The 54,636-nt window shown below is 61.5% G+C and carries 57 protein-coding genes, 2 tRNA genes and 1 riboswitch (1 of these 60 only partly in view); of the genes, 29 read left to right on the top strand and 30 right to left on the bottom strand.

From position 1 onward, the window contains the following. Both mksE and mksB read right to left on the bottom strand, forming a co-directional pair. A protein-coding gene (mksE, locus tag J5M56_RS14715; RefSeq protein WP_186478246.1) for an Mks condensin complex protein MksE crosses the window boundary here: on the bottom strand, window positions 1-434 show its 5' portion. The gene continues 274 nt to the left of window position 1, outside the view; only the first 434 of its 708 coding nucleotides appear in the window; the start codon lies at window positions 432-434; its stop codon lies beyond the left edge, outside the window. Beyond that, window positions 424-1,701 carry an Mks condensin complex protein MksB gene (gene mksB / locus J5M56_RS14710; RefSeq protein ID WP_060477514.1) on the bottom strand — a complete coding sequence of 426 codons (1,278 nt, stop codon included), beginning with the start codon at window positions 1,699-1,701 and terminating at the stop codon, window positions 424-426. The genes mksE and mksB overlap by 11 nt, the downstream gene beginning before the upstream one ends. A gap of 194 nt (window positions 1,702-1,895) precedes the next feature. On the opposite strand from mksB, the gene J5M56_RS14705 reads away from it, so the two are divergent. Continuing rightward, window positions 1,896-2,684 carry an energy transducer TonB gene (locus J5M56_RS14705; RefSeq protein WP_186478247.1) on the top strand — a complete coding sequence of 263 codons (789 nt, stop codon included), beginning with the start codon at window positions 1,896-1,898 and terminating at the stop codon, window positions 2,682-2,684. Further along, the gene (gene rimI, locus J5M56_RS14700) at window positions 2,681-3,136 is read left to right on the top strand and encodes a ribosomal protein S18-alanine N-acetyltransferase (RefSeq protein WP_186478248.1); all 456 of its coding nucleotides are present in this window, start codon (window positions 2,681-2,683) and stop codon (window positions 3,134-3,136) included. The genes J5M56_RS14705 and rimI overlap by 4 nt, the downstream gene beginning before the upstream one ends. A gap of 133 nt (window positions 3,137-3,269) precedes the next feature. Here rimI and J5M56_RS14695 read toward each other — a convergent pair whose 3' ends face one another. Continuing rightward, window positions 3,270-4,427: a hypothetical protein gene (locus J5M56_RS14695; RefSeq protein ID WP_207937217.1), complete on the bottom strand. Its 1,158-nt coding sequence runs from the start codon at window positions 4,425-4,427 to the stop codon at window positions 3,270-3,272. A gap of 67 nt (window positions 4,428-4,494) precedes the next feature. Between J5M56_RS14695 and J5M56_RS14690 the strand changes: the two genes are divergently transcribed. Beyond that, entirely contained in the window at window positions 4,495-5,079 is a 585-nt protein-coding gene (locus tag J5M56_RS14690; RefSeq protein ID WP_207937216.1) for a D-Ala-D-Ala carboxypeptidase family metallohydrolase, read from the top strand. Window positions 5,080-5,207: 128 nt separating this feature from the next. Here J5M56_RS14690 and J5M56_RS14685 read toward each other — a convergent pair. Beyond that, window positions 5,208-5,284, bottom strand: a tRNA-Met gene (locus J5M56_RS14685). A 252-nt stretch (window positions 5,285-5,536) separates the two neighbouring features. Here J5M56_RS14685 and J5M56_RS14680 point away from each other — a divergent pair. After that, a complete protein-coding gene (locus J5M56_RS14680) occupies window positions 5,537-6,754 on the top strand; it encodes an MFS transporter (RefSeq protein WP_207937215.1) in 1,218 nt (405 codons plus the stop codon). A 343-nt stretch (window positions 6,755-7,097) separates the two neighbouring features. Next, window positions 7,098-8,258: an MFS transporter gene (locus tag J5M56_RS14675; RefSeq protein WP_207937214.1), complete on the top strand. Its 1,161-nt coding sequence runs from the start codon at window positions 7,098-7,100 to the stop codon at window positions 8,256-8,258. A gap of 58 nt (window positions 8,259-8,316) precedes the next feature. On the opposite strand, the gene J5M56_RS14670 is transcribed toward J5M56_RS14675, so the two are convergent. The 3 genes from J5M56_RS14670 to J5M56_RS14660 form a co-directional block, all read right to left on the bottom strand. Beyond that, window positions 8,317-10,806 (bottom strand): TonB-dependent receptor, encoded by a 2,490-nt coding sequence (locus J5M56_RS14670; RefSeq protein WP_207937213.1) that lies wholly within the window; start codon window positions 10,804-10,806, stop codon window positions 8,317-8,319. 95 nt (window positions 10,807-10,901) lie between these two features. Continuing rightward, window positions 10,902-11,855 (bottom strand): FecR domain-containing protein, encoded by a 954-nt coding sequence (locus J5M56_RS14665; protein WP_207937212.1) that lies wholly within the window; start codon window positions 11,853-11,855, stop codon window positions 10,902-10,904. Further along, window positions 11,845-12,357 carry a sigma-70 family RNA polymerase sigma factor gene (locus J5M56_RS14660; protein ID WP_207937211.1) on the bottom strand — a complete coding sequence of 171 codons (513 nt, stop codon included), beginning with the start codon at window positions 12,355-12,357 and terminating at the stop codon, window positions 11,845-11,847. The genes J5M56_RS14665 and J5M56_RS14660 overlap by 11 nt, the downstream gene beginning before the upstream one ends. Window positions 12,358-12,533: 176 nt before the next feature. Between J5M56_RS14660 and J5M56_RS14655 the strand changes: the two genes are divergently transcribed. Genes J5M56_RS14655 through J5M56_RS14645 form a run of 3 tightly spaced genes read left to right on the top strand, consistent with a single transcriptional unit; the run spans window position 12,534 to window position 16,704 of the window. Beyond that, complete coding sequence (locus tag J5M56_RS14655) at window positions 12,534-13,157, top strand: DNA-3-methyladenine glycosylase (protein ID WP_207937210.1); 624 nt, start codon at window positions 12,534-12,536, stop codon at window positions 13,155-13,157. 35 nt (window positions 13,158-13,192) lie between these two features. After that, window positions 13,193-14,245 (top strand): bifunctional DNA-binding transcriptional regulator/O6-methylguanine-DNA methyltransferase Ada, encoded by a 1,053-nt coding sequence (gene ada / locus J5M56_RS14650; protein ID WP_207937209.1) that lies wholly within the window; start codon window positions 13,193-13,195, stop codon window positions 14,243-14,245. 56 nt (window positions 14,246-14,301) lie between these two features. Continuing rightward, on the top strand, window positions 14,302-16,704 hold the full coding sequence (locus J5M56_RS14645) for a DUF3772 domain-containing protein (RefSeq protein ID WP_207937208.1): 2,403 nt from the start codon (window positions 14,302-14,304) through the stop codon (window positions 16,702-16,704). A 169-nt stretch (window positions 16,705-16,873) separates the two neighbouring features. On the opposite strand, the gene J5M56_RS14640 is transcribed toward J5M56_RS14645, so the two are convergent. From J5M56_RS14640 to J5M56_RS14630, 3 genes are all read right to left on the bottom strand, one after another. Further along, complete coding sequence (locus tag J5M56_RS14640; protein WP_207937207.1) at window positions 16,874-18,304, bottom strand: aldehyde dehydrogenase family protein; 1,431 nt, start codon at window positions 18,302-18,304, stop codon at window positions 16,874-16,876. Window positions 18,305-18,317: 13 nt separating this feature from the next. Further along, window positions 18,318-19,817 carry a cytosine permease gene (locus J5M56_RS14635; RefSeq protein WP_207937206.1) on the bottom strand — a complete coding sequence of 500 codons (1,500 nt, stop codon included), beginning with the start codon at window positions 19,815-19,817 and terminating at the stop codon, window positions 18,318-18,320. 93 nt (window positions 19,818-19,910) lie between these two features. Next, window positions 19,911-20,300 carry a nuclear transport factor 2 family protein gene (locus J5M56_RS14630; protein WP_207937205.1) on the bottom strand — a complete coding sequence of 130 codons (390 nt, stop codon included), beginning with the start codon at window positions 20,298-20,300 and terminating at the stop codon, window positions 19,911-19,913. Window positions 20,301-20,509: 209 nt separating this feature from the next. Between J5M56_RS14630 and ycaC the strand changes: the two genes are divergently transcribed. Both ycaC and J5M56_RS14620 read left to right on the top strand, forming a co-directional pair. Continuing rightward, a complete protein-coding gene (ycaC, locus tag J5M56_RS14625) occupies window positions 20,510-21,130 on the top strand; it encodes an isochorismate family cysteine hydrolase YcaC (RefSeq protein WP_060477530.1) in 621 nt (206 codons plus the stop codon). A 99-nt stretch (window positions 21,131-21,229) separates the two neighbouring features. Then, window positions 21,230-21,703, top strand: coding sequence for an OsmC family protein (locus J5M56_RS14620; protein WP_186478263.1), 474 nt, complete (start codon window positions 21,230-21,232; stop codon window positions 21,701-21,703). Between the two features lie 64 nt (window positions 21,704-21,767). On the opposite strand, the gene ychF is transcribed toward J5M56_RS14620, so the two are convergent. The 8 genes from ychF to J5M56_RS14580 all read right to left on the bottom strand — a co-directional run bounded on the left by ychF (window position 21,768) and on the right by J5M56_RS14580 (window position 28,570). After that, entirely contained in the window at window positions 21,768-22,868 is a 1,101-nt protein-coding gene (ychF, locus tag J5M56_RS14615) for a redox-regulated ATPase YchF (RefSeq protein WP_060477532.1), read from the bottom strand. Window positions 22,869-22,890: 22 nt separating this feature from the next. After that, window positions 22,891-23,475 (bottom strand): aminoacyl-tRNA hydrolase, encoded by a 585-nt coding sequence (gene pth, locus J5M56_RS14610; protein ID WP_009686183.1) that lies wholly within the window; start codon window positions 23,473-23,475, stop codon window positions 22,891-22,893. Between the two features lie 81 nt (window positions 23,476-23,556). Then, window positions 23,557-24,156, bottom strand: coding sequence for a 50S ribosomal protein L25/general stress protein Ctc (locus J5M56_RS14605; RefSeq protein WP_060477533.1), 600 nt, complete (start codon window positions 24,154-24,156; stop codon window positions 23,557-23,559). 120 nt (window positions 24,157-24,276) lie between these two features. After that, entirely contained in the window at window positions 24,277-25,218 is a 942-nt protein-coding gene (locus J5M56_RS14600; protein ID WP_003247410.1) for a ribose-phosphate pyrophosphokinase, read from the bottom strand. 48 nt (window positions 25,219-25,266) lie between these two features. Further along, window positions 25,267-25,341: transfer RNA gene (locus J5M56_RS14595), tRNA-Gln, on the bottom strand. A 20-nt stretch (window positions 25,342-25,361) separates the two neighbouring features. After that, window positions 25,362-26,222 carry a 4-(cytidine 5'-diphospho)-2-C-methyl-D-erythritol kinase gene (ispE, locus tag J5M56_RS14590; RefSeq protein WP_207937204.1) on the bottom strand — a complete coding sequence of 287 codons (861 nt, stop codon included), beginning with the start codon at window positions 26,220-26,222 and terminating at the stop codon, window positions 25,362-25,364. 4 nt (window positions 26,223-26,226) lie between these two features. Next, window positions 26,227-26,844 (bottom strand): lipoprotein insertase outer membrane protein LolB, encoded by a 618-nt coding sequence (gene lolB / locus J5M56_RS14585; RefSeq protein ID WP_207937203.1) that lies wholly within the window; start codon window positions 26,842-26,844, stop codon window positions 26,227-26,229. Between the two features lie 4 nt (window positions 26,845-26,848). Continuing rightward, entirely contained in the window at window positions 26,849-28,570 is a 1,722-nt protein-coding gene (locus J5M56_RS14580; protein WP_186478266.1) for a tetratricopeptide repeat protein, read from the bottom strand. A gap of 290 nt (window positions 28,571-28,860) precedes the next feature. Between J5M56_RS14580 and J5M56_RS14575 the strand changes: the two genes are divergently transcribed. The 7 genes from J5M56_RS14575 (at window position 28,861) to J5M56_RS14545 (ending at window position 34,701) form a co-directional block, all read left to right on the top strand. Beyond that, window positions 28,861-29,202, top strand: a complete 342-nt coding sequence (locus J5M56_RS14575; protein ID WP_060477537.1) for a hypothetical protein — start codon at window positions 28,861-28,863, stop codon at window positions 29,200-29,202. A 149-nt stretch (window positions 29,203-29,351) separates the two neighbouring features. Continuing rightward, on the top strand, window positions 29,352-30,629 hold the full coding sequence (hemA, locus tag J5M56_RS14570) for a glutamyl-tRNA reductase (protein WP_060477538.1): 1,278 nt from the start codon (window positions 29,352-29,354) through the stop codon (window positions 30,627-30,629). Further along, window positions 30,626-31,708 (top strand): peptide chain release factor 1, encoded by a 1,083-nt coding sequence (gene prfA / locus J5M56_RS14565; RefSeq protein ID WP_060477539.1) that lies wholly within the window; start codon window positions 30,626-30,628, stop codon window positions 31,706-31,708. Before hemA ends, prfA begins: the two co-directional genes overlap by 4 nt. Next, window positions 31,708-32,538, top strand: coding sequence for a peptide chain release factor N(5)-glutamine methyltransferase (prmC, locus tag J5M56_RS14560; RefSeq protein ID WP_186478267.1), 831 nt, complete (start codon window positions 31,708-31,710; stop codon window positions 32,536-32,538). The genes prfA and prmC overlap by 1 nt, the downstream gene beginning before the upstream one ends. Beyond that, window positions 32,532-33,287: a molybdopterin-synthase adenylyltransferase MoeB gene (locus J5M56_RS14555; RefSeq protein ID WP_186478268.1), complete on the top strand. Its 756-nt coding sequence runs from the start codon at window positions 32,532-32,534 to the stop codon at window positions 33,285-33,287. Before prmC ends, J5M56_RS14555 begins: the two co-directional genes overlap by 7 nt. Then, window positions 33,280-34,077, top strand: a complete 798-nt coding sequence (gene murI, locus J5M56_RS14550) for a glutamate racemase (protein ID WP_207937202.1) — start codon at window positions 33,280-33,282, stop codon at window positions 34,075-34,077. The genes J5M56_RS14555 and murI overlap by 8 nt, the downstream gene beginning before the upstream one ends. Before the next feature lie 105 nt (window positions 34,078-34,182). Then, entirely contained in the window at window positions 34,183-34,701 is a 519-nt protein-coding gene (locus J5M56_RS14545; RefSeq protein WP_060477543.1) for an acyloxyacyl hydrolase, read from the top strand. A gap of 65 nt (window positions 34,702-34,766) precedes the next feature. Here J5M56_RS14545 and J5M56_RS14540 read toward each other — a convergent pair whose 3' ends face one another. The 5 genes from J5M56_RS14540 to J5M56_RS14520 all read right to left on the bottom strand — a co-directional run bounded on the left by J5M56_RS14540 (window position 34,767) and on the right by J5M56_RS14520 (window position 39,845). Beyond that, on the bottom strand, window positions 34,767-35,465 hold the full coding sequence (locus tag J5M56_RS14540; protein ID WP_207937201.1) for an SDR family NAD(P)-dependent oxidoreductase: 699 nt from the start codon (window positions 35,463-35,465) through the stop codon (window positions 34,767-34,769). 11 nt (window positions 35,466-35,476) lie between these two features. After that, a complete protein-coding gene (gene phrB, locus J5M56_RS14535) occupies window positions 35,477-36,904 on the bottom strand; it encodes a deoxyribodipyrimidine photo-lyase (protein ID WP_207937200.1) in 1,428 nt (475 codons plus the stop codon). 13 nt (window positions 36,905-36,917) lie between these two features. Next, window positions 36,918-37,793 carry a MerR family transcriptional regulator gene (locus J5M56_RS14530; RefSeq protein WP_207937199.1) on the bottom strand — a complete coding sequence of 292 codons (876 nt, stop codon included), beginning with the start codon at window positions 37,791-37,793 and terminating at the stop codon, window positions 36,918-36,920. Next, window positions 37,783-38,751, bottom strand: coding sequence for a DUF523 and DUF1722 domain-containing protein (locus tag J5M56_RS14525; RefSeq protein WP_060477547.1), 969 nt, complete (start codon window positions 38,749-38,751; stop codon window positions 37,783-37,785). The genes J5M56_RS14530 and J5M56_RS14525 overlap by 11 nt, the downstream gene beginning before the upstream one ends. A 107-nt stretch (window positions 38,752-38,858) precedes the next feature. Continuing rightward, on the bottom strand, window positions 38,859-39,845 hold the full coding sequence (locus J5M56_RS14520) for an NAD(P)/FAD-dependent oxidoreductase (RefSeq protein ID WP_060477548.1): 987 nt from the start codon (window positions 39,843-39,845) through the stop codon (window positions 38,859-38,861). Between the two features lie 188 nt (window positions 39,846-40,033). Here J5M56_RS14520 and J5M56_RS14515 point away from each other — a divergent pair, with 188 nt between their 5' ends. Both J5M56_RS14515 and hemH read left to right on the top strand, forming a co-directional pair. Then, a complete protein-coding gene (locus J5M56_RS14515) occupies window positions 40,034-40,939 on the top strand; it encodes a TIGR01777 family oxidoreductase (RefSeq protein ID WP_186478272.1) in 906 nt (301 codons plus the stop codon). A 13-nt stretch (window positions 40,940-40,952) separates the two neighbouring features. Further along, window positions 40,953-41,966: a ferrochelatase gene (gene hemH / locus J5M56_RS14510; protein WP_186478273.1), complete on the top strand. Its 1,014-nt coding sequence runs from the start codon at window positions 40,953-40,955 to the stop codon at window positions 41,964-41,966. Between the two features lie 66 nt (window positions 41,967-42,032). On the opposite strand, the gene J5M56_RS14505 is transcribed toward hemH, so the two are convergent. Further along, entirely contained in the window at window positions 42,033-43,307 is a 1,275-nt protein-coding gene (locus J5M56_RS14505) for a uracil-xanthine permease family protein (protein WP_186478274.1), read from the bottom strand. A 2-nt stretch (window positions 43,308-43,309) separates the two neighbouring features. Beyond that, window positions 43,310-43,948 (bottom strand): uracil phosphoribosyltransferase, encoded by a 639-nt coding sequence (gene upp, locus J5M56_RS14500; protein WP_060477551.1) that lies wholly within the window; start codon window positions 43,946-43,948, stop codon window positions 43,310-43,312. Between the two features lie 157 nt (window positions 43,949-44,105). Between upp and J5M56_RS14495 the strand changes: the two genes are divergently transcribed. The 4 genes from J5M56_RS14495 to J5M56_RS14480 all read left to right on the top strand — a co-directional run bounded on the left by J5M56_RS14495 (window position 44,106) and on the right by J5M56_RS14480 (window position 46,019). Then, window positions 44,106-44,663 carry a hypoxanthine-guanine phosphoribosyltransferase gene (locus J5M56_RS14495; protein ID WP_060477552.1) on the top strand — a complete coding sequence of 186 codons (558 nt, stop codon included), beginning with the start codon at window positions 44,106-44,108 and terminating at the stop codon, window positions 44,661-44,663. A 2-nt stretch (window positions 44,664-44,665) separates the two neighbouring features. Next, window positions 44,666-45,139: a WbuC family cupin fold metalloprotein gene (locus J5M56_RS14490; RefSeq protein WP_186478275.1), complete on the top strand. Its 474-nt coding sequence runs from the start codon at window positions 44,666-44,668 to the stop codon at window positions 45,137-45,139. Window positions 45,140-45,191: 52 nt separating this feature from the next. Further along, window positions 45,192-45,662: a hypothetical protein gene (locus J5M56_RS14485; protein WP_207937198.1), complete on the top strand. Its 471-nt coding sequence runs from the start codon at window positions 45,192-45,194 to the stop codon at window positions 45,660-45,662. Window positions 45,663-45,728: 66 nt separating this feature from the next. Next, window positions 45,729-46,019 (top strand): PA4642 family protein, encoded by a 291-nt coding sequence (locus tag J5M56_RS14480; protein ID WP_060477555.1) that lies wholly within the window; start codon window positions 45,729-45,731, stop codon window positions 46,017-46,019. 53 nt (window positions 46,020-46,072) lie between these two features. Here J5M56_RS14480 and mqo read toward each other — a convergent pair whose 3' ends face one another. Both mqo and J5M56_RS14470 read right to left on the bottom strand, forming a co-directional pair. Continuing rightward, complete coding sequence (mqo, locus tag J5M56_RS14475) at window positions 46,073-47,578, bottom strand: malate dehydrogenase (quinone) (RefSeq protein WP_207937197.1); 1,506 nt, start codon at window positions 47,576-47,578, stop codon at window positions 46,073-46,075. A gap of 604 nt (window positions 47,579-48,182) precedes the next feature. Then, window positions 48,183-48,416 carry a hypothetical protein gene (locus J5M56_RS14470; protein WP_186478278.1) on the bottom strand — a complete coding sequence of 78 codons (234 nt, stop codon included), beginning with the start codon at window positions 48,414-48,416 and terminating at the stop codon, window positions 48,183-48,185. Window positions 48,417-48,561: 145 nt separating this feature from the next. Here J5M56_RS14470 and J5M56_RS14465 point away from each other — a divergent pair, with 145 nt between their 5' ends. Together J5M56_RS14465 and J5M56_RS14460 are read left to right on the top strand one after the other, a co-directional pair. Continuing rightward, entirely contained in the window at window positions 48,562-49,146 is a 585-nt protein-coding gene (locus J5M56_RS14465; protein WP_060477558.1) for a YajG family lipoprotein, read from the top strand. A 192-nt stretch (window positions 49,147-49,338) separates the two neighbouring features. After that, entirely contained in the window at window positions 49,339-49,599 is a 261-nt protein-coding gene (locus J5M56_RS14460) for a hypothetical protein (RefSeq protein ID WP_060477559.1), read from the top strand. Window positions 49,600-49,632: 33 nt separating this feature from the next. Here J5M56_RS14460 and J5M56_RS14455 read toward each other — a convergent pair whose 3' ends face one another. Then, complete coding sequence (locus tag J5M56_RS14455; protein ID WP_207937242.1) at window positions 49,633-50,799, bottom strand: 1-acyl-sn-glycerol-3-phosphate acyltransferase; 1,167 nt, start codon at window positions 50,797-50,799, stop codon at window positions 49,633-49,635. Between the two features lie 126 nt (window positions 50,800-50,925). On the opposite strand from J5M56_RS14455, the gene J5M56_RS14450 reads away from it, so the two are divergent. The 4 genes from J5M56_RS14450 (at window position 50,926) to J5M56_RS14435 (ending at window position 52,900) form a co-directional block, all read left to right on the top strand. Beyond that, entirely contained in the window at window positions 50,926-51,108 is a 183-nt protein-coding gene (locus J5M56_RS14450) for a CPXCG motif-containing cysteine-rich protein (RefSeq protein WP_027918329.1), read from the top strand. Continuing rightward, window positions 51,108-51,368: a DUF2007 domain-containing protein gene (locus J5M56_RS14445; RefSeq protein WP_060477561.1), complete on the top strand. Its 261-nt coding sequence runs from the start codon at window positions 51,108-51,110 to the stop codon at window positions 51,366-51,368. The genes J5M56_RS14450 and J5M56_RS14445 overlap by 1 nt, the downstream gene beginning before the upstream one ends. A gap of 15 nt (window positions 51,369-51,383) precedes the next feature. Continuing rightward, on the top strand, window positions 51,384-52,004 hold the full coding sequence (locus J5M56_RS14440) for an SOS response-associated peptidase (protein WP_186478280.1): 621 nt from the start codon (window positions 51,384-51,386) through the stop codon (window positions 52,002-52,004). A gap of 80 nt (window positions 52,005-52,084) precedes the next feature. Further along, a complete protein-coding gene (locus tag J5M56_RS14435) occupies window positions 52,085-52,900 on the top strand; it encodes a M48 family metallopeptidase (protein WP_186478281.1) in 816 nt (271 codons plus the stop codon). Between the two features lie 61 nt (window positions 52,901-52,961). Here J5M56_RS14435 and J5M56_RS14430 read toward each other — a convergent pair whose 3' ends face one another. Both J5M56_RS14430 and J5M56_RS14425 read right to left on the bottom strand, forming a co-directional pair. Next, window positions 52,962-53,543: a TMEM165/GDT1 family protein gene (locus tag J5M56_RS14430; protein WP_186478318.1), complete on the bottom strand. Its 582-nt coding sequence runs from the start codon at window positions 53,541-53,543 to the stop codon at window positions 52,962-52,964. Between the two features lie 91 nt (window positions 53,544-53,634). Then, window positions 53,635-53,755: riboswitch (yybP-ykoY riboswitch) on the bottom strand. A gap of 40 nt (window positions 53,756-53,795) precedes the next feature. Continuing rightward, the coding region (locus J5M56_RS14425) for a class I SAM-dependent methyltransferase (RefSeq protein ID WP_207937196.1) at window positions 53,796-54,636 on the bottom strand (841 nt) is incomplete at its 5' end.

Below are 54,636 nucleotides of genomic sequence, written 5' to 3'. Positions count from 1 at the left end.
CCGAGCTGAGTCATGCGGCGCATGATCTTTTCTTCCAGCTCCTCGACGGTTTGCACTTCGGCCTGCAGGAACAGGTCGCGGTATTTGTCCAGCAGCGAGGGCAGCTCGTCGCGGCCTATGCTGCCGCCGTCGAGCACGGCCATCGGGTCACGGCCCTGGTCGGCAAGGTGTTCGACCAGGATGAAGGTGAACAGCGACAGGCGCTGGGCGGTCTTGTTGACCTGCGCGGCGGCCTGCTCGGGCACGAAATAGTAGAACCCGCGGGTGTCGCACACCAGCTCAAAGCCCAGGGCCTTGAACAGGGTGCGGTACTGGTCCTGGAAATTCGACAGCTGGGCGTACATTTCAGGGTCGCGGCGGCTGACGTGGAAGCCCTTGAACAGCTCGCGGAAGATCGGCGCGAGCTGGGACAGTTCGGAAAGATCAAGATGCATTGGCTGGGCTCGCGTTGGTTTCAGGTTGCGCTTCGCGGCTGGACGTCAGGGCGAACGAGCGCAAGCTGACCAGGTGTTCTTGGGTGGTGTATTCGCGCCGTTCCAGGCGTTCGCGCTTGAAGCGCTTTTCCCGCGAGAGGCGCGAGAACCAGTACAGCAGCTCGTCGGTGGCGCCTTCTGGCTCCTGCTCAAGCAGCCAGACCATCAGGTCTGGCAGCGGCAGGGCATCTTCGCAGCGTTCGAGCATCTCTTTGACCGTGCGCGGCGCGCGGGGTAGCGGGCCTTTCTGGGTCTTGTGCGCCTTGGGGAACTTGGCCGGCTTGGGCTCGAAGCGAGCCAGGGCATAGACGTAGGCCTCGACCTGGCTGGCACTGCCCAGGAAGGTGCTTTGCGGGCGGGTGAACAACGGCATGGCTGCTTGCGGCAAGGCATCGAGGCCCTTGCGCCGGATCACCGACAGCGCCAGGGCGGCGCCACGGGTCACGGCGTTGTGCCGGCGCGCTTCTTCACGCAGCGGCAGCAGCAGTTCGCGGGCGTGGCGCAGCGTCAGCTGAGCGCTGGTCTGCATTTCCAGGATACGTGCGTGGGTGCGCAGCAGCATGTCGTCGTCGACCAGGTGGCCAAGGCGCGCCTGCTCGCCAAGCAGCTTCAGCAGTACGGTTTCGACCTTGCGCACGCCTTGCTCGAAGGCGCCGTCGGCGTTCACCAGCTGAATCATTGGCTCGACGTACTCGTCCCAGGTCGCCAGCACTTCTGCGTAACGCTGGCGCAGCGGGATCTGGCGGTTGCTGGTCTTGGCCCGTTCGGCCACGGCGACCAGGGCCTGCTCGTCGTTATCGAGTTTTTTCAGCACGTCGCGCACGCGCATGTCGAGCAAGCGCAGCTGCCGGGCCAGGTCGTCGCTGTCGCGGTTGTCGAAGGCATCCTGGATGTGCCCGGCCAGGCGCTCCAGGTGGCGCAGGTAGGCTTCGATCTCAAGGCACAGGCCCAGCCGGTGCTCGCGGCGCAAGTAAGCGAGGAAGTCGTGAATCTGGGCGTTGAGCTCGAATCGGTTCGGGCTCTTGGCCACCGGCACCAGGATATCCAGGCGGATCCATACGTCGAGCAGCTGGGTAATGTCCTGCGGCGTGCTTTCGACTTGCTGGCGGCCCAATTGCTGGCGCAGTTCCACCAGGCTCAGGGTGCCCTGGTCGAAACGCTCGCACAGCGGCTCTATCAGGGCCCAGTGTTCGGCTAGGGCGCGCAAGACGCGCTTGGGTTCGATCATTGGCGTCTACTCGTTGCCAAGTAAAAGGGGGCGATTGTACTGCATACGGGGGGGATGATTTCACCCCTTGGTCTGTAATGAGGGGTGTTTGGCCTGAGATTTGTAGTAGCTGGGCGCTCGGTCGGACAGGCCCTGCAAAAACCGGGGCGTACACGTTAGAATGCCCTCCAACCTCCGCCCCGGACCTTCGAGCCTTGCTGACCGAACCTCGCCGCCGCGCCTACCTTTCCGCCATGCAGGTGGTGCATTGGCTGCCGCGCGCTGAACTGCCGTTCGCCGCACCGTCGCGCCCTGAACTGCTGCTGCCGCAAGCGCCAATCGAGCAAGCCGATGTCCAAGTGCCGCCCAGCATCGCCGCGGCCAACCCGGCGCCGAGCGCGCCCCAGGCACGCTCCGGGGAGCGCCCGAAAATCGAAATCCCGCGCCCTGCCAGCACGCCGAAAGTGCTTGCCAAACCAACCGATGCGCAGCCGCAGGCCTCTGCACCGCGGCCGGTGCAGGTAGCGCCGCCGCGTTTTGCGTTGCAGCTGTTGCGCGCTGGCAGTTGCCTGCTGCTGGTCGAGCTGGCCACCGGGCAGCCGTTTCAGAGCCGCGACCCGTCCTATCTGCTGCTCAAGGACATGCTTCGCGCTGCCGGCTTGCCCGATGCTCCGCAGATCATCGGCGAGCCGGTACGTTGGCCGCTCCTGGTGCGGGGCAACATGGACCAGGGCCCGGATGCTGCACGTGATTTCGTGCAGGGCTTCATTCAGGCGCGCCTGGAAGAGTCCGCATGCAGCCTGTTGTGGCTGGTCGGCTTGCCGGCGATGCGCTATGCCGCCAACGCAGACGCCGAAGGTTATTACCAAGTCATGAAGGTCGACGGCCTGGGCGATGCCTGGGCTTTGCCGGGCCTTGAACTGTTGATGGACGAGCCGCAGCGCAAGGCGGACGTCTGGCAAGCGATGCGCCAGCTGATGGCGCGCTGGAAGAGCGTTGAATGAGTGACTCGATCAGCTTCCGCCCGATGACCGAGGCGGATCTGGATGCCGTGCTGAAGATCGAATATGCCGCATTCAGCCACCCCTGGACGCGGGGCATCTTCCTCGATGCACTCAAATCCTACGAAATTTGGCTGATGTTCGTCGGGCAACAGCAGGTTGGGCATGGCGTGATCAACGTGATCATCGATGAGGCGCACCTGCTCAATATCACCGTGAAGCCCGAGAACCAAGGCTGCGGTCTTGGGCTGAGGCTGCTCGAGCATCTCATGTCCCGGGCTTATCAGCTCAATGGGCGTGAGTGCTTCCTCGAGGTACGGGCCAGTAATCAGTCGGCCTACCGCCTGTATGAGCGGTATGGTTTCAACGAGATTGGCCGGCGCCGTGACTACTACCCGATTGCCGGTGGGCGTGAGGATGCGCTGGTGATGGCCTGTACCTTGCTCGAAGACTGAGCAGGCCTTCGAGGCTTTTTCGCGGGTACACTCGCACCTATAGGGCCTGCGCCAGCCTACCCACAAGGCCTGCAGCAGCTTTGAAGCCAATGCAGTCCTTGTGGGTTTACCCGCGAAGGGGCCGATGCGTCGATCAAAGCTCCTGCGGCAAGACATCGACCGGCTTGCTCAGGTCGCGCAGGCTTCTGGTCATTTCCCCGGTGTTGCACTTCGCTGCCGCCTGCTCTGGCGTGTAGTTGCGCACCGTGCGGAAGAACAGTTCACACGTCTGTTTTTTCTGGGTCACCTGCCATTTGTTCGAGCAGGCATCAAGGGTCATCTTCGGTTCGGCCTGAAGGTTGCGCCCCATCCCTGCCTGCCAGCAGGCGGCCGTCAAATCCTGGCCCATCATCTTCAAACCGGCGGCATCAGCCGCATCCTGGTTGCCGCCATGGCTGTCCTTGTTCGCCGCGTACCAGATCGCGCTCGGGTGGTTGGCGCCCAGTACCGGCACCTTGGCCCCGTCCTGCGGGCTGATGCTGACCAGCCCCAGCACACCCACCTGGGGGCCGTATTGCTGCTGGATCCAGCTACGCACCGGTGCGCCGAAGGCGACCATTGGCAGCGGGTTGGCGGCGCTTTGCACGGTCATCTCGCGGACCATGCGCAGCTGATAATCCTTGAAGTAGCCGTAGGTGCCTGTCAGGGCATCACCCGCGCTGGCGGGCGCGGCAATGGGGGCGATGTCGATGATGGTCTGGTAGGCCGGGGTCTGGCTGGCGTCCACGCCGTTGAAGGTCAGCAATTGGGCCCAGCGGTCAGTGGTATTGGAGCGCAGGTAATCTTGGGCTTGGGTCAGCGAATAATCGGGCGGGAAGTGCAACAGTTCGATGCTGCGGCGGTTCTGCAGTGCCATCCCCAATGGTAGGAACAGGTACCAGTCATAGGACCATTTACCGTCCTTGTTCAGTCGAGTGGCCCCGTCATAGGCCAGCTCGCCACTGTCCAGCAGCTTGCGCAGCGGCTCGGCATAGTCGCTGGGCACGTCGCTGATGTTGGCATACAGGTGGTTGTTGTCGCGGGTGACTTGCACGTTGGCATTGGCATAGCCGTCGCGACGGACGCTCTGGGTCAAGTAATGCTCCACGGTCTGTTCCAGCGTCCAATCCCGGTAACAGATCACATGGCAGTTGTTGGGGTAGGCAAACAGGCGGGTGGCGCGCTGGGTATCGCCCAGGTCTATCTGTGCATCGGCCAGGGCCAGGCCGCTGAAGGCGAGGGCGGCGAGGCTCGATAAGGCAATCTTGTGCATGCTTAACTCCTTGTCAGTGGCCGCCCGAATGGGCGGCGGTGCTCATACTGCTGCAGGGAGCCTGGAAATGAGAAGAGCGAGCGCGCTGGTAATGGCTGCAAGTGTGCTGTCGAGCGCCTTGGCGCTGGCTGACGAGCGCGATGTTTGGATGTTCGCGCAGTGGGCAGGTGACCATCAGACCCGGCCGTTTCGCGAGATGCTGGTGAACGCTCGCCTCTACGGCGTAGTGCCCATTCACCAACTGCTGCGCTCGGCCTCGGACTGGAAACTGTGCCGAGCCTCGCCCTTCGCGGTGCCCCCGGTAAGTAACTGGCCAGCTGTGCGTTCCACGCTGTCGCTGCTTCAGGCCCTGGGCGATCAAAAGGTGCTGGGCCCATTCGAGGTGGTTTCGGCCTACCGTGATCCTGGGCTCAATCGCTGCGCTGGTGGGGCTGTGGGCAGCGCCCATACCCGTGCCTTCGCGGTGGATGTCCTGCTGCCGGCATGGGCCGACCCCAATCCGCTTTGCCGCTTCTGGCAGCAACATGGCCAAGCCTGGAACATGGGGTTGGGACGCTACCCGAGTGGACGTATCCACATCGATACTGCCGGCTACCGCACGTGGGGCGGTGATGGCAGCGCGGGTTCGTCATTTTGCAGCAAGCCCAGGTAAGGGGAGGGGGCGCCGCCCAGTGGGTACAACGGGTTCACCGGCGCCTGGCCGGAGCAGCCTAGCTTGCCTTGAGCTTTTCGACAGGCAAAGAAAAAGGGCCTACCTTGCGGTAAGCCCTTTGACTTGTTTGGTGGCTACACAGGGACTTGAACCCCGGACCCCAGCATTATGAATGCTATGCTCTAACCAACTGAGCTATGTAGCCGATGGGGCGCATTATTCCCGTGTGCCGGCCTCGTGTCAACACTCATTTCGAAAAAAAATTGCACGCTTTCAAAAACTTAGCGTCCGCATCCGATTCTTGTGAATGAATCGCCACCGTGCCAACCGTTACGCGGAGGCTGTTGTAGGGGCGTTGTGGTTTGAATGCGTGGCTAGCGCCTGGATAAAAAGGTAGCTATGTATCTATTCGATTCCGGATAATCAGGCTTTGAACCTGCCCACGGAATGACCGCTCATGGCTACCAGCAGCACCTCAAATGCCAGCGCTGGCACGGGTTCGGCGAACCCGGCCAATCCACTGGTGATGCGTATCATCGGTTTCTGCGCGCTGGCGCACCTGATCAATGACCTTATCCAGTCAGTGCTGCCAGCGATCTATCCGATGCTCAAGGCCAACTACGATCTGAGTTTTGCGCAGATTGGCATGATCACCTTGACCTTCCAGATCACAGCTTCGCTATTGCAGCCGTGGGTGGGTTTCTTCACCGACCGCAGGCCTACGCCCAACTTGCTGCCGCTGGGCACCCTGTGCACCTTGGTCGGCATCGTCATGCTGGCGTTCGTTGGCAGCTTCCCGATGATTCTGCTGGCATCGGCGCTGGTCGGTATCGGGTCTTCCACCTTCCATCCGGAAACGTCACGTATCGCCAGGCTGGCTTCAGGTGGCCGTTTTGGCTTGGCACAATCGACCTTCCAGGTAGGCGGCAACACCGGCTCTGCCTTTGGCCCGCTGCTGGCAGCGGCCATCGTCATTCCCTTCGGCCAGACCCACGTAGCCTGGTTCGGCGTGGCAGCACTGTTTTTCTTCGCCGTGACCCTGATGCTGCGCCGTTGGTACATGGAACACTTGAACCAGTCCAAGGCCCGCAAAACAGTGCAGGCCAGCCATGGCATTTCCCGTGGGCGAGTAGTTGCGGCGCTGATCGTGCTGGGGTTACTGGTGTTTTCCAAGTACTTCTACATGGCCAGCTTCACCAGCTATTTCACCTTCTACCTGATCGAAAAGTTCGACCTTTCGGTGGCAAGCTCGCAGTTGCATCTATTCCTTTTCCTCGGCGCTGTAGCCGCAGGTACGTTCTTCGGCGGGCCGATCGGTGACCGAATCGGGCGCAAAGCGGTGATCTGGTTCTCGATCCTGGGCGTGGCGCCGTTCACCCTGGTGCTGCCGTATGCCGACTTGTTCTGGACTACGGTACTGAGCGTGTTGATCGGTTTCATCCTCGCATCGGCGTTCTCGGCCATCGTGGTCTATGCCCAGGAACTGGTGCCGGGCAGTGTGGGCATGATTGCCGGGGTGTTCTTCGGGCTGATGTTCGGCTTTGGCGGTATCGGTGCCGCGCTGCTGGGCTACCTGGCCGATTGGCGCGGGATCGAATACGTGTATGGCTTGTGCTCGTACCTGCCGTTGTTCGGCCTGCTGGCAGTGTTCCTGCCGTCTACCAGCAAGCGTTGAGTTAGCTGGGGCCTCGCTGAGGCCCCAGGCGATTGACGGCTCTGCCTGCCTTGGCCTAGAGTGCCGTCTTTCATTTCACCCACCTGCGTAGTAGCCATCGCAATGCGCCGTAGCCAATCCCTCCCACACGCTCGCCAGCCTGCGCTTGAGGCCATGCGTCGTGCGTGGCCGAGCGATACGGTGCTCAAGCGTCGCCGCAGCGTGCTGTTCGCCTTCACCTTCTCGCCACACCCAGCCCTGATCTGACCCTGCGCCCTTGCCCCGTTCACCGTCCCGGTGCCGTCCCGGTGCGCGTTGGGGCGCCTGTATCTGCACGTCTTTTCGGTTTTGCCTGGAGTGGTACATGAACATGCGTTTGCTGGCGGGCCTTCTGTTCGCCGTGTCGGTGGTGGGCTTCAGCCTGGGAGCCAGCCTGCCGCTGGTGTCGTTGCGCTTGCACGAAGCCGGTGCTGGCACCCTTGAAATCGGCATCATCTCGGCCATTCCGGCCGCAGGCATGATGTTTTCGGCGTTCTTGGTCGATGCCTGCTGCCGGCACCTGACCCGGCGCACTATCTACCTGTTGTGCTTTAGCCTTTGCACGGTAAGCGTCGCGTTGCTCGATTCGGCCTTCGATTCGCTGTGGCTGCTGGCCCTGCTGCGTCTGGGGCTGGGCATCGGCATGGGCATTGCGATCATCCTCGGGGAGTCCTGGGTCAACGAACTGTGCCCGGATCACAACCGTGGCAAGATCATGGCCCTTTACGCCACCAGTTTCACGGGCTTCCAGGTCCTTGGCCCTGCACTGATCGCGCTGCTTGGCGCCGATAGCCCTTGGATCATCGGTGTGGTCACCCTAGGTTACGGCCTGGCTTTGCTATGTATCGTGCTGACAGTACCCAACGACCACGTCGAGCATGGCGATGATGACGAGAAAAGCTTCGGCCTGATGGGCTTCTTCCGCGTGGCGCCAGCGTTGTGCGTAGCGGTGCTGTTTTTTTCGTTCTTCGATGCCGTGGTGCTGTCGCTGCTGCCGGTGTATGCCACCAGTCATGGCTTTGCCGTGGCTGTGGCAGCACTGATGGTAACGGTGGTGTTCGCCGCAGACATGGTGTTCCAGCTGCCGTTGGGCTGGTTGGCCGACCGCGTAGAGCGCACGGGGCTGCATTTACTGTGCGGGCTGGTGGCGATGGCCATCGGCATCGCCTTGCCGTGGCTGCTGCAGGTGACCTGGCTGCTGTGGCCAATGCTGGTGCTGCTGGGCGCGGTGGCCGGTGGTATCTACACTTTGGCGCTGGTGCTGATCGGCCAGCGCTTCAAGGGCCAGGACCTGGTCACGGCCAATGCCAGCGTGGGCCTGTTGTGGGGCGTCGGCAGCCTAGTCGGGCCGCTGGTGAGCGGGGCGGCGATGGGTGTCGCACCCCATGGTCTGCCTATGGCGCTGGCGCTGATGGCAGGGTTGTTCGTGTGCTTTGCCCGGCAGTCCTGGCGCCGGGCAGGCGAAATGCGAGCGCTGGCCGATTGAGTTTGGCGGGTGGCCAGGGCCGGCCTGTTCGCGGGTGGATCGGGGCCCACGTCGCTAATCAGAATGTCCCGCGCAGCGTTACCGAGACATTGCGCGGGTCTCCCCAGTAATACCCGGTTGGCGTCGGCGCTACCTGGCGGTAGTACTTTTTATCGAAGATGTTGTTGGCATTGAGCTGCACCGAGTAGTGCTCGTTGAAGCGGTAGTTGACCATGGCGTTGTACACCGCGTAACCCGCCTGGCTAGCCTCGGCGCCGGGGTTGACGCCGCGTGCGTTGCTGGCCGCCTTTGAATAGATCGCACTCTGTGCCTGCACGCCACCGCCAACGGTCCAGGCATCGAGTTGACCCGGCAGCCGGTAGCTGGTGAATAGCTTGAGCAGGCGTTTGGGGTCAGTGGTGCGGATGGCATTGCCCTGGTTGGTCGGGTCGTTCAGGTACTCGGTGGTGTTGTAGGTGTAGCCACCGGCGACGTTCCAGCCTGGCAGCACCTCGCCGGAAATCTCCAGTTCGAAGCCTTGGCTACGGTTCTTGCCTGCGGCGATCTTGCAGTAGCCGGTATTGACCCCACACGGCTGGCCGCTGGCGATGTCGTCGATCGCGTTACCCACTTGATAGATGCGAAACAACGCGAGCGATGCGTTCAGGCGCCCGTCGTAGAACTCGCCCTTGATGCCGGTTTCGTAGGCTTGACCTTCGACCGGTTCGAGCACCGAGCCGTTGATATCGGTGGAGGTTTGCGGGTTGAAGATTTCGGTATAGCTGGCGTAGGTGCTGAAGTTATCGTTCAGGTCATAAATCAGCGCGGCGTAGGGCACGATCTTGTTGTCGACGCTGAAGCTGCCATTGCTACTGGTGTTGTTCTCTTGCTCGTAGTCATACCAGTTGCTGCGTGCACCGATGATCGCCGTCAGCGGGTCGGCCAGCGAAATCCGCCAGGTGGCGTAGGCGCCTTGCTGGGTTGTGCGGGTGCGTACCGGGTGGGCGAGTATGTCGATATCGGGGTTGGCCAGGCTAGTTTTCGGGTGCCATTGGCGGATGTCGAATACGCCCGACTGCACATAATTGGTCGCCGAGGCGTATGAGTCGTTGCGGATACGCTCCACGCCCAGCATCAGGTCATGGGTCCGGCCGAGTAGGTCGAACGGCCCGTTGAGGGTCGCGCTCAGGTTGTTTTGCAGGCTTTCACCGCCATCGCCTTCAGTAACCTGGTAGTTCATCAGGTAAGGGTTGTTGGTCGGGTTGGCAGAACCGGTGGCGCGGCTGAGGTAGGTTTGCTTGAAGCCGTTGTCGGCCAGCTCGAAGTGGGTGCGCTGGGCCATCAGCTTGAGCTTCCAGTCGTTGTCGAAGCGGTGCTCGAGTTCTGCGAAGGTCTGCAGGTTGCTGCGGTTCCAACGGTTCCAGTCGGCGCCCAGGTAAGTGCTGCGGCCCAGCGGTAGCGGCGAGCCGTCATAGTCAGCAGGTAGGTTGCCCCAGGCCCCGGTGGCATCGAGCTTGGTCCATTCAAGGCCGGTGGTCAGGGTGGTGCTGTCATTGAGGTCGAAAGCCAGCACGCCGTACAGCACCTCCTTGCGCTCCTGGCGTGCTGCCTGGAAGTGGTCCTTGTCATCGTGCACGGCGATCACTCGGCCACGCACATTGCCGGTCTCGGTCAGCGGGCCGGAGAGGTCTGCCACGTAACGCTGGGCATCCCACGAGCCCAAGGTGACGCTGCCTTCGCCCTGGTATTGGTAGGTGGGGCGCTTGCGCACCAGGTTGACAGTGCCCGAAGGGTTGCCGGCACCGCGAATCATGCCAGTGGCGCCGCGCAGGATCTCGGCCCGGTCGATGATGGCTGAGTCGCTTTGAATGAACGAGCCGCCACCACTGCCCTGTACCACCGTGGCACCGTCATACTGGATGGCATCGATTGCGTAGCCGCGCGAATAGTACTGTACCCGCTCGCTGTCGGTCAGGTTCACGACCACGCCTGGGGTCTGCTCCAGCAAATGGGTGAGGTTGGTGATGTGCTGGTCATCGAGGCGCTGGCGCGTGATCACGGTGACCGACTGTGGCGTTTGCCGCAGGCTTTGCGCGGTCTTGCCGATGGTGACAGCGCCAGTGGTGTATGAGCCGCTGCGCTCGGTCGTTTCGCCCAGCCGAGCGCTGGAAATGCTGGTGGCTCCCAGTTGCAGCGCGCCGTCGGCAGCCATTGTCGGGGTCAGCACAAAGCTGCCGTCACCCTCTTGTTGCACCTGAACATCGCTGCCCTGCAACAGAATCGACAGCGCTTGAGCGCCATCATGACGACCCTGCACACCCTGTGTGGCCTTGCCTTGCAGGCTGCTGGCATCGTACGAGAGGTTCAGCCCGCCTTGGCGGGCCAGTTGGTCCAGTGCCGCTGCCAGTGGGCCGGGTGCAATGTGCCAGTCGCGCGGCTGGCTATGGCTCGAAGGCGCCGCCAGGGCCACTGCCGGAGCAGCCAGGCCGCAGCCCAAGCCAAGGCCGAACACGCCAGCGCGCACAGCTTGGCTCAGCCGCACATTGCGGGGAAAACTGGGGTGGATCATGGAGCGCTCCTGAAGGTTGGTAGACCGCTGTTGGGGCTTTATTCCCTTCAGGCCGAACGAGAATGAGATTCCACCTCATTTATTTCTAGAAATATTCAAACGGCGGCGACGCTCACCCAGTAACGCGTACGCAAGTCGATGCGCACCGGCAGGCTGCGCCCCAACAGTTGGAGGATCCGCAGCGTGTCGCCTAATTGATAGGTACCCGACACCCTCAGCCCCGCCACCTCTGGAGCGCAACGCAGCACGCCTGGGCGGTAGCGCGCCAGCTCGGCGATGAATTCACCCAGTGGCATCTGCTGCACGCTGAGCACGCCATCGGTCCAGCCCCACGGGTCGCCATGCCAGTGGGCGGGGGAGTAGGCGCCGCTGGCCAGCACTTGCAACACTTCGCCAGCCTGCAGCTGCTTGGCAGCGCTGGTGTTCGGCAATAGCGTGACGGTGCCGCGGCGCACCGCCAGCAACACCCCCCGATCGTTTTCACGCAGGAGTAATTGCCCATCGCGGGTGCCCAACGCGCCGATGCGCGTGTTGATGCGATAAGGCCGGTCGTCGCTGGCGTTGCTGTCCAGGCTGACCTCGCCACGCAGCAGCGTCAGCTCACGGTAGTCGGCGCTGTAGTGCAGATCGATGGCACTGGCAGTGTTGAGTTGAATAAGGCTGCCATCACTGCCCTGGATGCGGCGGCGTTCGCCAGTGGCTGTGCGGTTGTCTGCCATCAGGGCTGGCAGGCCCAGGGGCTCGCGGGCGGCCCAACCGAGGCTGCCACCGACTGCTAGCACCGCCAGCAGCTTGAGCTGGTCACGGCGGCGGATCTGCAGGCGCCGGCTACCCTCCAGGGTGTTGCGGCTCAGTGCGTTCGGCAGCTCAGCCAGTTCATCGCTCAGGTTGCTGACCCGCAACCAGGCCTGGGCATTGTGCGGATGCTCGCCCAACCATTGCTCGAACGCACGGTGCGTTTCAGGGCTTGGCGTATCGAAGCGCAGTTTCACCAGCCACGCGATGGCCTGGTCGACCTGTGCCTGTGGCGGTGCTGGCTCACTCGGCATAACGTAGCCGGTAGCAAACGCCCAGCGCCTTGGCCAAGTCGCGCTCGACGGTGGCTCGCGAAACCGCCAGGCGCAGCGCGATCTTGGGGATGCTCAAACCCTCTAGCTGGGCCAGCAAAAAGGCCTGTCGGGTACGCGGCTTGAGCTGTTGCAAGGCACGGTCCAAGCGTTCGAGGGTATCGAGGATGATGCGTCGGTGCTCCTCGCTGGGCGCCTCGCCCTCAGGCAGCAGTGCCAGGCTTTCCTGATAGGCCCGCTCCAGCGCACGGCGGCGGAACTGGTCGATCATCAGGCCACGGGCAATGCTGCTCAGGTAGGCGCGGGGCTCTTTGAGCGGTGATACCTGGCGCGCGCGTAGCAAGCGCACGAAGGTATCTTGTGCCAGGTCCGCCGCATGCTCCTGGCAGCCGACCCGGCTGCGCAGCCAGCCACGCAACCAGGCGTGATGCGACTGATAGAGCAGAGCGACCTCGGCCGGTTTGAGCGTGTCGTTGATCTGCATCGTAGCGAAGGCCCGGTTTTGTGGATCATGTGCGTTTGTGAATGGTTCTCAATTCTATGCGGGGATGCTGGCACTGAGCAATGGCGTTTCTGGAATTACCTGAGCAAGATCCGGCGTTTGCCCGATGAGTGGCTGCGTTATGCTGGACCGGCCTGAAGCTGAAGGAGCGTTGCTAGATGCTTGCCGACCTTTCCCCTGACGCGTACCGCGCAGCCACGCACTACCTGGCTTCACTGGATCCTGACTGGGCACGGCATATCCAGGCTACCGGGCCATGCCTGCATCGGGCCACCCCAGAGCGCGAGCCTTACGAAGCGCTGGTACGCGCCATCGCCTATCAACAGCTCCATGCGCGAGCAGCGGAGGCGATACTTGGCCGGTTGCTGGCTCTGTTCCCCGGGCAGCCGTTTCCAGCGCCCGCACAACTGTTGGCGCTCAGTCCCGAGGCACTGCGTGGGTGTGGCTTTTCGGCGAGTAAGCTGGCCACCCTCCAGGGTATTGCGCAAGCCAGCCTGCAGGGCATCGTGCCAAGCCGCGATGAGGCACAAGAGCTATCCGATGATGCGCTGATAGCGCGCCTGGTGACGTTACGTGGCGTGGGCCGCTGGACGGTGGAAATGCTGCTGATCTACTGCCTGGAGCGTTCGGATATTCTGCCGGTGGACGATTTTGGTGTGCGCGAGGGCTACCGTCGGCTCAAGGGGCTGGACAAGGCGCCGACGCCAGCCCAGATGCGCTCGCTTGGCGGTGCCTGGAGCCCGTACCGTACCGTTGCCGCCTGGTACCTGTGGCGGGCGTGAGCCACCGACCGAACCGACTGTCGAGGTTAACCGCGATGAATGCTTTCACAACCGACCTTCAACGCTGGCAAGCCGTCGAAGCCCGCGATGCCTCTGGCGCCGGGCATTTCGTCTACGCGGTGCGCACCACCGGTGTGTACTGCCAGCCCGGCTGCAAGGCGCGCATGGCCAAACGCGAGAATGTCGAGTTCTTCAACGACTCCAGCAGTGCCGAAGCCGCAGGCTACCGCCCGTGCCGCCGCTGCATGGCCCAGCCGAACGCTTCTCGGCGCGCAGACTTGGTGGCCCGCGCCTGTCGCTTGCTCGAACGCAGCGACAGCCCGCCGACGCTCGACCAACTCGGCGCGCAACTTGCTGTCAGCCCATTCCACCTGCACCGCTTGTTCAAAGCCGCAACCGGCCTCACGCCCAAGGCATACGCCAGCGCCTTTCGCGCCCGGCGCCTGCGCGAGCGGCTGGGCGATGGGGATGGGTCGGTAACCGATGCCATCTACGACGCGGGCTACAACTCCAACAGCCGTTTCTATCAGAGCGCCCCCCAGCGCCTGGGCATGCAACCCCGCGACTACCGGGCTGGCGGCGTGGGTGCGACCGTCCATTTCGCCATCGGCGAGTGTTCTCTGGGCGCAATCTTGGTAGCGCAAAGCGAAAAGGGTATCTGCGCGATCGCGCTGGGCGATGATCCCGAGGTTTTGCTCGAGCAGCTGCAGGATCAGTTTCCCAAGGCTCGTTTGATTGGGGGCGATGCCAGTTATGAGCGGCTGGTCGCCGAAGTGGTCGGGTTCGTCGAGGCGCCAGCACTGGGGTTGAACCTGCCGTTGGACGTGCAGGGTACCGCCTTCCAGGAGCGGGTCTGGCAGGCGCTGCGCGAGGTGCCCGTGGGCAGCCAGGTCAGCTACAGCGATATCGCTGAACGCATCGGTGCACCAAAAGCGGTGCGGGCGGTAGCCAAGGCCTGTGGCGCCAATCGCATTGCGGTGGCCATCCCTTGCCATAGGGTGGTGCGCCGTGACGGCGATATCAGCGGCTATCGCTGGGGGGTAGAGCGCAAACGGCAGCTGCTGGCACGAGAAACGGCACTCACCTGAAGGCACCAAGGCGGGTAGAATCCACCGCCATATCGATGTGTGAAGAGGAACATTCGATGAGGCGCGTTTGCCTTGCCCGTTTTTGTCTGGCCTTCTTGGCCTTGATGTTGGTAGTGGCGCAGCCGGCCTGGTCGGCGCCCGTGGCACCCGCATCGAACCTTGCGGCCGGCGATTTGCCAGCGCTGGATGAAACCGCCAGCTATGAACAACTCAGTGACCGGCTCGACCTGATCCGCCAGGGGGTCACCAGCAACGCCAACGACGATGTGCTCTCGCAGTTGCGCTTGGCGACCGTGCAGGTGCAGCGCCAGGCTGATGCCTTGAGCACCTTGCGCGCCGCCGATGTGGCCAAACTGGACGATAAGCTCAATGTGCTGGGGCCGGTGCAGCCGGACGAAGCGCCGAGCATCACCCAGCAGCGTAGGCAGCTTGATGCCGAGAAAAAGGCGCTGGTGGCCGAACAGGACCAGGCCGCCAAGTTGACCCAGTCGGCCCGCGACCTGTCGACACAGATCGTCAACCTGCGCCGCAGCCAGTTCAACTCGCAGATCCTCAGCCGTGCCGCCAGTCCGTTGAGCCCCGCATTCTGGTCGAGCCTGATCCGCCCCACCGATGATGATGTCGCTCGCCTGCGTGACCTGCGCAGTGAAGCTGGGGCTGCCTTGAACAGTGCCTTCAGCGCCGATCATCGCTGGTTCTTCATCGCCACTGTGGCAGCCGCGTTCCTGGTCTGGATCTGGCTGCGGCGGGTGATCGAGCGCATGTTGGCCGCTGCCATGGTGCGCTGGCTACCCGAGGGGCGCCTGCGCCGCAGCGCATTGGCCCTGAGCGTCAGCCTGGCCACCCTGGCCACCATCGCAGGGTCGGTATCGCTGCTGCGCTGGGGCCTTGAGAGCAGTGCAGAACTGGGCTCCGACGTTGCCAGCCTGACCAACCATTTCCTGACACTAGTGGTGTTCAGCGCCTTCATCAGCGGACTGGGCCGCGCCATGCTGATGCTGCAGCGCCCGTCCTGGCGCCTGCCAGCAATCCACGACGAAGTGGCTGTGGCCCTGGGCTGGTTCCCCAAGCTGCTGGCATTGGCGCTGATGGTGATGCTGACCATCGAGCGCATCAACAGTGTGATCGGCACGAGCCTGGCGCTGACCGTGGCCACCAATGGCCTGACGGCGTTGGTGGTGGCGGCGATTTTCTCGTTTGCCCTGGTGCGATACCGCCGCACGTTGCGTGAGCATCAACTGCCCCGCCCGGCAGGGTTGGCTGGCTTGATCCCGTTCGTGATCGTGGTGTGGGTCGGTTTGATCGTGCTGAGCCTGCTGGCCGGCTACCTGACGTTGGCTTACTTCCTCACCGGCAAGCTGCTGTGGATCAGTGTGGTCGGGGTGTGCGCCTACCTGCTCACCACCTTCTTTAGCGACCTGTGTGAAATCCTGCTCTCGCCTCGCCAGCCAGGGGGGCTGACGCTGGCCGCGAGCCTGGGCTTGGCACCGCGCCACCAGGCGCAGGCCAGCACCGTGCTGGTGGGTATCAGCCGCACGGTGCTGCTGCTCATGGCCATCCTGCTGGCGTTGATGCCATCGGGCACGAGCCCCGGCGAGTTGCTGCTGAGCCTGGGTGATTGGGACGGCACCGGCGGCAAGCTGCTCGGCAACCTCAACATCGTGCCGCAGGACATAGTGCTGGCGTTGTTGATCTTTGTGGGTGGCTGGTTGGCCATACGGGTGCTCAAGCGCTGGCTCAGCGAGCGGTTGCTGCCGGAAACCGACATGGATGCAGGTATGCGGGCCTCGCTGGTGACCCTCGTGGGGTACCTCGGTTTCCTGTTCCTGGCCATGTTGGTGATGTCGACCCTGCATATCAACCTGACCAGCCTGACGTGGGTCGTCAGTGCGCTGTCGGTGGGCATCGGTTTCGGTTTGCAGCAGATCGTGCAGAACTTCATCTCCGGCCTGATCCTGCTGACCGAGCGCCCGGTGAAGGTGGGCGATTGGGTGAGCCTGGCAGGGGTCGAGGGGGATATCCGCCGGATCAACGTGCGTGCAACTGAAATCCAGATGTCCGACCGCTCAACGGTGATTGTGCCCAACTCGCAGTTCATTTCGCAGAATGTGCGGAACGTGACCATGGGCAATGCCCTGGGCGTGGTGGGTATCACGCTGACGTTGCCGCTGGATACCGATGCCAACCGCGTGCGCGAACTGCTGCTGGCGGCCTATCAGGAGCATGAAGCGATCCTTGACGCGCCGGCCAGTTCGGTCAGTTTCAAGGAGCTGACTTCAACGGGCATGGTCATTGGTGTGAGTGGCTTTGTGGCGGGGCCGCGGCAGGTATCGGGCACTCGCAGCGATTTACTGTTCACCATTCTGGGCCGCTTGCGCGAAGAGGGGATCGCCCTGTCGTCGCCCCAGAGCATGGTGCTGCTGCAGGAAGGCACGCGGGGGGGCGATGAGCCTTCGTGAGCATTTTGCCGCTGAGGGCCGTTCGTAACGCGAATGTCTTTATAGCCCAACGTCGTTGAGGCCAACAGGTGTTCGCCTCAGCGCCTGGTCAGGCGCTGAGGCTGATGCGTCCTAGTCGACGCCTGGCCTTGAAGGCGGTGAAGGCGTCGTGGTGGACACCTCTGGCCCATCACCCCAAACAGCGGGTCACATGCTTCACCGACTGATAAGCCGACAACCCCCAGGGCCCCAGCTCGCGACCAATTCCGCTGCCCTTGGTGCCGCCCCAAGACGTCTCCACGAACACTGCCTGTATCGAGTTGATCCACACATGCCCGACTTCCAGGGCGTCGGCGACACGTTCGGCGCGTGCCAGGTCGGCGCAGCACACCGTGGCAACCAGCCCGAAACGGCTGTCGTTGGCCTCGGCAATCGCCTGTTCCTCAGTGGCGAAGCGGCGCGCGCAGAGTACCGGGCCGAAGATTTCCTCGGTCCAGAGGCGGCTATCCTTGGGCACGTCGGTATACAGTGTCGGGCTCACGAACCAGCCTTCGCGGTCCAGCGCCTGTCCACCTGCCAGGCAATGCAAGCCTTCTTCACGGGCGGTGGCGAAGTAGCTGGCAACCTTCAGCCATTGTGCCTGGCTGGTCAGCGGCCCCATATCGACGTCTTCGGCCAAGGGGTTTCCCACCCGCAGCTTTTGCAGCGCCGCCTGCAGACGCGGTAGCAGCGTATCGGCAATGCCCTCCTGCACCAGCAGGCGCGAAGTGGCCGAACACATCTGGCCGGCGTTCCAGGTGATACCGGCGACGATCCATTGCACTGCCTGGTCCGGGTCGCAGTCGTCGAACACCACGATCGCCGATTTGCCACCCAGCTCCAGGGTCACCGGTCGGCATTGGGCCGAGGCACTGCGCATCACCAGGCTACCGACGCTGTTGCTGCCGGTGAACGAGAGTTTGTCCAAACCGTTGTGGTTGCTCAACGCGGCGCCTGTTTCAGCCTTGCCATTGACGATGTTCAGTACACCGGCCGGCAGGCCCAGGCTATCGGCAATCTGGCCGTAAGCCAGCTCGATGAGCGGCGTCACTTCCGAGGGTTTGAGCACCACGGTGCAACCGGCGGCCAGGGCTGGCGCAAGCTTCCAGGCGCTGGTCACCAGGGGGAAGTTCCATGGCACGATCAGGCCGACGACGCCTACCGGCTCCAGGCGGGTGCGCGCCGTGAAACCGGGCGCAGCCAACGGCACCTCGCGGTTTTTCGATGGCAGTTGCTCGGCCAGGTCGGCGTAGTAAGCGAAGGTGGCGATCGCGTCGTCCAAGTCGATCTCGGCCTCATGGCGTGGTTTGCCATTGTTGCGCATCTGCAGCGCGATCAATTCCTCGCGGCGCTGGCCGAGCTGTTCGGCAAAACCGCGCAGGTAGGCGGCACGCGCTTGGCTACAGACCCGTTTCCAGGTCGTCAGGGCCTGGCGCGCAGCGCTCACAGCCTGGTCGACCTGGGCCACGCTGGCAGCCATCAGTTCGGCGAACGGCAAGCCCAGTGCAGGCTCGTTGACGTTAATGCAGTCGCTGCCCTGGCCTTCGACCCAGCGCCCGCCAATGTAGTGGGAAGTATTCATGCAGATAATCCAGTCAGGCTGTTTCGGCAGCGGTTACAGGAGGATGCTCGGCGCTTTTGCAGCGCACCCAGCGCGGGCCTTTTGGGCCATACACGCCAGCAGGTTCAGGGAACAGGTTGAGCAGCAGCAGGTAAAGTACGCCGGCCAGGCCCAAAGTTACCGGCAGGCTCAGGTCGATGCCCCCGGCCAGGTTGCCCAAGGGGCCGACGAATTGCCCTGGCAGGTTGACGAAGCACAACCCGACCACCGCGCTGGGGATCCACGCGCCCATGCCACGCCAGTTCCAGCCGTGCAGGAACCAGTAGTGCCCACCACGCTGGCCGCGGGTAAACACCTGCAGGTCGTCGGCATGGTAAAAACCGCGCCGGGTAATCAGGCCGAGGATCATGATCACCATCCAGGGGCTGGTGCAGGTGATGATCAGGACGGCGAAGGTAGACACGCTCTGCACCAGGTTGAAGGTGAAGCGGCCGATGAAGATGAAGCCGATCGCCAGTACACCGATCAGCAAAGTAGCGCCAGCGCGGCTGAGCCGGCGCGGGAACACGCTGGACATGTCCAGCCCGGTGCCATATAGCGCGGTGGTGCCGGTGGACATGCCGCCGATCACGGCAATCAGGCACACCGGCAGGAAGAACCAGCTCGGCGCCACCGCCAGCAGGCCGCCGACGTAGTTGTTGGCAGCGATGTAATCGGGCGCTTGGGTGGCCACCAGGGTGGCGGTGCACAGGCCGAACAAGAATGGGATCAGCGTTGCGACCTGTGCTGCAATCACCGCCAGCATGATGCGCGACTTAGGGGTTTGCCGTGGAATGTAGCGCGACCAGTCGCCGAGGAAGGCACCGAACGACACCGGATTGCTCATTGCCAGGATCGCGGCACCGACGAAAGCTGCCCAAAAGCCCGGCTGGCTTAGGTTGACGCTACCGGCAAAGCCCGCATCGAATGGGCCGGCAAAGGCGAATATGCCCAGCAGAAACAGCAGGCTCGACGCCCAGACGGCGATCTTGTTGACCCACAGCATGAAGCGAAAACCAAAGATGCACACAACCAGCACCAGCACCGCGAACAGGCCGTAGGCCAGGCCCAAGGTCAGGTCGGTTTCCGGCAGCCCGGCCAGGCGCTTGGCGCCGCCGACCAGGGCATCACCTGAGCTCCACACCGACAGTGAAAAGAACGCCACAGCGGTGAGCAGCGACAGGAACGAGCCAACGATGCGCCCGTGCACACCAAAGTGTGCGCCCGATGACACCGCGTTGTTGGTACCGTTGAGCGCACCGAACAGGCCCATGGGGGCGAGGATCAGTGCGCCAACGCCAACGCCGAGCAGAATTGCCCAGACGCCGGCCTGGAACGATAGCCCGAACAGCACTGGGAAGCTGCCCAATACGGCAGTGGCGAAGGTATTGGCACCGCCGAAGATCAGGCGGAACAGGTCTAGCGGGCAAGCGTCGCGTTGATCGTCGGGGATCTGTTCGACGCCATTGGTCTCGATACCGGTCGAGTGGCTCATGGTGATGCTCCAGCGCGGTTGTTGTAGGCCCGCAGCTGTGCGCGGGCCCTATTGTGGGTGCGATGGCAGTGCGGCAAGGCCGCGTAAGTTGGATCAGGCTGCAGTCACGACCGACAAGTGCTCGTGGCACGCCAGCCAATGATCGCCCTGGCGGCGAAACACGATGGTTTCGCGTTCGGCCAGTTGGTGTTCTTCGCCGGCAAGGCTGATATGCGTAGCCACGTCATGCATGAAGATGGCTACTTGCCCTTGCAGGCTCACCTGCACGTTGCTCGACTCACAGCCGAGCACGGCAAAACCCTCGGCCTGCCATTGGGCCCAGAGAGCTTGGTATTCACGGCGCGAGAGCAGCGGGTGGGGCAAGGTGTGGAACAGGAAAGTGGCGTCTTCGCTGAAACAGGCGAAATAGCGTGCGCTGTCGTTGCTGGCGAAGGCTGCGATCAGGTCGGCGGCGGCTTTGCGTACTTGAGCGGTCTGGTCCACGACAGTGGCCTCACGATTATTGTGATTGTGGTGAAGCGATTCTGGTGGCGACGCAGAAGGGGAAAAATCGCTAAGGAAAAATAATCACTTCAGAAATCTGTGAAGTGATGGCCGTAAGGCCCTAGCCTGCCCATCCGACTGACGGTTCTACGCGACCCTGATCCTTGCCTACGCTCACACTCCCACCCTTTGCGAGTAGGAGATGCGTCATGGCGTTCCAATACAAGCGTCTGGACAAGAATGATGCCGCCGTTCTTTTGGTCGACCACCAAACGGGCCTGTTATCGCTGGTACGCGATATCGACCCCGACCGGTTCAAGAACAACGTGCTGGCGCTCTCTGACCTGGCCAAGTACTTCAAGCTGCCGACCATCCTGACCACCAGTTTCGAAACCGGCCCCAACGGCCCGCTGGTTCCGGAGCTCAAGGAGCAGTTCCCTGACGCCCCCTATATCGCCCGCCCTGGCAATATCAACGCCTGGGACAACGAAGACTTCGTCAAGGCGGTAAAGGCCACTGGCAGGAAACAGCTGCTGATCGCCGGGGTAGTCACCGAAGTCTGCGTAGCCTTTCCGGCATTGTCAGCCCTGGAGGAGGGCTTTGAGGTATTCGTGGTGACCGACGCCTCTGGCACTTTCAACGAGTTGACCCGCGACTCGGCCTGGCGGCGCATGGAGGCAGCCGGTGCTCAGCTGATGACCTGGTTTGGCGTGGCTTGCGAGCTGCACCGTGATTGGCGCAACGATGTCGAGGGGCTGGGTACGCTGTTCTCCAATCACATCCCCGACTATCGCAATCTGATGACCAGTTACGACAAGCTGGCGAAGTAGGGTAGCAAGGGCGTTGCCAGACGAGCAAAGCGGTTTGCTGTCATGTCCAGTGCTCGATTAGTCTGAGTGCAACGCCCTTAACGCAATCGAGGAATACGTATGAAGGAACATACCTATCAGGTGACGGTGGATTGGGTGGGCAATACGGGTGAGGGCACATCCAGCTATACCTCCTATCAGCGCAATTTCACCGCCCAAGCCCTGAGCAAACCTGTGCTTGAGGGCTCTGCAGACCCGGCCTTTCGCGGTGATGCCAGCCGCTGGAACCCCGAGGACATGCTTGTCGCATCGCTTTCGGCCTGTCACAAGCTCTGGTACTTACACCTATGCGCAGTCAACGCGGTGAATGTGCTTGAGTATGTCGATAATGCTCAGGGGCGAATGGTTGAAGGCGATGCTCATCGTAAAGGGCATTTCACTGAAGTGGTCCTGCGTCCACAGATCGTGGTCAGCGCAGAGTCCGATGTAACCCTTGCAAGGCAGCTGCATGATACTGCCCATCATGAGTGTTTCCTGGCCAATTCGGTCAATTTTCCAGTGCGCTGCGAACCGGCTATCCACCGCCAGGGCTAAAGAAAAAACCCCTTGCGGCGTGGGCAGCAAGGGGTTTTTTTCGGCTTGCACAGCGCTTTGTGCGTTACACGTTGAAGCGGAAGTGCATAACGTCACCGTCTTTGACGATGTAGTCCTTGCCTTCAAGGCGCCATTTGCCGGCTTCCTTGGCGCCGCTTTCACCCTTGAACTGGATGAAGTCGTCGTAGGCCACCACTTCGGCGCGGATGAAGCCTTTCTCGAAGTCGGTGTGGATCACCCCTGCGGCCTGCGGGGCGGTGGCGCCGACGCGCACGGTCCACGCGCGCACTTCCTGCACGCCAGCAGTGAAGTACGTTTGCAGGTTGAGTAGCTCGTAACCGGCACGGATTACACGGTTCAGGCCAGGCTCTTCAAGGCCCAGGGCCTCGAGGAACATATCTTTCTCTTCACCGTCGTCCAGCTCGGCGATTTCCGCTTCGATCTTGTTGCACACCGGCACCACGACCGCGCCTTCTTCTTCGGCAATGGCCTTGACCACGTCCAGGTGCGGGTTGTTCTCGAAGCCGTCTTCGGCCACGTTGGCGATGTACATCACAGGTTTGCTGGTCAGCAGGTGGAAGCCGCGGATCAGGGCCTTTTCATCATCAGCCATGTTCTTCATCAGGCTGCGCGCAGGCTTGCCTTCGGTGAAGTGCGGGATGAGCTTCTCCAGGATCGCCTTCTGGGCCAGGGCATCCTTGTCACCGCCCTTGGCATTGCGGGCAACTTTCTGCAGCTGTTTTTCGCAGCTGTCCAGGTCGGCGAAGATCAGTTCGAGGTCGATGATCTCGATGTCACGCTTGGGGTCGACGCTATTGGAAACGTGGATCACGTTTTCATCTTCGAAGCAGCGCACCACATGGGCGATGGCATCGGTCTCACGGATGTTGGCCAGGAACTTGTTGCCCAGGCCTTCACCTTTCGACGCCCCGGCCACCAGGCCTGCGATGTCGACGAACTCCATGGTTGTCGGCAGGATGCGGTTGGGCTTGACGATTTCCGCCAGGGCTGCCAGGCGTGCATCGGGCATCGGCACGATGCCGCTGTTCGGCTCGATGGTGCAGAAAGGGAAGTTCTCCGCCGCGATGCCAGACTTGGTCAGGGCGTTGAACAGGGTGGACTTGCCGACGTTGGGCAGGCCGACGATGCCGCAATTGAAACCCATGGGTATTCCCCTCTCTAGGAAATCAGGCCTTCTGGCTGTGCAACTCGCGCATGGCCTTGGCGAAGTCGCCAGCCAGTACGTCCGGCAGCACGCCGAGGGCAAAATCGATGCTGGCGTCGAGCTTCTCCTGCTCGGCGCGCGGCGCGCGGCCCAGGACGAAGTTGGAGACCAGTTTGGCGTCACCTGGGTGGCCGATGCCAAGCCGCAGGCGATGGAAGTCGTTCTGGTTGCCGAGCTGCGCGATGATGTCGCGTAGGCCGTTGTGCCCCCCATGGCCGCCGCCGCGCTTGAGCTTGGCAACGCCCGGAGGCAGGTCGAGTTCGTCATGAGCCACCAGGATTGCTTCCGGCTTGATGCGGAAGAAATTCGCCAATGCCGCCACGGCCTGGCCGCTGCGGTTCATGTAGGTAGTGGGGATCAACAGACGAACGTCGTTGCCCTGATGGCTGAACTTAGCCGTCAGGCCGAAATATTTCTTGTCAGCGGTCAGCGATACCCGCTGGGCGCTGGCAATGCGTTCTACGAAAAGAGCCCCTGCGTTATGCCGGGTCTGTTCGTATTCGGGGCCGGGGTTACCCAGGCCGACGATCAACTGGATGGCGGTCACGTCAGGGGCTCTTCCTTGGAGTTGTTGGGTTACAGGGCGCGGGGCGCACTGTAACCCGATCAACACCGGCGCGCGAGTGGATTACTCGGCAGCGTCTTCTTCAGCAGCTTCGGCGGAAATGCGCGGAGCGTGAACGTTGGCAACAGCTTTGTCATCACCGTGGGCCAGAGCGACGAACTCTACGCCTTTCGGAGCTTTCAGGTCCGACAGGTGGATGATGGTGCCGATTTCGGCCTTGGCCAGGTCAACTTCGATGAACTCTGGCAGGTCTTTGGCTTCGCAGGAAACTTCGATCTGCGATTCAACGTGCGAAACTTCGCCGCCTTTCTTGATCGGTGCTTCTTCGTTGATGAAGTGCACTGGAACAACAGCGGTCAGCTTCTGGCCAGCAACCACGCGAACGAAGTCAGCGTGCATGATGAAGCCTTTGGCTGGGTGACGCTGCATGGCCTTGACCACGACGTTCTGCTTGGCGCCATCGACGTTCAGTTCGATAACGTGGCTGAAGGCAGCTTCGTTTTCGAACAGCTTGGCGATTTCCTTGGCCACGATGGTCAGGGATTGGGCTTCTTTATCGCCACCGTATACAACGGCAGGGATGTTGGCGGAGTGACGCAGGCGGCGGCTCGCACCTTTCCCCAGGTCAGTACGCGCTTGGGCGTTCAGGATGAAATCAGTCATTTTGCTTCTCCAAAATAGCCTGCCGTAAGGCGTTTGCGACCAGCGCCAGACGGGGTGGCAAAAAAGCCCCGCCCCAACAAGATGCTGGGGCGGGGCGCTTCATATCAACACGTGTTCCGCTTAGCGGAACATCGCGCTGATCGATTCTTCGTTGCTGATGCGGCGAACCGCTTCGGCAACAACCGGTGCGATATCCAGCTGGCGGATACGGTCACAGGCTTGAGCAGCGGCAGACAGCGGAACGGTGTTGGTCACCACCAGCTCGTCCAGGACCGACTTCTCGATGTTTTCGATCGCACGGCCCGACAGAACAGGGTGCGTGCAGTAGGCGTAAACCTTGGCAGCGCCATGCTCTTTCAAGGCTTTGGCCGCGTGGCACAGGGTGCCGGCGGTGTCGACCATGTCGTCTACCAGGATGCATGTGCGCCCTTCGACGTCGCCGATGATGTGCATGACCTCGGAGTGGTTAGCCTTCTCGCGGCGTTTGTCGATGATACCCAGATCTACACCCAGGGACTTGGCAACGGCGCGTGCGCGCACAACGCCACCGATGTCCGGGGAAACGATCATCAGGTTCTCGAAACGCTGGTCTTCGATGTCGTCGACCAATACGGGCGAACCGTAGATGTTATCGACAGGAATATCGAAGAAGCCTTGGATCTGGTCAGCGTGCAGGTCGACGGTGAGTACACGGTCGATACCTACGACAGTGAGCATGTCAGCGACGACTTTGGCGCTGATGGCTACACGTGCCGAACGCGGACGGCGGTCCTGGCGGGCATATCCGAAGTAAGGAATCACGGCGGTGATTCGGGATGCTGAGGAGCGGCGGAAGGCATCGGCCATCACTACCAGTTCCATCAGGTTATCGTTGGTCGGGGCACAGGTCGGCTGAATAATGAAGACGTCTTTACCGCGAACGTTTTCATTGATCTCAGTGCTGATCTCACCGTCGGAGAATTTACCGACAGAGACGTCACCGAGAGGGATATGCAGCTGACGTACGACACGCCGAGCCAGATCGGGGTTAGCGTTCCCCGTAAAGACCATCATCTTGGACACGCGCAGTACCTGAAGGCTGAGGGTATACCTGGATGAGTATAAGGAAAATGGCAGGGGCGGCTGGATTCGAACCAACGCATGGCAGGATCAAAACCTGCTGCCTTACCGCTTGGCGACGCCCCTGTATCTGTTGCTGCGAACGCTTATGCGCTCGACTTCTTGACCAGACTTTGCAGCTTGCGATGCAACATCGAAATATTGCTTCCTTTCGCCACAAACCCTGTTTGGGTCACTGAAAGAAGGGCCAGAACTTTATCAGCTTCGGCTTTGTTTGGGAAGGCCCCAAACACACAACTTCCAGTACCGGTTAGTCGAGCCTCTGTGAATTTACCCAAAGAATTCAGCGCGTTGCGAACTTCTGGGTAACTCTGCTCTACCACCGGTTGGCAGTCATTTCGACTGTTTCCCTTGGGAACGGGGCGCATCTTAAGGGGGAGCGAATCACGTGTCAACTGCGGATGTGAAAAAATTTCTGCTGTGCTGACAGACACTTGCGGCACCAGCACGACGTACCATGGCTCCTCAGGATCTACCGGCGTCAATTGCTCGCCCACCCCTTGGGCGAAGGCGGCGTGGCCACGCACGAACACTGGCACATCAGCGCCTAGACCCAAGCCCAGTGCAGCCAGGCGATTTTCGTCCCAGTCCAGTTGCCAAAGGTGCGCCAGCCCCAGCAGCGTGGTGGCGGCATCGGAGCTGCCGCCACCGATGCCGCCGCCCATGGGCAGTACCTTGGTCAACCAGATGTCGGCGCCGAGCCCAGTGCCAGACTCCTCCTGTAACTTACGCGCGGCACGCACGATCAAGTTACTGTCGTGGGGCACCGACTCGATTTCGCCATGCAGGCGGATCACGCCGTCCTCGCGCCGGGCAAAGCGCAGTTCATCGCCATGGTCCAGGAACTGGAACACCGTTTCCAGTTCGTGGTAACCGTCGGGGCGGCGGCCAAGGATATGCAGCCACAGGTTGAGTTTGGCCGGGGCGGGCAGGGTCAGGGTAGGCATGAGCTCAGTGCCCCAACTGACGCGGCTGCCAGTCCTTGACCACGAGCGTTACGTCGAGGTCTTTGCCGTGCAGCTTCAGGCGCTCAGGCAACCAGTAGCCGTTTTGCTCGGTGTAGCTCAGGTACTGCACCTGCCAGCCGTCCTGGTCGAGGCTGGCCAGGCGGCTGTCGCCGTCGAGGGTCAGCTTGCTTTTGCTGTCAGGGGCGGGCAGGCCGCGAACCCACCAGACCAGATGCGAGACCGGCAGTTGCCAGCCCAGCTGTTCTTCCAGCAGGGCTTCGGGGCTGGCGGCTTCATAGCGGCCCTGGTTGGCCACTTCCAGCACCACACCACCGGGGCGGCCGGTCAGGCGGGCAGCGCCACGGCCCAGTGGGCCGGCAAGGCGGATATCGTAATAGTCCTGACGCTGCAGCCAGAACAGCGTGCCGCTGCCGGAATCGCGCGGGGCGCGGATGCCGACCTTGCCGTTGATCTGCCAGCCGTCGAGGCTGCTCAACTGTGTTTTATGGGCGCGCCACTGCTGTGGGTCGCCGTGGCCTTGCAGGGCTTCGCGGCTTCCAAAGCCGGCGCAGCCAGCCAGCAGGGCGATCAGGGTGAAGGTGATGCAATGGCGCAGGAACATAGCGTTAAAGAGTCTCGGATCCGGTCAGGCGCAAGAGGGTCTTGCGCAGGATAGGGCTGTCGGCCTGGGCTTCGAAACCTTTGGCCCAGACTTGGCGGGCTTCACGGCGTTTGCCGTTGGCCCAAAGCACTTCGCCCAGGTGAGCGGCTACTTCGTGGTCTGGGAAGCGGGCGAAAGCCTGGCGCAGGTAGTTTTCAGCCTCGTCGAGGCGCCCGAGCCGATAGTTGATCCAGCCCATGCTGTCGAGCACGGCAGGGTCATCCGGGGTCAGCTGATGGGCCTTCTCGATCAGTGCTTGAGCTTCGCTGTAGCGAGTGGTGCGATCGGCCAGGGTATAGCCCAAGGCGTTGAGTGCCATGGAATTGTCTGGCTCGCGATCGATGATGGCGCGCAGGTCTTTTTCCATCAGTGGCAGGTCGTTGCGTTTTTCCGCCAGCATGGCGCGGGTATAAAGCAGATTCAGGTCGTCCGGGTAGCGTTTGAGGGCTTGCTGAAGCACCTGGTCGGCTTGGGCGTCCTTGTTGTTGTTGCTGTAGCTTTCCGATTCGATCAGGTACAGCTGTACGGCGCTGTCCGGCTGTGCGTCGCGAGCTTCGGCAAGCAGGCGCGAGGCCTCGGTGCCGCGGCCATTGGCAATCAGGATATCGGCCTGGCGCAGCTGTGCCGGCAGGTAGTCCGGGCCGGGGCCGACCAACGCGTATTCGCGTAGCGCTCCTGCCGGGTCATGGCGCTCCTCGGCAATCCGCCCGAGGTTCAGGTGGGCGGCGTCGACGTTGCTGTCGCGCTCGATGAGCTCGCGCAGGTACACCTCGGCTTCGTCCCAATCCTGGTTTTCCAGGCAGACCAATGCCAGGGCGTATCGCGACTCGTCGTCGTCCGGGTACTGCTGCACCAGGCTCAGGAATTCAGCCTTGGCGTCGGCCATGCGGTCCTGTTCGACCAGGGTGCGCGCGTAGGTCAGGCGCAGGCGCTTGTCATCCGGGTTGTCGCGGATTGCCCCTCGCAGCAGTGGCAATGCTTCCGGGCCCCGATCCAGGGCCTGTAGCAGGCGAGCGCGCAACAGAGTTGGGGCGATTTCGCCATTTTGAACCGGGTGGGCTTCGAGCAGGTCCAGTGCCTCCTGCGCTTTGCCGTCCTGGTTCAGCAACAGCGCCTTGCCGAACACCAGTTGGCTGTTGTTCGGGTACTTGACCAATAGACGGTCGAAGCTCTGCATCAAGCCGTCGCGGGTACCCTGATCGGTCTCGGCGGCCGACAGGGCAAGGAAGTCGAAGTGGGTGTCGCCCTGGCCCTGAAGCACTTTCTCCATGTAGACCATGGCGTCATCGTAACGCCCGGCCCGGGCCAGCTGAATGGCCGCAGCGCGCTGGGCGTCGAGGTTCTGCGGGTCGTTCTTGGCCCAGATCAATGCGCTGTCCAGGGCCGGTTCGTCTGCGCCCAAGTATTCGGCGATGCGGTAGGCACGCTCGGAGACGCCAGGATCCTGGGTCTTCTGCGCCTGGTCGGTATAGTTGGCCAGGGCGATATCAAAGCGGTTGCGCTGGCCGGCCAGTTCGGCCACCAGCAGGCTGTACAGGGTGTCCTGCGAAAACGACCCATACACCACAGGCTTTTCGGCCTCGCCTTTGCCGGCCTCGGCAACGGTGGGCGCGGCATTGTGCGGAGCCAGGCTCTGGCAGCCCTGGAGCAGGGCGAAGGCAAGCAGCAGTGCGTAGGGTCTGTTCATAGAAGGCTTACAAGGACTAACCGGCGGTCGGAGCATGATGACACAAGCGCGGGGGCAAACCCACCTGCGAAGGTCGCGGTTTCATTGCAAGACTCCGACACTCGCTCGGGGCAGAAGTGCAGATCGAAACAGCTGTTGGAAAAAATACGCCGGGTAAGTGAGGAATTTGCAGCGCCCAATGCCGAGTGCGCCTATGGGGTGAGTTCCCTGGACGACGTATTCATACATGCACTTGGAGCAAGCCCTTGGCTGTTTCGAGAATCTTTCACCCCTCATTGAAGGAATCCGGCATGTCTGCCATCTCCAAATCGCTCGAAGAACTGCTCGCCAACATCTACGCGGACCACAAAGTGTCGATGCAGGAATTCCTGACGCTTCAGGCCGAATCGGATCGGCGCTGGGAAAAAGTCATCGAAGAACTGGGCCCGAACACCACACTGCTGGCTTTCCAGAAATCCATGGATGTCGCACTGCACATGCTCCACCTGAGTGTCGAGCACATCAAGAAGCAGGAGCTCACCGACCTGGGTGAAGCGGTGGTGAAAGATGCCATCACTGCCCAGGTAGAAGCGGTGAAGGCCGGTAGCCTGCTCAGCTTCAAGGCGCTGAAGGTAGGCCCGAACTCGCTTTAAGCCAAAGCGCCTGGGTTCACTGGTACTAGCCCCGGCCCGGCGAGCGTTCGTCGGGCCGGGCTGCTTTTAGCACAATAGCGAACGGTGGTTGTCCTAAAACCTGCGAAAGAGGACAATTATCGGCTTCTCGTCACAACCAGCGACCTTGCATGGCCTTTCTTGCACTTGGTATCAACCATAAGACTGCCTCGGTAGACGTACGCGAGCGCGTGGCGTTTACCCCTGAGCAGCTGGTAGATGCCCTGCAGCAGCTCTGCCGACTGACCGCCAGCCGCGAGGCGGCAATTCTGTCGACCTGCAACCGCAGTGAGCTCTATATAGAGCAGGACCACCTGTCCGCCGACGCGGTTTTACGATGGCTGGCCGACTATCATCGGCTGAGCCTGGATGAGCTGCGCGCCAGTGCCTACATCCATGAAGAGCACGCTGCGGTGAAACACATGATGCGCGTGGCTTCCGGGCTCGACTCCCTGGTGCTGGGCGAGCCGCAGATCCTCGGCCAGATGAAGTCGGCCTACGCGGTGGCACGCGAAGCCGGCACTGTCGGCCCGCTGCTTGGGCGCCTGTTCCAGGCCACGTTCAGCGCTGCCAAGCAGGTGCGCACCGACACCGCTATCGGCGAAAACCCTGTGTCGGTGGCGTTTGCCGCCGTGAGCCTGGCCAAGCAGATCTTCAGTGACCTGGGCCGCAGCCAGGCCCTGCTGATAGGCGCTGGCGAAACCATAACCTTGGTAGCTCGCCACCTGCATGAACAAGGCGTGCGCCGTATCGTAGTAGCCAACCGGACACTGGAGCGGGCGAGCATTCTTGCCGAGCAGTTCGGTGCCCACGCCGTGCTGTTGGCCGACATCCCGCAGGAGCTGGCCAACAGTGATATCGTCATCAGCTCCACCGCCAGCCAGCTGCCGATACTCGGCAAGGGCGCGGTCGAAAGCGCCCTGAAGCAGCGCCGGCACAAACCGATCTTCATGGTCGACATCGCGGTGCCGCGAGATATCGAGCCGCAAGTGGCCGAGCTGGACGATGTGTACCTTTACACCGTCGATGACTTGCACGAAGTGGTGGCGGAAAACCTCAAGAGCCGCCAGGGCGCGGCCCAGGCGGCCGAAGAACTGGTTGCGGTCGGCGCTGAAGACTTCATGCTGCGGTTGCGCGAACTGGCCGCTGTCGATGTGCTGCGTGCCTACCGTCAGCAAAGCGAGCGCCTGCGTGACGAAGAATTGCAAAAGGCCCAGCGTCTGCTGGCCAACGGCGGCAACCCCGAAGATGTACTGGCGCAATTGGCCCGGGGCCTGACCAACAAACTCCTACATGCGCCTAGCGTGCAGTTGAAAAAGCTCTCGGCCGAGGGCCGCCTCGATGCGCTGGCCATGGCCCAGGAACTCTTTGCCCTCAACGAGGGCTCGACGGACAAATCCCCGCAATGAAAGCGTCGCTGCTCAATAAACTGGAGATTCTCCAGGACCGCTTCGAGGAACTCACCGCGCTGCTCGGTGATGCCGAAGTCATTTCCGACCAGACTCGTTTCCGCGCCTATTCCCGCGAATATGCAGAAGTGGAACCGGTGTACGCCGCGTATAAAGAGTGGCGCAAGGTGCAGGACGACCTTGAAGGCGCCCAGGCGCTGCTCAAGGACGCCGACCCAGACCTGCGCGAAATGGCCGCCGAAGAGGTGCGTGAGGCCAAGGAGCAACTGCTCGGGCTGGAGTCCAACCTGCAGCGCATGCTGCTGCCCAAGGACCCCAACGATGGTCGCAACGTGTTCCTTGAGATCCGCGCAGGCACTGGCGGCGACGAGGCGGCGATCTTCTCCGGCGACTTGTTCCGCATGTACTCGCGTTACGCCGAAAAGCGCGGCTGGCGTTTGGAGATCCTTTCCGAGAACGAAGGCGAGCACGGCGGCTACAAAGAAATCATCGCCCGCGTCGAAGGCGAAAATGTGTACGGCAAACTGAAGTTCGAATCCGGCGCGCACCGTGTTCAGCGCGTGCCGGAAACCGAATCCCAGGGCCGCATCCATACCTCGGCCTGCACCGTGGCGGTATTGCCCGAACCGGATGAGCAAGCGGCCATCGAGATCAACCCGGCAGACCTGCGGGTGGACACTTACCGTGCCTCGGGCGCTGGCGGCCAGCACGTGAACAAGACCGATTCGGCGATCCGCATTACCCACTTGCCGACTGGCATCGTGGTCGAGTGCCAAGAGGAGCGGTCGCAGCACAAGAACCGTGCCCGCGCCCTGTCATGGCTGTCTGCCAAGCTCAATGACATGCAGACTAGCGCCGCGCAAAACGCCATTGCCAGCGAGCGCAAGCTGCTGGTCGGTTCCGGTGACCGCTCCGAACGCATCCGCACCTACAATTATCCACAGGGGCGGGTAACCGATCACCGCATCAACCTGACCCTGTACTCGCTCGACGACATCCTCGCCGGAGGCGTGGAAGCCGTGATCGAACCCTTGCTGGCCGAATACCAGGCCGACCAACTGGCGGCGCTGGGGGACTGATGACCATCATTGCCAGCCTACTGCGCAACGCGCAGCTACCCGAATCGCCCAGCGAACGCCTGGACGCCGAGCTGCTGCTGGCTGCCGCCATCGGCAAGTCTCGCAGCTTTCTGCATACCTGGCCTGAGCGGATTGTCAGCAGCGAAGATGCCCAGACCTACGCCGGCTACCTGCAGCGCCGCCGTGCTGGTGAGCCTGTGGCCTACATTCTTGGGCAGCAGGGCTTCTGGAAGCTTGACCTGGAAGTGGCGCCGCACACTCTGATACCGCGCCCGGATACCGAGCTGCTGGTCGAGACAGCCCTGGAGCTGCAGCCTGCGTCGCCGGCCAAGGTGCTCGACTTGGGCACCGGTACTGGCGCCATCGCGTTGGCATTGGCCAGCGATCGCCCGGCCTGGCAGGTGACGGCCGTGGACCGCATCGATGAGGCCGTGGCCCTGGCAGAGCGCAATCGCCAGCGCCTGGGCCTGGGCAACGTTCAGATCCTCAAAAGCCACTGGTTCAGCCATCTGGCCGGGCAGCGCTTTGACTTGATCCTCAGCAACCCACCGTATATCCGCGCCCAAGACCCGCATCTGGCCGAAGGGGACGTGCGTTTCGAGCCTAGCAGTGCACTGGTAGCCGGTAACGACGGCCTCGATGACCTGCGAGCGATCGCCGCCCAGGCTCCGGAGCACCTATTGCCCGGTGGTTGGCTGCTGCTTGAACACGGCTACGACCAGGCTGGCGACGTGCGTGCCCTGCTCGAGGCCAACGGCTTCACCGAGGTGACCAGCCGCAAAGACCTTGGCGGCCATGAGCGAATTTCACTGGGGCGCCTGCCATGCTGACCGATCAGGAATTGTTGCGGTACAGCCGCCAGATCTTGCTGGCCCAGGTCGATATCGATGGGCAATTGCGGCTCAAGCGCAGCAAGGCGCTGATCGTCGGCCTCGGTGGCCTTGGCTCGCCCGTGGCGCTGTACCTGGCAGCCGCAGGGGTGGGGGAGCTTCACCTGGCTGACTTCGACACGGTCGACCTGACCAACCTGCAACGTCAGGTCATCCATGACAGTGACAGCGTAGGTATGAGCAAGGTCGATTCGGCGCTGCAGCGCCTGCGGGCGATCAACCCTGAAGTCACGCTTGTCGCCCACCGTGAAGCATTGGATGTGGACTCTTTGGCTGCGGCGGTTGCAGGTGTCGACCTGGTGCTGGACTGCTCCGACAATTTCGCCACGCGCGAGGCGGTCAATGCCGCTTGCTTCGCCACTGGCAAGCCGTTGGTCAGTGGTGCAGCCATTCGCCTGGAAGGCCAGTTGTCGGTGTTCGACCCACGGCGTGACTACAGCCCTTGCTACCACTGCCTTTACGGGCACGGTAGCGAAGACGAGCTGACCTGTAGCGAAGCGGGTGTGATCGGGCCGCTGGTAGGGCTGGTGGGTAGCCTGCAAGCGCTGGAGGCGATGAAACTGCTCGCCGGGTTTGGCGAACCGCTGGTCGGCCGGCTGCTGTTGATCGATGCCCTTGGCACGCGCTTGCGTGAGCTGCGGGTCAAGCGTGACCCGGCCTGCGCCGTGTGCGCCAAGCGCGATGGTTGAGCGTTCGGCGCCGGTCGGCGTGATGGATTCGGGAGTCGGCGGGTTGTCGGTGCTCGCCGAGATTCAGCGCTTGCTGCCCAATGAGTCGCTGCTTTACGTGGCCGATTGTGGTCATGTGCCATATGGCGAGAAGTCCCCAGACTACATTCGCCAGCGCTGCCGACGGATTGCCGAGTTCTTTCAGGCCCAAGGGGCCAAGGCAATGGTGCTGGCGTGCAACACTGCCACAGTGGCCGCGGTCGCCGATTTGCGCGAGTTGTACCCGCACTGGCCATTGGTCGGCATGGAGCCTGCCGTCAAGCCTGCCGCGGCCGCTACCCGCTCCGGTGTAGTGGGTGTGCTGGCTACCACTGGCACCCTGCAGAGTGCCAAGTTCGCCGCTTTACTCGATCGTTTCGCCACAGACGTTCAGGTCATCACCCAGCCTTGCCCAGGGCTTGTGGAGCGGATCGAAACCGGCGACCTGACCAGCCCGCAGTTGCGTCAATTGCTGCTGGGTTACGTGCAGCCCTTGTTGGCCGCAGGCTGCGATACCTTGATCCTGGGTTGTACCCATTACCCCTTCCTACGCCCACTGTTGACCGAGATGGTGCCCGCTGACGTGGCCATCATCGATACCGGTGCTGCAGTAGCCCGCCAGTTGCAGAGGTTGTTGGCAGCCCAGGCGCTTTTAGCTGATGGGCCTTCCCGAGAGGCAAGCTTCTGGAGCAGCGGTGATCCATTGGCACTCAAGCGAGTCCTGCCCGTGCTCTGGCAGCCATCTGATCGGGTGGAATGTTTCACTTTGTAAAAAAAATGTGAAGAACACCTGAACTATCGTACCAATCCCGCTTTCTATCCAGGTGCCTGATGGCAGGTGGATACTAATAACGGTATGAAAGGAAGGATGTTTTTGATGAAGCGACTGCTCGGTTTGGCGGCGGCTGCCGCCCTGGCCCTGGGACATGTAGTGGTGGCACAAGCTGCCGATGTCTCGCTTTCGGTTGGGCAGACCGGTGACTCCACCATGGTCTATCGTCTGGGGTTGCAGTCCAACTGGGACAAAAGCTGGTGGCAGAGCAGTGTGGGTCGGCTAACGGGTTATTGGGACGGGGCCTACACCTACTGGCAGGGCGATGAAACTGCCAGTAACCACAGCCTGTCTTTCTCGCCAGTGTTCGTTTACGAGTTTGCAGGGCAGTCGGTCAAACCCTACATCGAGGCGGGTATCGGTGTGGCGGCGTTCTCCAGCACGGAGATTGAAAGCAACAACCTCGGTTCATCCTTCAATTTCGAAGATCGGGTAGGCTTCGGCCTGCGCTTTGCCGGCGGGCACGAGGTTGGGGTGAGGGCGATTCATTATTCCAACGCAGGCATCAAGCAGCCCAACGACGGTGTCGAGAGCTACAGCCTGCATTACCGCATGGCGCTCTGACCGATTTCGTCCTGGCGCTGCCGCTTACAATGTAGGCGGCAGCGCCAGGCTCGGTAAGTCATCAGTCAACGTGACAACGGCCACAAGCTGCTGATGTCCATAACCTCCAACACCAGCTCCGGTTCGCGTAGCGGCAGACGGGTCAGCAGCTCATCCGCTGCACTCTGCGGTGTCCATTCACTCGGAGCCGCCTTGACGGGCGTCACCGGCGTCTTCAACGACTGGGGCGCCACCACAGTCAGATCAATCCCTTGGCTCTTCAGATTTGGGCGCTGTTCCCGCGACCATTGCACTGCACTGTTCCAGCCTGACGTCACTTGAGTAGGCGAATACAGCTGCAAGGCTGAGTAGCGATTGAAGACCACCATGACTTGCGGCTGATACCCCTGCTTGAGCAATGGCAAAGCACTGTTGAGGCAATGCTCGGTTGCCAGCTGATTGTCATTGACGATGGTTTCCAATACCTGATCGTCAGGCACGCCAGCGGCTAAATAGTCACTGGTACCTGCATTGATGATCAGCACGTCAAGCGAGCACCATGCGTGACAAATCTGCTCAGTTGCACGGCTAGCTTGGCCTTCTTCATGCAATTGCCAGGGCAGCCTCAACAACTGGCTGCCATGTCGCATGCCCAATGCATCCAAAGCGTCGCATTCCTTGCCACTTGCGGCGACTCGGTGCCCGTTTTCGAGCAACCTTTCCACCAAGGCCAAACCCAGTCCATTACCGGCCCCCGTAATCCAGAAACTACGCGAGTCATTCAAGATACTGCCCTCTATTTCTGCCGACGTGGTAGGCCTTTGAAGGCTTCCAATGCACGTTGGCGACTGCTTGCCAGATCGACTATAGGACTGTGATAAGCGTTATTAGCAAAAAGATCCGAGCATTTCACTGGGTCGTGAATGTTTTTTTCATCCAGATGCTTTAACTCTGGCAGCCAATGCCGAATGAAACGGCCATCAGGGTCGAATCGCTCTGACTGGGAGATGGGGTTGAAGATCCGAAAATAGGGCACTGAATCGGTTCCGGTCGAAGCGCTCCATTGCCAGCCACCATTGTTGGCAGCCAGGTCGCCATCAATCAGGTGACGCATAAAGTGACGTTCGCCCAAGCGCCAGTCGATCAATAGGTTCTTGGTCAAGAACATGGCGACGATCATACGCAAGCGATTGTGCATCCAGCCGGTATGCAACAGCTGGCGCATGGCCGCATCGATGATCGGGAAGCCGGTACGGCCTTCCTGCCAGGCCTTCAGATCATCAGGGGCATTGCGCCACGGCAGGGCCTCGGTCTGTGCGCGGAAGGCGCGGTGCCTGGAGACCTGTGGATAACCGGTCAGGATATGCTTGTAGAACTCCCGCCATATCAGTTCATTGATCCAGGTTTGTACCCCGCGGCTGCCGCTGTCGAATTCGCCACGGTTGCTCCCCAGGGCAGCATGCAGGCATTGCCTTGGCGAGATCACACCTGCGGCCAGGTAGGCGGACAGTTGGCTGGTACCCGGTTTGGCCGGAAGGTCACGCAGTTGTTCGTAATCGTCGATGGTTTCATCGACAAAGCGCGTTAGGCGGGTCTGCGCCTCATCCTCACCGGCAGGCCAGTGCTCGCTCAGTGTGCGAGGAGGTTTATCGAACCCCTCAATGTGTTGTGGGATCGGGTCACTGGTGATATCCAGCGGGCGTTGCTTTTTTACCTGGCTGGCCAGCGACGGCAGGCTGCGGTGCAGGTGTTCAAGGCAGACTTTCTTGAACTGGCTGAATACTTGGAAATAATCGCCGCTGCGGGTAAGGATAGTGCCGGGCCTGAAGAACAACTGGTCGAGATAGCTGTGGGCCTGCACACCAGCCTTCTCAAGCTGCGTGCGGGTGGCGTCATCACGAAGCGCTTCGTTGATGCCATATTCTTCGTTCCAATGCACAGCCTTGATGTCGTGTTTACGGCAAATGTCGAGCAGCGTAGCCGGCACCTGCTCCCAAGTGTCGATCTTGCGCACCAACAGAGGGATGTTCAGCTGCTCAAGGGACTGGCGCAGTTGGCGCAGATTGCGCAACCAGAAGTCGACCTTGCAGGCGGCGTCATCGTGAGCCTGCCATTGGCCGGGGCTTGCCAGCCACACGGCTACGGTAGGGCCGCGCTCGCAGGCGGCGCTGAGGGCGGAGTTGTCAGTAATGCGCAAGTCGCTGCGTAGCCAGATCAGTTGCATTGAGTACTCGTTTTTACTGGAGGCGATTATCGTCAAGCAGCGCTCGCAATGCCGCCTGCGGTGTATCGAACAAATAGAGATCGGGCAAACCGAAAGCGTTCAGTTGTGCCTGATGCAGAGCGATGGTTGCGCCGCCCAGCAGCTTGGGCCCGCTGATATGTTGCAAGGTACTCAGTAGTGCCGCTGCATCGATGCGCGGGCCTAGGTGAAACAACACTGCTCGCGGCTGCAGCGCGGTCACGGCACGGAGTAACTGCGAGCCCGCCACGGGCTGTTCCAGAATCTCCACGGGGACGCCATTGCTGCTCAATAGCCATGCGCATAGCCACAGGCCTTGATCGAACGGGCGCTCACTGTCTTCACAAAGCAGCACTGGCGCACCTTGCAGCGATTGGTTGTCGTGATACACGCGGGCGCCCAGCTTGCTGCGCAACCAAGTGTTGAAGAACACCTGCTCAAGGCGTGCATCGGAGTGGCTGCGCCAGCGCACTGCAAGCCCGCGCAGCAGTGGCAAAAGCAATTGCTCACACAAGGTGACAGCGGGGTAAAGAGCCATGACTTGATTGAGTTGCTGATCAAGTGAACGCTGGGACAGACTGCCTATGGCGTCGATCAGCTGCCGTTGACGGAGCTGCCAGTCTCCCACAGGCGCCTGCTCAGGCGTGTGGTCCAGCAACTCGATCACTTGGCTGACCGATGCCCCACGTTCAAGCCAAGCCAGAATCGACCTTACCCGTTCAAGCTGTTCAGGCCCGTAAAGGCGATGCCCTTTGGCCGTGCGCTGTGGTTTGAGCAGGCCGTAGCGGCGCTCCCATGCGCGTAGAGTGACCGGGTTAACGCCAGTTCGGCGGGCCAATTCGCCGATGGGTACCAGCGACTCAGACAGCATTGCGCAGGCCCAGGCTTTCCGGGTGCGGCTGTAGATAGGCCTGTTGCTGCAGGTAGGGGTCTGGGTGCTTGAGCAGGTGATGCTTGAGCAAGGTCAACGGTACTACCAGTGGCACCACGCCTTTCTGATACTGGCTGATGACGTGTTGCAATTCGGCCTTGTCCTGCTGAGTCAGTGCTTGCTTGAAGTAGCCACTTAGGTGCTGCAGCACGTTGCAATGGTTGCCACGGCTGGCACAACGCCGCAGGGCTTGCATCAGCTGGCTGAAGTAACAGGGCCCAATGCGCTCAGGGTCGTCATCGCGGCTCATACTGCCCAACAGGCGACCCAGCTCGCGGTAGGCCCGAGGGTTGTTGGCCATGACCAGGTACTTGTAGCGTGCATGAAAGCTTACGAGCGCACCGCGACTTAGCCCTTGTGCCAGCAAGCGCTGCCAGTCGGCGTAGGCGTAGACGCGGCTGATGAAGTTTTCGCGCAGCACCGGGTCGTGCAGCCGTCCCTCCTCTTCCACCGGCAGGTCTGGGCGGCGGTCGCAGAAGGCGGCGGCGTAAGCCCCTTTACCCCCTTGCTGAGCCGGGTAGCCGTTATCCTGATAGACCTTGACCCGATCCAGGCCGCAGGACGGAGACTTTTGCATGAATATATATCCGCAGATGTCATCGAGCTCTTCGGCCATCTGCTCGGCGTAGTTGCGCAGCGGGCCGGCCAAGTCGGCGCCGGGGTTGCGTGTGCCTACCACCGCTGGCCGCTCGGGGTCACCCACCAATCGGATTGGCTCGCGTGGTACGCCCAGGCCGATTGCGACCTCTGGGCAGACGGGCAGCCATTCGAAATGAGCTTCCAATTGCTCCCGACACAGGTCTGAAGACTTGTGCCCACCGTTGTAGCGCACGCTTTGGCCTGTCAGGCAGGAGCTGATAGCGATACGGGGCTTATGTGCGGCGGCAGGTTCGTGCATGGCTGTCTCCGGTAAACTTGTACATGAGTGCTAAGGTGTACAGGTTTATTCCAGCACAGGCAAAAACTTATGCAACAATTTTTTTTGTATAAGTTTTCTGAGCAGTGTCACTCAAGATGTTCCAGCAGCCTGCGCGCGGCTTCCTGGCCACTGAGCCAGGCACCTTCGACGCGGCCTGAGAGGCACCAATCGCCGCAGGCATACAGCCCTTGGTCGGCATCGGCCAAAACACCCCACTCGTGGTTGACGGCCGGTCGTGCGTACAGCCAGCGGTGAGCCAGGGCGAAACTGGGTGCCGGCACCACGCAGCCGATCAGCTCGGCGAATTCTCCACACAGCTGCTCAATGACCTCATCCTTGGCCAGATCGATGTGCTGTTTGCTCCAGTCGGCGGTGGCGTGCAGAACCCAAGTATCCAGCGGGGAGTCACGGCCGGGTTTACTGCGATTACGTGCCAGCCAGTCGAGCGCGCTGTCTTGCACGAAGCACCCTTGCATAGGGGTTTGCAGTGGGGTTTCAAAGCCCAGCGCGACTGCCCAGGTTGGGTCCATTTGCACACCCGCAGCAACCGCCGCGAGCTTGGGAGTGGCCGCCAGCAACTGCGTGGCCTGTGGGGCGGGTACTGCGATCACTACACGACTGAATGGGCCGTGGCTGCAGCCTTCGGTGTCCTGCAGATGCCAGTACTGCTTTCCGCGGAATACCTCAGCGATACGGCACCCGAAGTTGACGGTGACGTCCTTGAGCAAGCCGCGAGTGATGGCGCTCATGCGCGGTATACCTACCCAGCGCGTTTGTTCGTCGGGGGAGGGCGTGAGCTGGCCATCGCGGGAGTTGTAAAGTTGCGGCTTCCACTGTTCCACCCACCCGTTCGCCACCCACTGTTGCACCTGCTCGACGAAGCGTCGGTCGCGGGCGGTGAAATATTGGGCGCCAAGGTCCAATGAGCCTGCCTCGCTATGCTTGCTGGCCATGCGCCCGCCGCTGCCGCGGCCTTTATCGAACACGTGGACGGGCTGCCCGGCCTTTTGCAGGGCCTGAGCGGCAGACAGGCCGGCGATACCGGCACCGATGATGGCAATAGGTACAGTCATGATTGGCCTCTTCGAACCTTGCTGTAAGCAGACTACGCTGTCGGACAAACCTGTACAATGTAAAATCTTTGTATAAGGTTATACCGCTTCATAGGGATGTTGACCTATGTTTATCCGAGAGCGATTGGTCTGGAAAAGTGCCTTGTTCTTAAAAATAGACCATGGCCGCACGCTGCGAGGACACAGCCATGCATATATTGCTGACAGGTGGTACCGGTTTGATCGGCCAGCACCTTTGCCGGTACTGGCTCGGCAAGGGCCATCGTCTAACCGTGTGGAGCCGGCGGCCTGAAAAGGTGCCGCGCACATGCGGCAGTGGGGTGCGCGGCATCGCCCGGCTGCAAGAGCTGGGCGCCGATGAGCGGGTGGATGCGGTGGTCAATCTGGCCGGTGCGCCGATCGCCGACAGGCCATGGTCGGGCGCCAGGCGCAACCTTTTATGGGCCAGTCGCATTACCCTCACCGAACAACTGCTGGCCTGGCTGGGTAGCCGTGAGCAGCGCCCCGAGGTGCTGATTTCCGGTTCTGCCGTTGGCTGGTATGGCGATGGTGGCGAGCGCGACCTGACAGAGGCATCGCCGCCGGTTCGCGAAGATTTCGCCAGCCAGTTATGCATCGCCTGGGAAGAAACTGCCCAGCGCGCCGAGGCGCTTGGCATACGCGTGGTGCTGGTGCGCACCGGGTTGGTCTTGGCCAGTGATGGCGGCTTTTTGTCACGCCTGCGCCTGCCGTTCAAGCTGGGGCTTGGCGGGCCGTTGGGCAATGGCCGCCAGTGGATGCCCTGGGTGCATATCGACGATCAGGTCGCGCTAATCGATTTTCTTCTGCAGCACGACGATGCCAGCGGTCCCTATAATGCCTGCGCGCCTGAACCGGTACGCAACCGTGATTTTGCCAAAGCACTGGGCCGTGCGCTGCATCGACCGGCCATCCTGCCAGTCCCCTCCGTGGTGCTCAAAGTTGGCCTCGGTGAATTGTCCACCTTGCTGCTCGGCGGTCAGCGGGCGCGACCGGCACGCTTGCTGGAGGCAGGCTTCTCATTCCGCTTCAACGATCTGCAATCGGCCCTGGGCAACCTGTCCAGCCGCCTCTGATATAGGACGCTGCATGACCGATCACGCTTTGCTTCTGGTCAACCTCGGCTCCCCGGCTTCCACCTCGGTGGCCGATGTGCGCCGTTATCTCAACCAATTCCTGATGGACCCGTACGTTATCGACCTGCCGTGGCCGGTGCGACGGCTGCTGGTGTCGCTGATCCTGATCAAACGGCCCGAGCAGTCTGCCGAGGCTTATGCCTCGATCTGGTGGGAGGAGGGCTCGCCATTGGTGGTGCTGACCCGCCGCTTGCAGGCGGCGATGGTCGAACACTGGCCCCACGGGCCTGTGGAGGTTGCCATGCGCTATGGTCAGCCCGCACTGCCCGAGGTGTTGGCACGTTTGGCCGCGCAGGGCGTGCGCAAGGTGACCCTGGCGCCGCTTTATCCACAGTTTGCCGACAGTACGGTCACCACCGTGGTGCAATTGGCGGAGCAGACAGTGGCTGAGCAGCAGCTGGCGCTGCAATTGCGGATACTGCAGCCGTTCTACGATGACCCAGCTTACATCGACGCCTTGGTCGCCAGCGCCAAGCCGTACCTGCAAGAGGACTACGATCATCTTTTGTTGAGCTTCCATGGTTTGCCAGAGCGCCACCTGAAAAAGCTCGACCCCACTGGCAAGCATGACTTACGGGCTGCCGATTGCTGCATAGATGCCAGTGCCGACATGCGTGCTGTGTGTTACCGCGGGCAGTGCCTGGCGACAGCCAAAGCCTTCGCGAAGCAGATGGGCATACCCGATGGGAAATGGTCGGTATCGTTCCAGTCGCGGTTGGGGCGCAACAAATGGATCGAGCCTTACACCGAGACACGCCTGGATGAATTGGCCAAGGCTGGCGTCAAGAAGCTGATGGTGATGTGCCCTGCGTTCGTTGCCGACTGCATCGAAACCCTGGAAGAAATCGGCATGCGTGGCAGCGAGCAATTCATCGAGGCAGGCGGCGAGGAGTTGGTGTTGATTCCGTGCCTGAACGACCACCCGCAGTGGGTGCGAGTGCTGGCGCAATTGTGCGAAAAGGCCTGACTCGTCAGCCGAACTATGCCGGCCCCAGGGGTTAACCCGGTAGGGGCCGGTCAGGCTAGCGCCGAATCAAAGCTGCTGATCATCCAGCTTCTTGTGCTTCCAGGCATCATTGCCAGGCAGGATCAGGTTCAGGGCAATGGCCACGATGGCGCACAGGGCGATGCCCTTGAGCCCCCAGTCGTCCGGGCCATCGCCGCTGCCGATCAGTACGCCACCGATACCGAACACCAAGGTCACTGAAACGATCACCAGGTTGCGCGCTTCGGCCAGGTCGACCTTGTGGCGGATCATGGTGTTCAGGCCCACCGCCGCGATCGAGCCGAACAGCAGGCACAAAATGCCGCCCATCACGGGCACCGGGATACTTTGCAGCAATGCGCCGAACTTGCCGATGAAGGCCAGGGTTATGGCAAACACTGCCGCCCAGGTCATGATCTTCGGGTTGTAGTTCTTGGTCAGCATCACCGCACCGGTCACTTCGGCATAGGTGGTATTGGGCGGGCCACCGAACAGGCCTGCGGCAGTGGTGGCCAGGCCGTCACCCAGCAGGGTGCGGTGCAGGCCAGGCTTTTTCAGGTAATCGCGACCGGTCACACTGCCGACTGCGATAACACCACCAATGTGCTCGATCGCCGGCGCCAAAGCGACTGGAACGATGAACAGAATGGCTTGCCAGTTGAACGCCGGCGCTGTGAAATTGGGGATTTCCAGCCACGGTGCGGCAGCGATCTTGGCGGTGTCGACCACGCCGAAGGCAAACGACAGGGCAAAACCCACCAGTACGCCAGCGATGATAGGCACCAGGCGGAAGATGCCTTTGCCGAACACGGCGACGATCAGGGTGGTCAGCAGCGCCGGCATGGAAATCAGCATCGCCGTCTGGTAAGGCAGCAGTACGCTGCCGTCACCGGCTTTGCCCATCGCCATGTTGGCGGCAATCGGGGCCATGGCCAGGCCGATGGAAATGATCACTGGGCCGATCACCACCGGGGGCAGCATGCGGTCGATGAAGCCTGTGCCCTTGATCTTCACCATCAGGCCCATGAAGGTGTACACGAAGCCCGCAGCCATCACGCCGCCCATTGTTTCGGCCAGGCCGAACTGCCCCTTGGCGAGGATGATCGGGGTGATGAAGGCAAAGCTCGATGCCAGGAACACCGGCACTTGACGGCCTGTGACCAACTGGAAAAGCAGTGTGCCGATGCCTGCGGTGAACAGCGCCACGTTCGGGTCCAGGCCGGTGATCAGAGGCATCAGCACCAGCGCGCCGAATGCCACGAAAAGCATCTGCGCGCCCGAGACGACCTGTCGCCAAAGCGGGTCGTTGAAGCCGTCCTGCATGATCAGGCGTCCTTCTGCTTGGTGCCGAAGATCTTGTCACCGGCATCGCCCAGGCCTGGAACGATGTAACCATGTTCGTTCAGGTGCTGGTCAATGGAGGCGGTGTAGATCTGCACGTCTGGGTGGGCTTGTTCCACCACTGCGATGCCTTCTGGCGCGGCGACCAGCACCATGGCGCGAATCTCTTTGCAGCCGGCCTTTTTCAGCAGGTCGATGGTGGCAACCATCGAGCCACCGGTTGCCAGCATCGGGTCGATGATCAGCGCCAGGCGCTGGTTGATGTCGGGCGCGAGTTTTTCCAGGTAGGTATGCGCTTCGAGGGTTTCCTCGTTGCGAGCCACGCCGACGGCGCTGACCTTGGCACCCGGAATCAAGCTGAGCACGCCGTCGAGCATGCCGATGCCGGCACGCAGGATTGGCACGACGGTGATCTTCTTGCCGGCAATTTTTTCAACCTGCACCTTGCCGCACCAACCATCGATTTCGTAGGTTTCCAGTGGCAGGTCTTGTGTGGCTTCGTAAGTCAGTAGCGCGCCAACTTCCTGGGCGAGTTCGCGAAAGTTCTTGGTGCTGATATCGGCACGGCGCATGAGGCCGAGCTTGTGGCGGATCAGCGGATGGCGGATCTCACGAGTAGGCATAGGGGGCTCCGAAAGGCGGGCAAAAAAACCGCGCTAGATTAATCTATTCAGCCTTTGCTGTCGTGCGGTCCTTTAGCACGTTAGTCCATAAATGCTTGATCTGGGACGAGCGGATGCGTACCTTTGCCCGCTTTTCCAAAATCCCCCGGAGAGCGCCATGTCCGCCGATCTCGAGCACATCCGTCAAGTCATGCGCGAGGCAGACTGCCTGTACCACGAAGCTGAAGTCGAAGCGGCCATCGCCAAGGTTGGCGAGCAGATCAGCAAGGACTTGCAAGACACCAATCCCGTGGTGTTCTGCGTCATGAACGGCGGCCTGATCTTCGCCGGCAAACTGTTGACCCACCTGCAGTTCCCGTTGGAAGTGTCGTACATCCACGCCACTCGCTATCGCAACCAGACCAGTGGCGGCGAGTTGTTCTGGAAGGCCAAGCCCGAAGTCTCGTTCATCGACCGGGACGTGCTGATCGTCGATGACATTCTCGACGAAGGCCACACCCTCAGTGCCATCATCGAATTCTGCAAGCATGCCGGGGCGCGAGCGGTCCACACCGCCGTTCTGATCGACAAGGATCACGATCGCAAGGCAAGCCCTGGCCTGAAGGCAAGCTATGCAGGCCTGCCGTGCATCGATCGTTATATCTTCGGTTACGGAATGGACTATAAAGGTTACTGGCGTAACGCAAACGGCATTTTCGCTGTCAAAGGACTGTAACCATGAGCCAGCCTGCATTCATCGATCAAACGCTGTTTACCGGGCTGGCGCAAAAAGCTGCTCAGGCGCCGCGTCTTAGGCATCATCACAACTTCCACGAGATGGCAGACCCCTGCCATCGCCTGGCGGTTGGTTTGCAGCCCTCGACCTACATCGCCCCACATCGTCACCTGAGTGACGACAAGGCCGAAACCCTGCTGGTGCTCAAGGGCCGCCTGGGCCTTTTGCTGTTCGACGAAACAGGCATGCTGACCAGCACCCGAGTGCTGGAGGCGGGGGGGGAGTGCATGGGGGTGGATCTGCCGCCGGGGGTCTACCATGGCCTGGTGGTGCTCGAAGCCAACTGCATCATGTTCGAGTGCAAAGCCGGCCCCTACCGCCAGCTGGTCGAGGGCGAGCATGCGCCTTGGGCGCCACGCGAGGGGGATGCGGGCGTAGCGCAGTATCAGGCCTGGATGCTCGCGCAGTTCGATTGAGGCCTGCCATTGTCTGCATGCTAGAGTGCTTCTCCATGCCAAGGAGCCTCACATGCGTGCATTCCTTCCACTGTTACTGGCGGTGAGCCTGCCTCTGGCAGCCGCACCGCTGCATAGCCAGTTCCTCCCGCCCGATGACCAGGCCTTGCGCCAGGAAGCGCCAACCGGTCAACAGCTGTTGCAAGTGACCGACTACTCAGTGGTGGTGGGGGCCCAGCGCACGTCCGACCAGCAGCCTATCCCAATCACCGCGTCGCTGCAGATGCGCCTGAAGGGCAAGCCACTGAGCAAGGGCGCGACCATCAGCCAGGTGCTGCTGACCTTCGATGGCGAGGCCGGTAAAAGCTTGAAGAAACCGGTGTACGACGACAAGACCCGCATATTGAGCCTGAACTACCCTGCCAGCGATTATCGAGTGGTCATGGACCTGCTGCGTAACGAGACGGTTTACGTGCAGTTCCTGACCTACGCCAACGGCCACATCTGGGCCGACCTGCACACCGGTACCGTACGTTCGCGTTGAGGCCCGCAGCCTGAGGGGGGTACACTGCCGGCCTTCGAAATTCGTGATGGTCAGTTGGAGCCGGCAATGCGCAAAGACAAGAAGCAGGTGATTGGTGACGAGATCAGCGACGACTACGTCAAGTCGTTCCTACAATTTGAACCAGCCGATGGCGTGACCTCGCCTTCGCACCACAAGTTGATCAAGGGTTACCGAGGCCTGCGTGTCGACGACTTCGAGCGCTTCGTCGGCTTCTTCGTAGAAGCCGGATTTGACCTGGACGGCAAGGACGAGCACGGCAAGACCTTCGCCGAGGTGATCGCTGACCAACGCAATGCGCCGGAGTACCTCGAGATCATTGCCAAAGCTCGCGGTTGATACGACTGGCACAAAAAAACGCCCCAAGGGGCGTTTTTTCGTTTCAAGCCGGCTTAGGCGTAATGCTTGGCCGGGCTTTGTTCCACCAGCTCCAATGCCGCATCGTTGTCGGCGCTGATCTTGCGGTATAACGCTGCATCGGTAGCCAGTTCCTTTTCCCGCGCCGGGAAAATTTCCTTGAGCTTGGCGGCCCATGGGCCCTTGGCCTGCTCGGGGAAGCAGCGCTCAATCAGCTCCAGCATGATCGATACAGTCACCGAAGCGCCGGGTGATGCGCCCAGCAGTGCAGCCAGGCTGCCATCCTGTGCGGAAACCAGCTCGGTGCCGAACTGCAGAATGCCGCCTTTTTTCGGGTCCTTCTTGATGATCTGCACGCGCTGACCAGCCACTTCCAGACGCCAGTCTTCCGCTTTTGCCTGTGGATAGAACCGGCGCAGGGATTCCAGGCGCTGATCCATCGACTGCATCACTTCACTGACCAGGTACTTGGTCAAGTCCATGTTGTCACGGGCCACAGCCAGCATCGGCCCGATGTTGCCCAGGCGCACCGACAGCGGCAGGTCCATGAACGAACCATGCTTGAGGAATTTGGTGGTGAAGCCTGCGTACGGCCCGAACAGCAGCGACGTCTTGCCGTCCACTACACGGGTGTCCAGGTGAGGTACCGACATCGGCGGCGCGCCGACCGCGGCCTGGCTGTACACCTTGGCCTGGTGCTGCTTGACGATTTCGGGGTTATCGCAGCGCAGCCACTGGCCGCTGACCGGGAAACCGCCGAAACCTTTGCTTTCCGGGATGCCCGACAACTGCAGCAGTGGCAGGGCGGCGCCACCAGCACCGAGGAAGACAAAGCGCGCATCGACTTCGCGGGCACCGCCGCTGTTGACGTCTTTGATGCTCACGGTCCAACCACTGCCGTTGCGGCGCAGACCGACCACTTTCTTGCTGTACTTGACCTGCGCGTCGGGGCTGTCGCCCAGTACCTTGAGCAGTTTGTTGGTCAATGCACCGAAGTTGACATCGGTGCCTTTGGCCACGCGCGTAGCGGCGATGTGCTGGTCGGCCGGGCGGCCAGGCATCATCAGCGGCATCCACTCGTTCATCACCGCCTTGTCTTCGGTGTATTGCATCTCGGCGAAGGCGTGGTGTTGCTTGAGCAACTCGTAACGCTTCTTGAGGAAAGACACGCCCTTGTCACCTTCGACGTAACTCAGGTGCGGGACCGGATTGACGAACGCACGTGCAGAGCCGAAGTTGCCCTTCTTGCTCAGGTACGCCCAGAACTGGCGCGAAACCTCGAACTGCGCGTTGATGTGCACGGCCTTCTTGATGTCGATGCTGCCATCGGCGGCCTGGGGCGTGTAGTTCAGCTCGCACAGGCCAGCGTGGCCGGTGCCTGCGTTGTTCCAAGGGTTGGAGCTTTCCGCGGCTCCGGAGTCCATCGCCTCGACGACCTCAAGCTTCAGGGTCGGGTCAAGCTCCTTGAGCAGTACGGCCAGGGTGGCACTCATGATGCCCGCGCCTACCAGTACCACATCAACCGATTCGTTCTGCGCCATTTAACGCGTCTCCACAATCTACAGCTACCTAATTGACAGCATAGGATCACTGGGGTTGCCAGGATCGCCATGTCCGACTCTTCGCAGTTCTTGCAACTTCCGCGGACACCGCCAACCAGTCTTCGGGTTCGACTATTGAACGCCGTTTGCCAGGGCTGCGGCAATTCGACTTATGGTCAAGGTGTCGTGCGTGCGTTATGGAACGACCTCAAACACTCATACGCGATGAGCGCTTTTGTCGTCTGTTCAGGGCTGTTAGGGACACATCTGCCGCTTTTGCACATGCCAGACTGTTCATTTGCTCGCCACACTCTCGTGAAGTTGTGAAAACCGTTTTTTCACGCTCTTTTGAAGACGTGAACCTCAAAAAGGGACTGCGCGATGGCAACCCACAGGTTCATGCAGTGCTTAGGGCCACGAATGCTGGCACGACAGCCGATGCAAGACCTGAGTGGAAGGCTCTCTGTGGGCGAAGCGGGTTTCGGTGCCGGGGTCAGACGGCGGATGCGGGGCCCGATCAGGAGACGTCCTTATAATCGGGGGGAGATTATAACGATGTCGCGGGCAGAAAGGTCGTTAATCGTGGTTTTTATTGCAGCGTTTGTCAGGCTGCGAGGATGCGCTGATGCCAGCGATGGCTTGCAGGCATGCAAACGCGGGCTTCGGCGGGCAGTTCGCGGCCTAGCCAGGCCAGCCGGATTTCAGTGATCTGCACCCAGCCGTAGCCGCCGGGTACCTGGCTGGATTGCTTCAAAGCCAGGCATTTGCCGTCGGTGTCCAGGCGCGCATAGCAGTTGAGCTGTGGGCGTTGCAAGAGCAGGGTCCAGAGCGAAATCATGGCGGTATGTCCTGTGCGTTAGGCGTTGGCGCAAGGATAAAGGCGCAGCCATGAAACGATTGTGACAAGCCTGCCCGACCGATGACTGGCCTGTGTCAGGCTGGGTATACTGTGGGCCTTTGCCGTATTTTCTGGAGAAACGCGCATGTTGCAACGTCTGTTGTTCGGTTTGATTGCCGTGGCCAGCCTCAGCCTGGTCGGTTGTGCCCACAGCCCGCAACAACTCAGCCCGCAACCCACGCTCAAGGCTCAGCTTGCACCGGTCGGCCACGGCCAGCCAGTGGTGGTCAAGGTGGTCGATGGCCGGGCTTCGCAGTCGCTGGGCACCCGTGGTGGCATGTACCCTGAAACCAGCACGATCAGCGTCAGTGGCAACGATGTCGTACCCAAACTGCAGGCCCAGGCCGAAGCGGCCGTGCGCCTGTTAGGGTTCACCCCAACCGCGAGCGCCTATAACGCACCGCAACTGACCGTGACGTTGGCAGAGCTGAAATACCAATCGCCCAAGGACAACCTGTACGTGACCGAGGCCACCATCGGTGCAACCTTCCGTGCCGATGTCCAGAATGCCAACCGCCGCTACAGTGGCCGCTACGGTGCCTCGCTGGACCAGCGCTTCGGTATGGCGCCCAATCAGGACACCAACACCCAGTTGGTGGGTGATGTGCTCAGCGATGCGCTGACGCGTCTGTTCAAGGACCCGACCATCGGGCAGGTACTGGGCGAATAAGCCAGCTTTTGCGTAACAAAACCCGCCGCCCGGCGGGTTTTTGCTACCTGGCCTGACCGTTGACTTGCCTGCCCTTAACAGAGCGAACATGCACAGATGAAACCTGGTGACACTTTGTCGCCAAGGCGCGGCGCGTAGCGTCGACTTCGGTAGAATGGCGGGCTTCGCTGTTGCTATGACCGAGGTTGTGTGATGTCTTTGCAAGTGCTTTGGGGGGTCATGACCGCCCATCCGACCAAGCTGATCAATTTGCTGGCGTTGCTGCTGACCTGCCCTGGCGGGTTGCTGCTGCAAAGCGCGCGGCGCCATGCGGTGATCACCCGCCAGCGCCTGGCGGTAGATGAGGGGGTGGTGGACAGCCTTGGCCAACGCATACCGCGCTATTACTACATCCTCGGCTTTTCCTGCCTGGCCATGGCCTTGCTGTTGTCCTGGTTAAGCACCTGGATCTGAACCCGTCGAGGGCCGCCCCGCGGCCCTGACCGTTCAGGCAACCGGCGTTTGTTGCTTGACCTGATACTGGTTACGGACTGGCGTAGCGTATTGCAATATCAGGTAGGGCCTTTGCTCTTCAGGGCAGGCATCCAGGCGGCGTTGCCATTCTTCCTTGGCCTTGGCCAGCTCTTGGGCCGGGAACATGTTCTCGGCGCTTGGCACATCAAGCGCCTGGTCCTTCTCGCTCCACATCGCATAAGCCAGGTAATGCACCGGGAACAGGCGGTAGCCGCCCAATATCTGCCGGTCGGTTTCCTGGGCCAGTTGCTTGGTGTCCTCGTAGTACTCGGTCACTGGCGGGGCGAAGTGGATGTGGACCCGGCCCTTATAGCCGGTGATGCCCTTGGCGATGCTGTTGTCGTCCTCACCGGGCGCTTTCTGATAAGTGCCGGTAGTTGCGCGGATGTACAGCTCGCGCGCCTTGGCCTGATCACAAGGGTCGTACTCGTAACTGATCGACACCGGCGTCAGGTTCAGGCTTTGGATCACCGCGCCGAACGGCTCATCCTTGCGGCTCATGTGGAACATCTTGAGGATCGCCGAATCGGTGCGGTCGTCACCGTCCTTGGCGCGCCCTTCGGCCTGGGCGATCCAGATGGACGTGCGATCCTTGCAGATCGAGTGGTTGATATAGGCCGAAAGCAGCTGGTACGCCGCGAGTTTCTCGCGTCGCCCGCTGATCGAGCGATGGACGATGAAGCTCTTGTTCAAACGCATCATGTCGCTGACGAACGGCTTTTGCAGCAGGTTGTCACCAATGGCGATGCGCGGCGTCGGCAGGCCTGCGTGGTACACGGCGTAGTTGACGAAGGCCGGGTCCATGACGATATCGCGGTGGTTTGCCAGAAACAGATAGGCCGTACCTGCCTTGAGCTGTTCGACGCCGGAGTAGGTCACACCGTCGGTGGCACGTTCGATGGTGTGGTCGACGTAGTACTCGACCTTGTCCTGCAGTGTCGATACGCAGGTAACGCCTGCGAATTCCTTGCGCAGGCGCCGCGCGATCAGCGGCTTGAGCAGCCAGCCGAAGGCGCCGGCTGCGCGCGGGAAGCGGAAGTGGGTGAGGATATCGAGGAATGCCGGGTCGCTGAGCAGGCGCGCCAGAACGGCAGGGACCTCAGCATCGTCGTATGGTCGGATGGCATCGAATTCGCCCATCATGCTCTCTTGTTGGAAACGGCTAGGGTAATAAGGTAAGGGGTGGGGCCCGAAAAACGGCTCGGGCACACGCAAGCCCTGTAAATAGACCGGCAATTATACGCACAAGTCACCCCGGAGGCCTCGATGCTCGAACAAGCATTCTACGATTGCCCATACTGTGGCGAAGAAGTCGAAACGACCGTTGACCTGTCCGGCGGGGACCAGGAGTACATCGAAGACTGCCAGGTCTGCTGCAAGCCGATTCGCTTTGTGCTGCAGGTTCACGGCGACGAGTGGATGCTGGATGTTTACGGCGAGAACGACTGATGCGACGGATCTATGAACCGGAAAACCTGCTGGAAGCCGAAATGCTGCTAGGCATGCTGGCCAGCGAAGGCATCGATGTGCACCTGGCCGGTCGTCACCTGTTGGGGGGCGCCGGTGAGTTGCCGCTACAAGGGTTGCTCGGCCTTGCCGTGCCCGATGAACAAGCCGAATACGCACGGCAACTGATCGATGCGTACAATGGTGCCGAGCCGCTTGCCGGTGACGAGCCGGAGACTGTTCCCGGTACCTTGATCTGCTAGGTTCTGAAATCGCCCATGTGTGGACGTTACGCCCTGTTTCGCTGGCCCCAGGCGCTGGCCAGCCTGCCGGGTTTCCCTGCTGGCCAGCCAGCCCAATGGAATATTTCGCCAGGTGCCACGGTGCTCATCCAGCGCCAGCTCGACGGCCAGCAGCAGTTGGCCCCGGCACGCTGGGGGCTGACCCCCGCCTGGCTCACCGACCTGTCCCGTACCCCCGCCCATGCTCGTGCCGAAACCCTGGCTGAGCAACCGATGTTCCGCGAAGCGTTTCGCCAGCGCCGCTGCCTGATGCCTGCCAATGGTTTTTACGAATGGCGCGGCACGGTGCGCAAGCGCCCTTATTGGTTGACGCCAGGGGAGGGGGCATCGCTGTATTTTGCTGCTGTGTGGGAGGCCTATCCGGTGCAGGACCAGGTCTGGTTGAGTTGTGCAGTGGTGACCCAGGCCGCAATGAATCAGCGTCGGCCATTGATCCTCGATGAGGCTGGGCGCGCTGCCTGGCTGGACCCGGATACCCCGTTGCCGCGCCTGCAGGAATTGCTCGCCAGCCCGCCGGCAACCCTGCGCGAACGGGCGCTGGCGAACTTCGTCAACGACCCGAAACTGGACGCGCCGGAGTGTTTGACGCCCGCTTAGCTAAAAACTTCCGTGCGGCTATGGCAGGGTGCTGGCGACTCAGCCTAGGATACGGCGCATGCAAAAAAGGGAGTGTCTCGATGCGTAAGTCTTTTATCGTCAGCCTGCTCAGTGCTGGCATCCTCATCGGCGGCTGCCAGGCGGTTAACACCACCAGCGGCGGGGCTGTTGGTGTCCAGCGTCAGCAGTACATGTTCAGCATGCTGTCGACCGATGAGGTCAACCAGATGTACGCGCAGTCTTACCAGCAAACGCTTGGCGAGGCTTCGAGCAAAGGCGTGCTGGACAAGACCAGTAATGACGCCAAACGCGTGCAGGCCATCGCCAGCCGGCTGATCGCCCAGGCGCCGCAGTTCCGCCCCGATTCCGCCCAGTGGAACTGGGAAGTCAACGTCATCAAGAGCGATGAGCTCAACGCCAACTGCGGGCCCGGTGGCAAGATCATCGTGTACACCGGGCTGATCGACCAGCTCAAGCTGACTGACGCCGAAATTGCCGCGGTGGTCGGCCACGAAATCGCCCACGCCCTGCGTGAGCACAGCCGCGAGGCGATGTCGAAGGCTTACGGGGTGCAGATGGCGCGCCAAGGCGCTGGCGCCTTGCTTGGCCTTGGCCAGGACAGCATGGCACTGGCCGACGCCGTGGTGAATTATTCCATGACCCTGCCCAACAGCCGCGCCAACGAAAACGAAGCCGACCTGATTGGCTTGGAACTGTCGGCCCGTGCCGGTTATGACCCCAATGCCGCGATCACTTTGTGGAACAAGATGAGCAAGGCATCGGAGGGCGCGCCGCCGGAGTTCATGAGTACTCACCCATCATCCAATAGTCGGATTGCCTCGTTGCAGGCGGCGATCCCGAAGGTGATGCCGCTGTACGAAGCTGCGAAAAAGTAAGCCATCGGCGGCTGTTACGCAGTCGGTCGCGAACCGGGGCGCATAGCGCCCCGCTTTGGTTTTATCCCACCCAGCCACTGGTCTTCATGGCCGAATAAACCGCCACGATCGCCAGTACGAAGAATGCAGCAGCAGCCAGGCGACGGATCAGTGTCAGTGGCAGCTTCTCGGCGGCGAAGTTACCTGCCAGCACAACTGGCACGTTGGCAATCAGCATGCCCAGGGTAGTGCCGATGATCACCATGATCAGGTGCGGATACTGGGCCGCCAGCATCACTGTGGCGACCTGGGTCTTGTCGCCGATTTCCGCCAGGAAGAAGGCGATCAGGGTGGTCAGGAAGGGGCCGAAGCGGCGTGCCGGGTTCTCGTCGTCATCCATCTTGTCTGGCACCAAGGTCCACAGCGCGGTTGCGGTGAAACTCGCGGCAAGCACCCAGTGCAACACCGACTCGCTGAAGAAGCTGCCTACCCAGGCCCCTACTGCACCGGCGGCAGCATGGTTGGCCAGCGTAGCGGCAATGATACCGGCGATGATTGGCCAGGGTTTGCGAAAGCGCGCGGCAAGAATGAGCGCGAGCAATTGCGTTTTGTCGCCGATTTCGGCCAAGGCAACGATAGCGGTGGGGACCAACAGAGATTCCAGCATCAGGCTTCCTACGGGGGCGGGTCGACACGGCTATGACACGTACAGCCTCCCCGCCCCGGGTAAGGTGTGCGTGTCATAGGTCTTGTCAAACCCCTGGCCTGTCTGTGCAGGCCGCTGGGTCGCACGCGCCATGGCCTGTGGGCCAAGTATGTTGACGCGTACCGGGCGAGCAGGGCGCTCGCGGGAGACTACTCCCCTAGGACGGTGCGGATTCTGCCTAGCCCAAACGCTTTCGGCAAGCCCTGTTTGTTAACCGCGTGTGGCGCGATAGATTCGAAAGCCGTCGGCCTCGGCGCAGGTCTGGCAGTTGCCGAGCGCGCCTTCGATCAGTGGCTGGTAGCGCAGGAAACTATTGGCGACCAGGCGCATTTCGCCGCCTTTTCGCAGATGTTGGCCGGACTTTTTCAGCAAGTTCTCCGAGGCCTGATAGTTTGTGTGGACCCCGGTATGAAAGGGCGGGTTGCTCAAGATCAGGCATAGGTCGGCGGGCGCTGCGTCGATGCCATCGCCGCTGATGACTTCACCGTCAAGGCCGTTGGCTGCCAGCGTCAGGCGGCTGGCAGCCACCGCGAAAGCATCGACGTCCAACAGGGTGACGCGGCTTTGTGGATAGCGACGTTTGACGGTGGCGCCCAACACCCCCGCGCCACAACCGAAGTCGAGCACATGGCCGACCGGCAGGCCATCGAGGTGCTTGAGCAGTAGGGCAGTGCCGCGGTCCAGGCGGCCATGGCTGAACACGCCTGGCAGGCTCACTACCTGAAGTGGGCCGTCCTCGAGCTCCAGCGAAAAATGTTCGGCCAGGCTTTGCAGCGGTGTGGCCTCAGGGGCGTTATCCACGGTCACCTGCCAGAGTTGGCAATGCCGAGCGCTGTCGAGCTTGCGCGGTTTGCCGAACGCCTGCAGCTGCTTGGCTGCGCCCTCGATGCCGCCACGTTTTTCCCCCACCAGGTACAGTTCACGGCCTGCCAGGCGCGAGGCCAGTGCGTTGAGCAGGTAGGCGGCCAGTTCGCGGGACTTGGGCAGGAACAGCACCGCCGCCTCGAAGGCCACCGGAGGTACCTCGACGCCGTAGTGGCTGCGCTCGCTG

Origin of the sequence: Pseudomonas sp. 51_B (genome assembly GCF_017491595.1) — a bacterium.
Lineage (GTDB): Bacteria > Pseudomonadota > Gammaproteobacteria > Pseudomonadales > Pseudomonadaceae > Aquipseudomonas > Aquipseudomonas promysalinigenes.
Note: the sequence above shows the minus strand (reverse complement) of the source record. Positions and strands in the feature narration are given on the sequence as shown.

Excerpts from the sequence above, each read along its gene's own strand:
- mksB (WP_060477514.1), bottom strand. The coding sequence starts at position 1,701 with ATGATCGAACCCAAGCGCGTCTTGCGCGCCCTAGCCGAACACTGGGCC.
- rimI (WP_186478248.1), top strand. The coding sequence starts at position 2,681 with ATGAGTGACTCGATCAGCTTCCGCCCGATGACCGAGGCGGATCTGGAT.
- J5M56_RS14695 (WP_207937217.1), bottom strand. The coding sequence starts at position 4,427 with ATGCACAAGATTGCCTTATCGAGCCTCGCCGCCCTCGCCTTCAGCGGC.
- J5M56_RS14690 (WP_207937216.1), top strand. The coding sequence starts at position 4,495 with ATGAGAAGAGCGAGCGCGCTGGTAATGGCTGCAAGTGTGCTGTCGAGC.
- J5M56_RS14680 (WP_207937215.1), top strand. The coding sequence starts at position 5,537 with ATGGCTACCAGCAGCACCTCAAATGCCAGCGCTGGCACGGGTTCGGCG.
- J5M56_RS14675 (WP_207937214.1), top strand. The coding sequence starts at position 7,098 with ATGAACATGCGTTTGCTGGCGGGCCTTCTGTTCGCCGTGTCGGTGGTG.
- J5M56_RS14670 (WP_207937213.1), bottom strand. The coding sequence starts at position 10,806 with ATGATCCACCCCAGTTTTCCCCGCAATGTGCGGCTGAGCCAAGCTGTG.
- J5M56_RS14665 (WP_207937212.1), bottom strand. The coding sequence starts at position 11,855 with ATGCCGAGTGAGCCAGCACCGCCACAGGCACAGGTCGACCAGGCCATC.
- J5M56_RS14660 (WP_207937211.1), bottom strand. The coding sequence starts at position 12,357 with ATGCAGATCAACGACACGCTCAAACCGGCCGAGGTCGCTCTGCTCTAT.
- J5M56_RS14655 (WP_207937210.1), top strand. The coding sequence starts at position 12,534 with ATGCTTGCCGACCTTTCCCCTGACGCGTACCGCGCAGCCACGCACTAC.
- ada (WP_207937209.1), top strand. The coding sequence starts at position 13,193 with ATGAATGCTTTCACAACCGACCTTCAACGCTGGCAAGCCGTCGAAGCC.
- J5M56_RS14645 (WP_207937208.1), top strand. The coding sequence starts at position 14,302 with ATGAGGCGCGTTTGCCTTGCCCGTTTTTGTCTGGCCTTCTTGGCCTTG.
- J5M56_RS14640 (WP_207937207.1), bottom strand. The coding sequence starts at position 18,304 with ATGAATACTTCCCACTACATTGGCGGGCGCTGGGTCGAAGGCCAGGGC.
- J5M56_RS14635 (WP_207937206.1), bottom strand. The coding sequence starts at position 19,817 with ATGAGCCACTCGACCGGTATCGAGACCAATGGCGTCGAACAGATCCCC.
- ycaC (WP_060477530.1), top strand. The coding sequence starts at position 20,510 with ATGGCGTTCCAATACAAGCGTCTGGACAAGAATGATGCCGCCGTTCTT.
- J5M56_RS14620 (WP_186478263.1), top strand. The coding sequence starts at position 21,230 with ATGAAGGAACATACCTATCAGGTGACGGTGGATTGGGTGGGCAATACG.
- ychF (WP_060477532.1), bottom strand. The coding sequence starts at position 22,868 with ATGGGTTTCAATTGCGGCATCGTCGGCCTGCCCAACGTCGGCAAGTCC.
- J5M56_RS14605 (WP_060477533.1), bottom strand. The coding sequence starts at position 24,156 with ATGACTGATTTCATCCTGAACGCCCAAGCGCGTACTGACCTGGGGAAA.
- ispE (WP_207937204.1), bottom strand. The coding sequence starts at position 26,222 with ATGCCTACCCTGACCCTGCCCGCCCCGGCCAAACTCAACCTGTGGCTG.
- lolB (WP_207937203.1), bottom strand. The coding sequence starts at position 26,844 with ATGTTCCTGCGCCATTGCATCACCTTCACCCTGATCGCCCTGCTGGCT.
- J5M56_RS14580 (WP_186478266.1), bottom strand. The coding sequence starts at position 28,570 with ATGAACAGACCCTACGCACTGCTGCTTGCCTTCGCCCTGCTCCAGGGC.
- J5M56_RS14575 (WP_060477537.1), top strand. The coding sequence starts at position 28,861 with ATGTCTGCCATCTCCAAATCGCTCGAAGAACTGCTCGCCAACATCTAC.
- hemA (WP_060477538.1), top strand. The coding sequence starts at position 29,352 with ATGGCCTTTCTTGCACTTGGTATCAACCATAAGACTGCCTCGGTAGAC.
- prfA (WP_060477539.1), top strand. The coding sequence starts at position 30,626 with ATGAAAGCGTCGCTGCTCAATAAACTGGAGATTCTCCAGGACCGCTTC.
- prmC (WP_186478267.1), top strand. The coding sequence starts at position 31,708 with ATGACCATCATTGCCAGCCTACTGCGCAACGCGCAGCTACCCGAATCG.
- J5M56_RS14555 (WP_186478268.1), top strand. The coding sequence starts at position 32,532 with ATGCTGACCGATCAGGAATTGTTGCGGTACAGCCGCCAGATCTTGCTG.
- murI (WP_207937202.1), top strand. The coding sequence starts at position 33,280 with ATGGTTGAGCGTTCGGCGCCGGTCGGCGTGATGGATTCGGGAGTCGGC.
- J5M56_RS14545 (WP_060477543.1), top strand. The coding sequence starts at position 34,183 with ATGAAGCGACTGCTCGGTTTGGCGGCGGCTGCCGCCCTGGCCCTGGGA.
- phrB (WP_207937200.1), bottom strand. The coding sequence starts at position 36,904 with ATGCAACTGATCTGGCTACGCAGCGACTTGCGCATTACTGACAACTCC.
- J5M56_RS14530 (WP_207937199.1), bottom strand. The coding sequence starts at position 37,793 with ATGCTGTCTGAGTCGCTGGTACCCATCGGCGAATTGGCCCGCCGAACT.
- J5M56_RS14525 (WP_060477547.1), bottom strand. The coding sequence starts at position 38,751 with ATGCACGAACCTGCCGCCGCACATAAGCCCCGTATCGCTATCAGCTCC.
- J5M56_RS14520 (WP_060477548.1), bottom strand. The coding sequence starts at position 39,845 with ATGACTGTACCTATTGCCATCATCGGTGCCGGTATCGCCGGCCTGTCT.
- J5M56_RS14515 (WP_186478272.1), top strand. The coding sequence starts at position 40,034 with ATGCATATATTGCTGACAGGTGGTACCGGTTTGATCGGCCAGCACCTT.
- hemH (WP_186478273.1), top strand. The coding sequence starts at position 40,953 with ATGACCGATCACGCTTTGCTTCTGGTCAACCTCGGCTCCCCGGCTTCC.
- J5M56_RS14505 (WP_186478274.1), bottom strand. The coding sequence starts at position 43,307 with ATGCAGGACGGCTTCAACGACCCGCTTTGGCGACAGGTCGTCTCGGGC.
- upp (WP_060477551.1), bottom strand. The coding sequence starts at position 43,948 with ATGCCTACTCGTGAGATCCGCCATCCGCTGATCCGCCACAAGCTCGGC.
- J5M56_RS14495 (WP_060477552.1), top strand. The coding sequence starts at position 44,106 with ATGTCCGCCGATCTCGAGCACATCCGTCAAGTCATGCGCGAGGCAGAC.
- J5M56_RS14490 (WP_186478275.1), top strand. The coding sequence starts at position 44,666 with ATGAGCCAGCCTGCATTCATCGATCAAACGCTGTTTACCGGGCTGGCG.
- J5M56_RS14485 (WP_207937198.1), top strand. The coding sequence starts at position 45,192 with ATGCGTGCATTCCTTCCACTGTTACTGGCGGTGAGCCTGCCTCTGGCA.
- J5M56_RS14480 (WP_060477555.1), top strand. The coding sequence starts at position 45,729 with ATGCGCAAAGACAAGAAGCAGGTGATTGGTGACGAGATCAGCGACGAC.
- mqo (WP_207937197.1), bottom strand. The coding sequence starts at position 47,578 with ATGGCGCAGAACGAATCGGTTGATGTGGTACTGGTAGGCGCGGGCATC.
- J5M56_RS14470 (WP_186478278.1), bottom strand. The coding sequence starts at position 48,416 with ATGATTTCGCTCTGGACCCTGCTCTTGCAACGCCCACAGCTCAACTGC.
- J5M56_RS14465 (WP_060477558.1), top strand. The coding sequence starts at position 48,562 with ATGTTGCAACGTCTGTTGTTCGGTTTGATTGCCGTGGCCAGCCTCAGC.
- J5M56_RS14460 (WP_060477559.1), top strand. The coding sequence starts at position 49,339 with ATGTCTTTGCAAGTGCTTTGGGGGGTCATGACCGCCCATCCGACCAAG.
- J5M56_RS14455 (WP_207937242.1), bottom strand. The coding sequence starts at position 50,799 with ATGGGCGAATTCGATGCCATCCGACCATACGACGATGCTGAGGTCCCT.
- J5M56_RS14450 (WP_027918329.1), top strand. The coding sequence starts at position 50,926 with ATGCTCGAACAAGCATTCTACGATTGCCCATACTGTGGCGAAGAAGTC.
- J5M56_RS14445 (WP_060477561.1), top strand. The coding sequence starts at position 51,108 with ATGCGACGGATCTATGAACCGGAAAACCTGCTGGAAGCCGAAATGCTG.
- J5M56_RS14440 (WP_186478280.1), top strand. The coding sequence starts at position 51,384 with ATGTGTGGACGTTACGCCCTGTTTCGCTGGCCCCAGGCGCTGGCCAGC.
- J5M56_RS14435 (WP_186478281.1), top strand. The coding sequence starts at position 52,085 with ATGCGTAAGTCTTTTATCGTCAGCCTGCTCAGTGCTGGCATCCTCATC.